General features: G+C 73.0%; 54 protein-coding genes and 1 riboswitch (1 of these 55 running past the window's edge). Of the genes, 28 read left to right on the top strand and 26 right to left on the bottom strand.

The window, feature by feature from the left end; translation table 11 throughout:
* Positions 1-1,353: the 3' portion of a TIGR02302 family protein gene (locus H596_RS19555; protein WP_051212227.1), read on the top strand. Its footprint begins 1,233 nt before the window's first position; 1,353 of the gene's 2,586 nt are visible here — the last part of the coding sequence; its start codon lies beyond the left edge, outside the window; its stop codon occupies positions 1,351-1,353.
* A gap of 10 nt (positions 1,354-1,363) precedes the next feature.
* Here the strand turns inward: H596_RS19555 and H596_RS19550 are convergent, their stop codons facing one another.
* From H596_RS19550 to hemE, 5 genes are all read right to left on the bottom strand, one after another.
* Positions 1,364-1,723, bottom strand: a complete 360-nt coding sequence (locus H596_RS19550) for a hypothetical protein (RefSeq protein ID WP_037299496.1) — start codon at positions 1,721-1,723, stop codon at positions 1,364-1,366.
* A 65-nt stretch (positions 1,724-1,788) separates the two neighbouring features.
* Positions 1,789-2,046 (bottom strand): hypothetical protein, encoded by a 258-nt coding sequence (locus H596_RS19545; protein WP_156909989.1) that lies wholly within the window; start codon positions 2,044-2,046, stop codon positions 1,789-1,791.
* 62 nt (positions 2,047-2,108) lie between these two features.
* A complete protein-coding gene (locus tag H596_RS19540; protein ID WP_037299494.1) occupies positions 2,109-2,720 on the bottom strand; it encodes an HAD family hydrolase in 612 nt (203 codons plus the stop codon).
* A complete protein-coding gene (hemH, locus tag H596_RS0101320; protein ID WP_245583925.1) occupies positions 2,717-3,799 on the bottom strand; it encodes a ferrochelatase in 1,083 nt (360 codons plus the stop codon). The genes H596_RS19540 and hemH overlap by 4 nt, the downstream gene beginning before the upstream one ends.
* 52 nt (positions 3,800-3,851) lie before the next feature.
* Entirely contained in the window at positions 3,852-4,886 is a 1,035-nt protein-coding gene (gene hemE / locus H596_RS0101315; RefSeq protein WP_027283356.1) for a uroporphyrinogen decarboxylase, read from the bottom strand.
* A gap of 305 nt (positions 4,887-5,191) precedes the next feature.
* Between hemE and H596_RS19535 the strand changes: the two genes are divergently transcribed.
* Together H596_RS19535 and H596_RS0101305 are read left to right on the top strand one after the other, a co-directional pair.
* The gene (locus tag H596_RS19535) at positions 5,192-6,085 is read left to right on the top strand and encodes a pyruvate, water dikinase regulatory protein (protein ID WP_037299492.1); all 894 of its coding nucleotides are present in this window, start codon (positions 5,192-5,194) and stop codon (positions 6,083-6,085) included.
* Complete coding sequence (locus tag H596_RS0101305; RefSeq protein WP_027283355.1) at positions 6,082-6,675, top strand: Maf family protein; 594 nt, start codon at positions 6,082-6,084, stop codon at positions 6,673-6,675. Before H596_RS19535 ends, H596_RS0101305 begins: the two co-directional genes overlap by 4 nt.
* A 150-nt stretch (positions 6,676-6,825) precedes the next feature.
* On the opposite strand, the gene H596_RS0101300 is transcribed toward H596_RS0101305, so the two are convergent.
* The gene (locus H596_RS0101300) at positions 6,826-8,397 is read right to left on the bottom strand and encodes an ABC transporter substrate-binding protein (protein WP_027283354.1); all 1,572 of its coding nucleotides are present in this window, start codon (positions 8,395-8,397) and stop codon (positions 6,826-6,828) included.
* A gap of 51 nt (positions 8,398-8,448) precedes the next feature.
* Positions 8,449-8,560: riboswitch (TPP riboswitch) on the bottom strand.
* A gap of 77 nt (positions 8,561-8,637) precedes the next feature.
* Here H596_RS0101300 and H596_RS0101295 point away from each other — a divergent pair.
* Genes H596_RS0101295 through H596_RS0101285 form a run of 3 tightly spaced genes read left to right on the top strand, consistent with a single transcriptional unit; the run spans position 8,638 to position 11,398 of the window.
* Positions 8,638-10,173 carry a UxaA family hydrolase gene (locus tag H596_RS0101295; RefSeq protein ID WP_037299491.1) on the top strand — a complete coding sequence of 512 codons (1,536 nt, stop codon included), beginning with the start codon at positions 8,638-8,640 and terminating at the stop codon, positions 10,171-10,173.
* A gap of 11 nt (positions 10,174-10,184) precedes the next feature.
* Positions 10,185-11,189, top strand: coding sequence for a C-terminal binding protein (locus H596_RS0101290; protein WP_027283352.1), 1,005 nt, complete (start codon positions 10,185-10,187; stop codon positions 11,187-11,189).
* Positions 11,186-11,398 carry a hypothetical protein gene (locus tag H596_RS0101285; protein ID WP_027283351.1) on the top strand — a complete coding sequence of 71 codons (213 nt, stop codon included), beginning with the start codon at positions 11,186-11,188 and terminating at the stop codon, positions 11,396-11,398. The genes H596_RS0101290 and H596_RS0101285 overlap by 4 nt, the downstream gene beginning before the upstream one ends.
* Here the strand turns inward: H596_RS0101285 and H596_RS0101280 are convergent.
* Positions 11,388-12,107 (bottom strand): aspartate/glutamate racemase family protein, encoded by a 720-nt coding sequence (locus tag H596_RS0101280; protein WP_027283350.1) that lies wholly within the window; start codon positions 12,105-12,107, stop codon positions 11,388-11,390. The two genes, H596_RS0101285 and H596_RS0101280, sit on opposite strands and share 11 nt — an antisense overlap.
* Positions 12,108-12,240: 133 nt before the next feature.
* Between H596_RS0101280 and H596_RS0101275 the strand changes: the two genes are divergently transcribed.
* The 3 genes from H596_RS0101275 to H596_RS0101265 all read left to right on the top strand — a co-directional run bounded on the left by H596_RS0101275 (position 12,241) and on the right by H596_RS0101265 (position 15,806).
* Complete coding sequence (locus H596_RS0101275) at positions 12,241-13,857, top strand: ABC transporter substrate-binding protein (protein WP_051212226.1); 1,617 nt, start codon at positions 12,241-12,243, stop codon at positions 13,855-13,857.
* A 76-nt stretch (positions 13,858-13,933) separates the two neighbouring features.
* Positions 13,934-14,887 (top strand): ABC transporter permease, encoded by a 954-nt coding sequence (locus H596_RS0101270; protein WP_027283348.1) that lies wholly within the window; start codon positions 13,934-13,936, stop codon positions 14,885-14,887.
* 16 nt (positions 14,888-14,903) lie between these two features.
* Positions 14,904-15,806 carry an ABC transporter permease gene (locus H596_RS0101265; protein WP_027283347.1) on the top strand — a complete coding sequence of 301 codons (903 nt, stop codon included), beginning with the start codon at positions 14,904-14,906 and terminating at the stop codon, positions 15,804-15,806.
* A gap of 4 nt (positions 15,807-15,810) precedes the next feature.
* Here the strand turns inward: H596_RS0101265 and H596_RS0101260 are convergent, their stop codons facing one another.
* The gene (locus tag H596_RS0101260; RefSeq protein WP_027283346.1) at positions 15,811-17,217 is read right to left on the bottom strand and encodes a helix-turn-helix domain-containing protein; all 1,407 of its coding nucleotides are present in this window, start codon (positions 17,215-17,217) and stop codon (positions 15,811-15,813) included.
* Positions 17,218-17,387: 170 nt separating this feature from the next.
* Between H596_RS0101260 and aceA the strand changes: the two genes are divergently transcribed.
* Positions 17,388-18,710: an isocitrate lyase gene (gene aceA, locus H596_RS0101255; RefSeq protein ID WP_027283345.1), complete on the top strand. Its 1,323-nt coding sequence runs from the start codon at positions 17,388-17,390 to the stop codon at positions 18,708-18,710.
* 38 nt (positions 18,711-18,748) lie between these two features.
* Complete coding sequence (locus tag H596_RS0101250) at positions 18,749-18,928, top strand: hypothetical protein (RefSeq protein WP_027283344.1); 180 nt, start codon at positions 18,749-18,751, stop codon at positions 18,926-18,928.
* A gap of 4 nt (positions 18,929-18,932) precedes the next feature.
* On the opposite strand, the gene H596_RS0101245 is transcribed toward H596_RS0101250, so the two are convergent.
* Complete coding sequence (locus tag H596_RS0101245; RefSeq protein WP_027283343.1) at positions 18,933-19,895, bottom strand: threonine ammonia-lyase; 963 nt, start codon at positions 19,893-19,895, stop codon at positions 18,933-18,935.
* Positions 19,892-21,004 (bottom strand): NAD(P)/FAD-dependent oxidoreductase, encoded by a 1,113-nt coding sequence (locus H596_RS0101240; protein ID WP_027283342.1) that lies wholly within the window; start codon positions 21,002-21,004, stop codon positions 19,892-19,894. The genes H596_RS0101245 and H596_RS0101240 overlap by 4 nt, the downstream gene beginning before the upstream one ends.
* 122 nt (positions 21,005-21,126) lie before the next feature.
* Here H596_RS0101240 and H596_RS0101235 point away from each other — a divergent pair, with 122 nt between their 5' ends.
* The 5 genes from H596_RS0101235 to H596_RS19530 all read left to right on the top strand — a co-directional run bounded on the left by H596_RS0101235 (position 21,127) and on the right by H596_RS19530 (position 26,199).
* The gene (locus tag H596_RS0101235; RefSeq protein ID WP_027283341.1) at positions 21,127-22,485 is read left to right on the top strand and encodes an ABC transporter substrate-binding protein; all 1,359 of its coding nucleotides are present in this window, start codon (positions 21,127-21,129) and stop codon (positions 22,483-22,485) included.
* A 63-nt stretch (positions 22,486-22,548) separates the two neighbouring features.
* Positions 22,549-23,481: a carbohydrate ABC transporter permease gene (locus H596_RS0101230; RefSeq protein ID WP_027283340.1), complete on the top strand. Its 933-nt coding sequence runs from the start codon at positions 22,549-22,551 to the stop codon at positions 23,479-23,481.
* Positions 23,481-24,380: a carbohydrate ABC transporter permease gene (locus H596_RS0101225; protein ID WP_051212225.1), complete on the top strand. Its 900-nt coding sequence runs from the start codon at positions 23,481-23,483 to the stop codon at positions 24,378-24,380. Before H596_RS0101230 ends, H596_RS0101225 begins: the two co-directional genes overlap by 1 nt.
* A 7-nt stretch (positions 24,381-24,387) precedes the next feature.
* Positions 24,388-25,488 (top strand): ABC transporter ATP-binding protein, encoded by a 1,101-nt coding sequence (locus H596_RS0101220; RefSeq protein ID WP_027283338.1) that lies wholly within the window; start codon positions 24,388-24,390, stop codon positions 25,486-25,488.
* 3 nt (positions 25,489-25,491) lie between these two features.
* Positions 25,492-26,199, top strand: coding sequence for a 3'-5' exonuclease (locus H596_RS19530; protein ID WP_027283337.1), 708 nt, complete (start codon positions 25,492-25,494; stop codon positions 26,197-26,199).
* A 1-nt stretch (position 26,200) separates the two neighbouring features.
* Here the strand turns inward: H596_RS19530 and H596_RS22660 are convergent, their stop codons facing one another.
* The 5 genes from H596_RS22660 to dndC form a co-directional block, all read right to left on the bottom strand.
* Positions 26,201-27,643, bottom strand: coding sequence for a DUF294 nucleotidyltransferase-like domain-containing protein (locus H596_RS22660; RefSeq protein WP_051212224.1), 1,443 nt, complete (start codon positions 27,641-27,643; stop codon positions 26,201-26,203).
* Between the two features lie 138 nt (positions 27,644-27,781).
* Complete coding sequence (locus H596_RS0101205; RefSeq protein WP_037299490.1) at positions 27,782-29,314, bottom strand: DndE family protein; 1,533 nt, start codon at positions 29,312-29,314, stop codon at positions 27,782-27,784.
* Between the two features lie 2 nt (positions 29,315-29,316).
* Positions 29,317-31,386 (bottom strand): DNA sulfur modification protein DndD, encoded by a 2,070-nt coding sequence (gene dndD, locus H596_RS0101200; RefSeq protein WP_027283335.1) that lies wholly within the window; start codon positions 31,384-31,386, stop codon positions 29,317-29,319.
* Positions 31,386-31,589 carry a DNA modification system-associated small protein gene (locus H596_RS0101195; RefSeq protein ID WP_027283334.1) on the bottom strand — a complete coding sequence of 68 codons (204 nt, stop codon included), beginning with the start codon at positions 31,587-31,589 and terminating at the stop codon, positions 31,386-31,388. Before H596_RS0101195 ends, dndD begins: the two co-directional genes overlap by 1 nt.
* 24 nt (positions 31,590-31,613) lie before the next feature.
* Positions 31,614-32,750: a DNA phosphorothioation system sulfurtransferase DndC gene (gene dndC / locus H596_RS0101190; protein WP_037299489.1), complete on the bottom strand. Its 1,137-nt coding sequence runs from the start codon at positions 32,748-32,750 to the stop codon at positions 31,614-31,616.
* Positions 32,751-32,874: 124 nt separating this feature from the next.
* Here dndC and H596_RS0101185 point away from each other — a divergent pair, with 124 nt between their 5' ends.
* The 3 genes from H596_RS0101185 to H596_RS0101175 all read left to right on the top strand — a co-directional run bounded on the left by H596_RS0101185 (position 32,875) and on the right by H596_RS0101175 (position 35,973).
* A complete protein-coding gene (locus H596_RS0101185; protein ID WP_051212223.1) occupies positions 32,875-33,960 on the top strand; it encodes a malate/lactate/ureidoglycolate dehydrogenase in 1,086 nt (361 codons plus the stop codon).
* 17 nt (positions 33,961-33,977) lie between these two features.
* Positions 33,978-34,655, top strand: a complete 678-nt coding sequence (locus tag H596_RS0101180) for a hypothetical protein (RefSeq protein WP_027283331.1) — start codon at positions 33,978-33,980, stop codon at positions 34,653-34,655.
* A 133-nt stretch (positions 34,656-34,788) separates the two neighbouring features.
* On the top strand, positions 34,789-35,973 hold the full coding sequence (locus H596_RS0101175) for a pyridoxal-phosphate-dependent aminotransferase family protein (RefSeq protein ID WP_027283330.1): 1,185 nt from the start codon (positions 34,789-34,791) through the stop codon (positions 35,971-35,973).
* Here H596_RS0101175 and H596_RS0101170 read toward each other — a convergent pair whose 3' ends face one another.
* Complete coding sequence (locus tag H596_RS0101170) at positions 35,974-37,521, bottom strand: serine hydrolase domain-containing protein (RefSeq protein WP_027283329.1); 1,548 nt, start codon at positions 37,519-37,521, stop codon at positions 35,974-35,976.
* A 54-nt stretch (positions 37,522-37,575) separates the two neighbouring features.
* On the opposite strand from H596_RS0101170, the gene H596_RS0101165 reads away from it, so the two are divergent.
* The 4 genes from H596_RS0101165 to H596_RS0101150 all read left to right on the top strand — a co-directional run bounded on the left by H596_RS0101165 (position 37,576) and on the right by H596_RS0101150 (position 41,307).
* Entirely contained in the window at positions 37,576-38,166 is a 591-nt protein-coding gene (locus tag H596_RS0101165; protein ID WP_027283328.1) for a NeuD/PglB/VioB family sugar acetyltransferase, read from the top strand.
* Positions 38,167-38,329: 163 nt separating this feature from the next.
* A complete protein-coding gene (locus tag H596_RS0101160) occupies positions 38,330-39,715 on the top strand; it encodes a S41 family peptidase (protein WP_037299488.1) in 1,386 nt (461 codons plus the stop codon).
* A gap of 21 nt (positions 39,716-39,736) precedes the next feature.
* On the top strand, positions 39,737-40,828 hold the full coding sequence (locus H596_RS19520) for a divergent polysaccharide deacetylase family protein (protein WP_051212221.1): 1,092 nt from the start codon (positions 39,737-39,739) through the stop codon (positions 40,826-40,828).
* Positions 40,825-41,307, top strand: a complete 483-nt coding sequence (locus H596_RS0101150) for an RNA pyrophosphohydrolase (RefSeq protein WP_027283326.1) — start codon at positions 40,825-40,827, stop codon at positions 41,305-41,307. Before H596_RS19520 ends, H596_RS0101150 begins: the two co-directional genes overlap by 4 nt.
* Positions 41,308-41,310: 3 nt before the next feature.
* Here the strand turns inward: H596_RS0101150 and H596_RS0101145 are convergent, their stop codons facing one another.
* A complete protein-coding gene (locus H596_RS0101145; protein WP_027283325.1) occupies positions 41,311-41,643 on the bottom strand; it encodes a hypothetical protein in 333 nt (110 codons plus the stop codon).
* A gap of 65 nt (positions 41,644-41,708) precedes the next feature.
* Between H596_RS0101145 and H596_RS0101140 the strand changes: the two genes are divergently transcribed.
* Positions 41,709-42,557 (top strand): AAA family ATPase, encoded by an 849-nt coding sequence (locus H596_RS0101140; RefSeq protein ID WP_027283324.1) that lies wholly within the window; start codon positions 41,709-41,711, stop codon positions 42,555-42,557.
* A gap of 5 nt (positions 42,558-42,562) precedes the next feature.
* Positions 42,563-43,750 (top strand): vWA domain-containing protein, encoded by a 1,188-nt coding sequence (locus H596_RS0101135; RefSeq protein ID WP_027283323.1) that lies wholly within the window; start codon positions 42,563-42,565, stop codon positions 43,748-43,750.
* Positions 43,751-43,874: 124 nt separating this feature from the next.
* Here the strand turns inward: H596_RS0101135 and H596_RS0101130 are convergent, their stop codons facing one another.
* Complete coding sequence (locus tag H596_RS0101130) at positions 43,875-44,348, bottom strand: cell division protein ZapB (RefSeq protein WP_156909988.1); 474 nt, start codon at positions 44,346-44,348, stop codon at positions 43,875-43,877.
* A 63-nt stretch (positions 44,349-44,411) separates the two neighbouring features.
* Positions 44,412-44,993: an NAD(P)H-dependent oxidoreductase gene (locus H596_RS0101125; RefSeq protein ID WP_027283321.1), complete on the bottom strand. Its 582-nt coding sequence runs from the start codon at positions 44,991-44,993 to the stop codon at positions 44,412-44,414.
* A gap of 17 nt (positions 44,994-45,010) precedes the next feature.
* On the opposite strand from H596_RS0101125, the gene H596_RS0101120 reads away from it, so the two are divergent.
* Complete coding sequence (locus H596_RS0101120) at positions 45,011-45,592, top strand: NAD(P)H-dependent oxidoreductase (RefSeq protein ID WP_027283320.1); 582 nt, start codon at positions 45,011-45,013, stop codon at positions 45,590-45,592.
* 165 nt (positions 45,593-45,757) lie between these two features.
* Here the strand turns inward: H596_RS0101120 and H596_RS0101115 are convergent, their stop codons facing one another.
* The 5 genes from H596_RS0101115 to H596_RS0101095 all read right to left on the bottom strand — a co-directional run bounded on the left by H596_RS0101115 (position 45,758) and on the right by H596_RS0101095 (position 50,448).
* Positions 45,758-47,098 carry a cytosine deaminase gene (locus H596_RS0101115; protein ID WP_245583924.1) on the bottom strand — a complete coding sequence of 447 codons (1,341 nt, stop codon included), beginning with the start codon at positions 47,096-47,098 and terminating at the stop codon, positions 45,758-45,760.
* On the bottom strand, positions 47,095-47,886 hold the full coding sequence (locus H596_RS19515; protein ID WP_037299485.1) for an ABC transporter permease: 792 nt from the start codon (positions 47,884-47,886) through the stop codon (positions 47,095-47,097). Before H596_RS19515 ends, H596_RS0101115 begins: the two co-directional genes overlap by 4 nt.
* Positions 47,886-48,614, bottom strand: coding sequence for an ABC transporter ATP-binding protein (locus tag H596_RS19510; protein WP_245583923.1), 729 nt, complete (start codon positions 48,612-48,614; stop codon positions 47,886-47,888). The genes H596_RS19515 and H596_RS19510 overlap by 1 nt, the downstream gene beginning before the upstream one ends.
* A gap of 23 nt (positions 48,615-48,637) precedes the next feature.
* The gene (locus tag H596_RS0101100; protein WP_027283318.1) at positions 48,638-49,657 is read right to left on the bottom strand and encodes an ABC transporter substrate-binding protein; all 1,020 of its coding nucleotides are present in this window, start codon (positions 49,655-49,657) and stop codon (positions 48,638-48,640) included.
* 143 nt (positions 49,658-49,800) lie between these two features.
* Positions 49,801-50,448 carry an HAD family hydrolase gene (locus H596_RS0101095; protein ID WP_051212220.1) on the bottom strand — a complete coding sequence of 216 codons (648 nt, stop codon included), beginning with the start codon at positions 50,446-50,448 and terminating at the stop codon, positions 49,801-49,803.
* Positions 50,449-50,512: 64 nt separating this feature from the next.
* Here H596_RS0101095 and hrcA point away from each other — a divergent pair, with 64 nt between their 5' ends.
* The gene (gene hrcA / locus H596_RS0101090; protein WP_027283316.1) at positions 50,513-51,583 is read left to right on the top strand and encodes a heat-inducible transcriptional repressor HrcA; all 1,071 of its coding nucleotides are present in this window, start codon (positions 50,513-50,515) and stop codon (positions 51,581-51,583) included.
* Positions 51,584-51,615: 32 nt separating this feature from the next.
* Entirely contained in the window at positions 51,616-52,191 is a 576-nt protein-coding gene (locus tag H596_RS19505) for a nucleotide exchange factor GrpE (protein ID WP_037299480.1), read from the top strand.
* A gap of 39 nt (positions 52,192-52,230) precedes the next feature.
* On the opposite strand, the gene H596_RS0101080 is transcribed toward H596_RS19505, so the two are convergent.
* Positions 52,231-52,839 (bottom strand): cation transporter, encoded by a 609-nt coding sequence (locus tag H596_RS0101080; protein ID WP_027283315.1) that lies wholly within the window; start codon positions 52,837-52,839, stop codon positions 52,231-52,233.
* Positions 52,836-53,756 (bottom strand): SMP-30/gluconolactonase/LRE family protein, encoded by a 921-nt coding sequence (locus H596_RS0101075; protein WP_027283314.1) that lies wholly within the window; start codon positions 53,754-53,756, stop codon positions 52,836-52,838. The genes H596_RS0101080 and H596_RS0101075 overlap by 4 nt, the downstream gene beginning before the upstream one ends.
* Positions 53,757-53,793: the final 37 nt, after the last annotated feature.

The raw sequence follows: 53,793 nt of genomic DNA, 5'->3' as shown, positions 1-53,793 counted from the left end.
CCCAACGCCCGCCCCCCCGCCCTGCGCGCGCTGGACGCCATCGCCGCCGAGCCCGACGCCTTCGAGCATGACGTTGCCACGCTGCTCGCCCTGCGCGTGGCCCGCGGCATGCTGCTGCGCGACCGCCGCGCCGAGGCGGTGCCCGAGGTGCAGGAGCTTCTCTGGGAAGCCGCCCTGGCGCTGGAGGAGGGGCGCGACGGCCGCACCGCCCGCGCGCTGGCCGAGGCGCAGCGCCAGCTCCGCGAGGCGATGAACGAGGCCGAGCGCAACCCCGGCGACGAACGCCAGCGCGAGGAGCTGCAACGCCGCATCGAGCAGCTCCGCGAGGCCATCCGCCGCCATCTGGAGGCCCTGGCCGAACGGCTGCAGCGCGAGAACGCCGAGGCGCTGCCCTATGACCCGCAGCAGCGCATGATGGACCAGCGCGACATGGACCGCCGCACCCGCCGCATGGAGGAGGCGGCGCGCCAGAACCGCATGGAGGACGCCCGGCGCGAGCTGGCCGAGCTCGAGGAGATGCTGCGCGCCCTGCAGGAGGGCCGCATCGCCCGCGGCGAGACGCCCGAGCGCCAGCAGCAGCGCCAGCGGGGCCAGCAGCAGATGGGCGCGGTGCAGGACATGGTGCGCCGCCAGGCCGAGCTGCTGGACCAGGCCCAGCGCCGCGCCGAGGCCGAGGAACAGCGCCGCGCACAGGAGCGCCGCAGCCAGCAGCAGCCCTGGAGCCAGCGCCCGCCCAACGCCCCCTTCGGCGCGCCCCAGGCCGCGCCCCAGCCCTCCCCCGAGGCGCGCGAGCAGGCGGAGCAGCAGGCCGCCCGCGACCGCCAGGCCGAGGCCCGCCGCCAGCGCGCCCTGCGCCGCGCGCTGGGCGAGCTGATGCAGCAGCACGGCGACCTCACGGGCGAGGTGCCCGAGGCGCTCGGCCGTGCCGACCAGGCGATGCGCGAGGCCCAGGAGGCGCTCGCCGAGGGCCGCGACGCCCGCCCCGCCCAGCAGGAAGCCATGCGCCGCCTGCAGGAGGGCGGCCGCCAGATGGCCCAGCAGATGCAGCGCCAGTTCGGCCAGGGCGCCGGCGAGGGCGAGGGCGAGGCCGATGAGCCGAGCGACGGCGAGTTCGAAATGGGCGGCGAGGGCATGGATGGCGAGCAGCAGCTCGGCGAGGGCCGCGACCCGCTCGGCCGCCGCCCCCGCGAGAACACCGGCAACGCCGACCAGGGCAGCGACACCCGCGTACCGGAGGAGGCGGAGCTGCTCCGCACCCGCCGCCTGCAGGAGGAACTCCGCCGCCGCGGCGCGGAACGCGAACGCCCGGCCGAGGAGCTGGATTACATAGACCGGCTGCTCCGGCGGTTCTGAACCCTGGCCTTCAGTCGAACATCCCCGCACCGCGCCAGCGGCCGTGCCGCCGGTCATCCTCCGCGTGCCAGGCCTGGCGCGGCTCGCCATACCAGGCGCGGGCGTCCTGCTGGGAGAGCCGCTCGCGCCGCGTCACCACGGCCGGCGGCGCGGTGTGATGGCCCGGCCAGCCCCAGCCGGGCGCGGCCCAGGGCGTGTGGCGCGGCTCCCAGGATGGCGCGCCCCATCCCGGCGCATCCCACGGACCCCAGGCCGAGGCGGCCGGAGGCGGGAAGTCGCAGGCGGGGTCGGGACGATCCCAGTAGCCCTGCGCGGCGGCGGGCAGGGACAGGGCGGCGCCGAGAAGCGCCAGGGCGACGAGACGGGGCATGGCGGGCCTCCAGGTCAGGCGCGCAGCCTGGCCCGCCCCTGTGGCGATGGCGGGGCGGAATCCCGTCAGCCACGTGCCCGCCGCTCCTTCGCCTCGCGCAGCCGGCGCAGCCGGGCGAAGCCCACGCGGAAGCGCTCGCCGCCATAGGCGATCACGCCCGCCAGCGCAAAGATTCCGCTGAACAGGAACAGCGCCGGCGCCCCCATGGCGAAGGCCCCGTAGCCCGAGACCCCTGCGCAGACCAGCATCGCCGCCAGCACCACGCCGGCGCGGCGCAGGGCCCGGCGCTCGGCCGCCTCGGCCTCGCTGGGATCGCCCTCCATCGCCGCCTCCATCCGCTGCCTCCACCCGGGCATGTGGCCGCGCGCGGCGCGCGCGCCAGGGGTCAGCCCAGATCGGCGAAGGCGATCACCGGCACGCCCAGCCCCGCCACGGGCGAGACCACCGCGCAGCCCGCCGCGAGCCCGGCCACCACGCCCGGCGCGCTGTCCTCCACCACCAGGCACTCGGCGGGCGGCACGCCGCAGGCCGCCGCGGCCGCGAGGTAGAGATCGGGCGCGGGCTTGGGGCGCGCCACATCCTCGAAGCTGAACACCCGCCCCGCGAACTGGCCGGCGAGCCCCAGCACGCGCAGCTTCATGTGCAGCTCCGCCCGGCCCGAGTTGGAGCAGACGGCGAGCGGCACGCCCCGCGCCGAGAGCCGCGCCACCGCCTCGGGCGCGCCGGGAATGGGATCGAGCCGCGCCTCCAGCTCGCGCGAAATCCGCGCCGAGAGCGCCGCCCCCCAGCCGGGCGGCAGCGGCCCCGTGCGGCGGGCGATGCGCGGCAGCATGTCGGGCAGGGCGAGGCCCAGGAACTCCTCCCGGGCGCGTTCCGCGTCCATCCGCCAGCCGCGCGCCGTCAGCTCCTCCGCCACGATGGCGTTGACCAGCCCCTCGCTGTCGGCGAGCACCCCGTCGCAGTCGAAGAGCACGGCGCGGAAGGGCGGCAGGCTCACGCCGCCTGGCGCGCCTCCGCGCGGGCCCGGGCGTGCGGGCAGTCACCATGCGCCTTGGGGCATTGCCGCGCGCCCGCGAAGCTGCACAGCGCCCGGCCGGAGCGGCGCGCGCGCAGCACCAGATCGGCGAGGCTCGCGATGAAGCCCGGATCGCTGTTCTGCGCCGGCACGCGGAAATAGCCGGGCACGCCGAGCTTCTCCGCCTCCTCGCGGTACTCCACGTCGAGCTCCACCAGGGTCTCGGAATGTTCCGAGACGAAGGCGATGGGGCAGACGAGGATCGCCACCTTGTCGTGCGCCGCGCGCTCGATCTCCTCCTCGGTGGAGGGCCCGATCCATTTCTGCGGCGTGACGCGGGACTGATAGCACACCACGCTGTCGAGGCCGGGTTCGCCCAGCTTCTCCAGCACCGCGGCCACGGTCTGCTCCACCTGCCACTGGTAGGGGTCGCCCGCCTTCACGATGCTCTCGGGCAGGCCATGCGCCGAGAACAGCACGCGCAGCCCCACCCCCGCCGGCAGCTCGGCCCGCGCCTTGGCCAGAGCCTCGCGCAGCAGCCGCGCCGTGGCCTCGGCGAAGCCGGGGTCGGAGTGGAAGCAGCACAGCGTGGTGGTGGGGACCGCGAGCCCCACGCGCCGCGCCGCCTCCTCCCAGGCGGCGATGGAGCTGCCCGTGGTGGTGGTGGAGTATTGCGGATAAAGCGGGACCAGCAGAACCTCCTCCGCGCCCCATTCCTTCACGGCGCGGGCGGCCGCCTCGCTCATCGGGTGCCAGTAGCGCATGCAGACGAAGCTGCGATACTCGGCCGAAGGGTCGCGTTCGGCCAGCGCGGCGTCGAGCGCGCGCGCCTGCTCCTCCGTGAGCTCCAGCAGCGGGGATTTCCCGCCCAGCACGGCGTAGTTCTCCATGGCCGGGGCGGTGCGCCGCCAGGCGATGAGCCGGCCGAGCCAGGGCCGGATGAAGCCCGGCACGCGCAGGATCGCCGGGTCCGTGAACAGGTTCACCAGGAAGGGGCGCACGCTCTCGGGCGCGTCGGGCCCGCCCAGGTTGAACAACACCACCGCCACGCGCCGCGCCATCAGCCCCACATCTCCGGAAGGAGTGCTGCACATACCCCTGAACGCGGCGGAATCAACCCGCGCGCAGCACCTCCATCAGCCGCGCCACATGCTCGGGCGGGGTGGGGGGAACGATCCCGTGGCCCAGGTTGAAGACGAAGGGCCGGCCCTTCATGGCGGCGAGGATGGCGCGCACCTCCTGCTCCATGGCGGGGCCGCCCGCCACCAGCGCCTGCGGATCGAGGTTGCCCTGCAGCGCCATGCGCGGCGGTACATGCGCGGCGGCCCAGGCGGGGTCCATGCCGGTGTCCATGGCCACCGCCTGCACCGGCACCCGCGCCGCATACTCCGCGAGCAGCGGCCCGGCGAGGCGCGGGAAGCCGATCAGTGGCACATCCGGGCGCAGATCGCGCAGCGCGGCCGCGAGCCGCGCCGTGGGCTCGATCACCCAGCGCCGGAAGCCGGAGGGCGAAAGCAGCCCCGCCCAGGAATCGAACAGCATCAGCGCCTCGGCCCCCGCCTCGGCCTGCGCCAGCAGGTAGGCGAGGGTGGCGGCCTCGAGCTTCTCCATCACCTCCGCGAAGAACACCGGGTCGCGGAAGGCGGCGCGGCGCGCCTCGGCGAACTCGCCGCCGCCGCGGCCCTCGACCATGTAGCAGGCCACCGTCCAGGGGCTGCCGGCGAAGCCGATCAGCGCCGTGCCGGGGTGCATGGCCAGCCCCGCGCGCACGCGGCGCACCGTCTCCAGGATGGGGGCGGCGCGGTCCACCACCCCGGGCAGGTCCAGCGCCTCCAGCGCGGCGCGGTCGCGCACCGGCTCGAGCAGCGGGCCCTCGCCCTCGGCGAAGCGCAGCCCCTGGCCCATGGCCCAGGGCACCATCAGGATGTCGGAGAACAGGATCGCCGCGTCGAAGCCGTAGCGCCGGATGGGCTGCAGCGTCACCTCCGCCGCCAGCTCGGGCGTGGTGCAGAGCGCGATGAAATCGCCCGCGATGGCGCGGGTGCGCCGGTATTCGGGCAGGTAGCGCCCCGCCTGGCGCATCAGCCACACCGGGGGCGGCCAGACCGCCTCGCCGGCGAGGGCCTGGAGGAAGGGCTTCGTGTCCATGGCGCGAACCATCCCTTGAAAAAGGAAAAAGAAGAAGGGCGGTGAGTGGTGGTTGGCCCTGTGGATCATGGGGATGCAGCCGCTCCACCGCCTGTCCACAGCCTTGTTCCGGGGCTGGACCGGGACGGGACTCTGCGTGCAGCCTGGGTTTTCGGCTGCCATCCCCAGCCGCCGCCAGCGCGCTGACCGGCTTTCCCCGGAGGTGGGGCGCGAGCCATTTGTCCCCGCCTGGCGAGGCCCCCGCGCTGGCGCGGGCGAGTCTTCCCCGCTATCCCCATCCGTGCACACGCACGGTCCACAGCGCCATGCCCACCCCGCGGCAGACCAACCTGCACCTCGTCTCCGACAGCACGGGCGAGACGCTGAACAGCATCGCCCGCGCCGCCATCGCGCGCTTCGACAACCCGAACGTGATCCAGCACCGCTGGTTCCTCGTGCGCTCGCGCCTCAACCTCGACCGCGTGATCGAGGGGATCGAGCACGAGCCCGGCCCGGTCATGTTCACCCTGGTGGACCGGAGCCTGCGCCACGCGCTGGAGGAGACCTGCGCGCGGCTCGGCCTCGCCTGCCTTTCGGTGCTCGACCCGGTGATGGAGCTGCTGCAGGGCGAGATCGGCGAGCGCGCGAAGGAGAAGCGCGCGGCGCAATACGTGATGGACGCCGACTACTTCCGCCGCATCGACGCGATGCACTACGTGCTGAGCCACGATGACGGCCAGGGCACGGCGGGCATCGCCAATGCCGATGTGGTGCTGGTGGGCGTCTCCCGCTCCTCCAAGACGCCGACCTGCTTCTACCTTGCCAACCGCGGCATCAAGGCGGCCAATGTGCCGCTGGTGCCCGGCGCGCCCCTGCCGCCGGAGCTCGAGAACCCGCCCTGCCCGGTGGTGGGGCTGACGATAGACCCCGTGGCGCTGCTCGAAATCCGCCGCCACCGGTTGAAGATGATCGGCGCCGAAGGGGTGCGGGTGGGCGAGAACGAGTATGTGGATGCCGAGGCGGTGAAGGCCGAAATCCTCGCCGCCAAGCGGCTCTGCGCCGCGCGCGGCTGGCCGGTGGTGGACGTGACGCGCCGCTCCATCGAGGAGACGGCGGCCACCGTGATCCAGCAGATGGAGCTCTGGCACCAGCGCCAGGGCGCGCAGCGCAGCGCGCGGCCGGAAGACCCGGCGGCGGCGGTGATCGGGGCGCGGGGATGAGGCTGATCCTCGCCTCGCAAAGCGCCTCCCGCCGCGCGCTGCTGGAGGCGGCCGGGCTGTCCTTCGAGGCCATGCCCGCCGCGGTGGACGAGGCCGCCATCAAGGAGAGCGCGAAGGCGGAGGGGATGACGCCCGCGGACGCGGCGCTGCTGCTCGCCGACGCCAAGGCCGCGCGCATCGCCCGCCGCCATCCCGAGGCGGTGGTGATCGGCGCCGACCAGCTTCTGGTCTGCGAGGGGGAATGGTTCGACAAGCCGGCCGATGTGCAGGCCGCGCGCCGGCAGCTCGAGCGGCTGCGCGGCCGGGCGCATGAGCTGGTCACGGCCGTGGTGGGCTGGCGCGCGGGGCAGCGCGCCTGGCAGCACATCGCCACGCCGCAGCTTGCGATGCGCGACTTCTCGGACGCTTTCCTCGACGCGTACCTGGCGCGCGAGGGGGCCCTGGTGACGCAGAGCGTGGGGGCCTATCGGCTGGAGGGGCCGGGCATCCAGCTCATGCGCGACATCCGCGGCGAGCACACGGCCATTCTTGGCCTGGCCATGCTGCCGCTTCTCGCCTGGCTGCGGGAGCAGGGGCTCGCGCCGCGCTGATCGCCCTCATGCCAGCGGCCGCTGGCATGGCTTTGTTTTGGGGCGCAGCCGCCACGCCGCATCCCATCGAAGCAAAGCTTCGATGGGCGCCCGCCCACCCTGCGCGCGAGACGGCCGGCATGTCACGCCGACCGCATCATGCCGACCGCATCACCCGGCGCGGCGCAGGTTCCACAGCATGGGCGAGGGCGCCTGCAGCACCCCTTCCAGATCGCGCCGGAACCCCGTGCGCAGGCGGAACAGCCCGGTGGGGGCGAAGGGCACCGCCTCCCAGGCCAGCTCCTGCACGCGGCGGTGGGCGGCGGCCTGGGCCGCTTCGTCGGGCGCCTCGATCCAGGCCTGGATGGCTGCCTCCACCGCCTCGTCGCGCGGCCAGCCGAACCAGGCGCCCTCGCCATGCATGCGGATGATGGGCGAGAGGGCGGGGTTGGCGATGCCCGGCGAGGGGAAGTTGGTGTTGTGCAGGTGCCAGCCGCCCTGCGCCGGCGCGCCGCGGTTGGAGCGGCGGGCGACGATGCTCGCCCAGTCGCTCTCGATCGGCTGGATGTTGAGGCCGAGGCGGCGCATCAGGTCCACCGTCACGCGGCCCTGCTGCGTCACGGCCGGGAAGTCGCTCGGGTTGATGTGGATGATGGGCTCGCCGTTGTAGCCGGCCTCGCGCAGCGCGGCGCGGGCGCGCTCCATCGCGGCGGGGCCGCGCGGGGCGGGCGGGAACTCGAGCGTGCCGGGCAGCGAGCAGGGGAACATGGCGTGGCATTCCTGCCAGTCGCCCGGCAGGGCCACGGCGCTCATGTAGTCGGGCTGCACGAGCAGGTCGCGGATGGCGCGGCGCACGCGCACGTCGTCGAAGGGCGGGTGCAGGTGGTTGAAGCGCAGGAAGCCGAGGAAGCCCGTGGGGTCGTAGATCTGGGTGCGCGTGCCGCGGTCGCGATCTAGCGTGGGGATGAGGTCGGGCAGCGGGTATTCGATCCAGTCGATCTCGCCGGTGCGCAGCGCGGCGACGGCGGTGCCGCCATCCGGGATCCAGATGATCTCGAGCCGGTCGAAATGCACGCGCTTGCCGCCGGAGGTGACCTCGGCCGGCTCCTCGCGCGGCAGGTAGCGCTCGTTGCGCGCATAGGCGGCGAAGGCGCCGGCGCGGAACTCGCCGGGCAGGAAGCGCCAGGGGCCGGAGCCGATCGCCTCGGGGATCGCGCGGTCGGGCGGGGTTTCGGCGAGGCGCTCGGGCATCACGAAGCAGGGGCTGGCGGCCACCTTGCCGAGCGCGTCGGGCAGGGCGGGGAAGGGGCGGCGCAGGCGGAAGACGAGGGTGCGGTCGCCGGTGGCGGCGAGCTCGGCCACCGCGCGCATCAGCACCTGGCCGAAGGCGTCGCGCACCGCCCAGCGGCGGATGGAGGCCACCGCGTCGCGCGCGCGCACCGGCTCGCCATCGTGGAAGAACAGGCCCTCGCGCAGCGTGATGGTCCAGGTCAGCCCATCGGCGCTGACCTCGTGGCCGGCGGCCATCTGCGGGCGCGGGCGCAGCGCGCGATCCACGCCGTAGAGCGTGTCGAAGACGCAGAAGCCGTGGGTGGAGACGATGGTGGTGGGGTTGAACACCGGATCGAGCGCGGCGAGCCCCGCCTGGGGCATGAAGCGCAGCACGCGGGCGCGGGCGGGCTGGGCGGCGGCGGGTGCGGCGAGCGCGGCGGCCGAGGCGATGAACAGGTTGCGGCGATGCATCCCTTCCCTCCATGCGGCGCGGCGGGGAAGGAAGGGCCGGCGCGCGCCCATCGCGCGCCCATTCACCGCTCCCTTCGCCGGTCCGAACCGGATCAGGTTCCAAGGTTCGCGGGCTGCGGCCCGCCTCTCAGCCCCCGCGACAGGGGCTCACCCAGGTGATGCGTGCCGTCATGCGCCGCGCCGGCCGGATTGGCAAGCCGCCGCGCGCCGCGCCAGGATGCGGGGGAGGGAGGAGACGAGATGGACGCGCTGACCGAGCCCCCGGTGATCCGCCTGCATGCGGAGGATGGCGTGGCGATCGCCCGCCGCGCCTTGCCCGAGGGCACGCCGGTGGTGCCGGGGATCCGCGCCCGCGCGCGCATCCCCGCCGGGCACAAGGTGGCGCTGCGCGGCCATGCGCCTGGCGAGGCGGTGCGGCGCTACGGCCAGATCATCGGCTTCGCCACCCAGCCCATCGCGCCGGGGGAGTGGGTGCACACCCACAACCTCGCGATGGGCGATTTCGCGCGCGACTACGCCTGGGGCGTGGACGCGCGGCTCACCGAGCCCCTGCCGGTGCCGGCGCATTTCCTCGGCATCCGCCGCCCGGACGGGCGGGTGGCGACGCGCAACCACATCGGCATCATCACCAGCGTGAACTGCTCGGCCCATGTGGCGGAGCTCATCGCGCGCGCCTTCGCGCGCAACCCCTTCGCCGAGGGGCCCGACCCGCTCGCCGATTTCCCGCAGGTGGATGGCGTGGTGGCGCTGACGCACAAGACCGGCTGCGGCATGACGGAGGGCGAGCCGCTGCGGCTGCTGCGCCGCGTTCTGGCGGGCTTCGCGCGGCACCCGAACTTCTCGCACGTCATCGCCATCGGGCTGGGCTGCGAGGTGAACCAGCTCGGCGGGCTGCTGGAGGAGCAGCGCCTCGCCGGCCGGCTGCGCACGCTGACGATCCAGGAGACGGGCGGCACGCGCAAGACGGTGGAGGCCGGCATCGCCTTCGTGAAGGAGGTGCTGGCGGAGGCGAACGCCGCCCGGCGCACGCCCGCGCCGGCGAGCGAGCTCTGCGTCGCCCTGCAGTGCGGCGGCAGCGACGGCTATTCCGGCATCACCGCCAACCCCGCGCTGGGCGCGGCGAGCGACCTGGTGGTGCGCCACGGCGGCACGGTGATCCTGAGCGAGTCGCCCGAGACCTATGGCGCGGAACATCTGCTGACGCGCCGCGCCGTCTCGCGCGAGGTGGGCGAGAAGCTGGTCGCGGTGATGCGCTGGTGGGAGGAGTACACGGCGCGCGAGGGGGCGGAGATGAACGCCAACCCCTCGCCCGGCAACAAGGCGGGGGGGCTGACCACCATCCTGGAGAAATCCCTGGGCGCCATGGCGAAGGCGGGGACGACCAACCTCGTCGAGGTCTATCGCTACGCCGAGCCGGTGACGGCGAAAGGCTTCGTCTTCATGGACACGCCGGGCTACGACCCGGTGGGCGCGACGGGCCAGGTGGCGGGCGGCGCCAACCTGATGTGCTTCACCACCGGGCGCGGCAGCGTCTTCGGCTGCAAGCCCGCGCCCTCGCTCAAGCTCGCCACCAACACGCCCATGTTCGCGCGGATGGAGGAGGACATGGACATCAACTGCGGCACCATCCTCGACGGGACGGAGAGCGTGGCCGAGTGCGGCGCGCGCATCTTCCAGCACATGCTGCGCACGGCGAGCGGCGAGCGGACGAAGAGCGAGGCGCTGGGCTTCGGGGATGCGGAGTTCGCGCCGTGGGTGCTCGGGGCGACGATGTGAGTGCAGGCGCGATGACCACCATCCTCGAACCCGAATCCCTCTACCCCGACACGCTGCTCGAGCAGCGCATCTTCGGCCCCGGCGTCCGCATCCTCCAGGGGAACGCCAAGGCCTCCCTGACCGAACTCCCCGAGGCGCTCTGCGCCGAGGTGGAGGGGCTGATGACGCTGCGCCTGCCCGTGCCGGAGGAGGCGCTGGCGCGCTTCCCCCGGCTGCGCGTCGTGGTGCGCATGGGGGTGGGCTATGACAAGGTGGACCGCGCGGCCTGCGCGCGCCGCGGCATCACCGTCTGCAACGTGCCCGACTACGGCACCCAGGAGGTGGCGGACACCGCCGTCACCCTCGCCGCCGCACTGCGCCGCGGCCTCCCGCTCTATCACGACGCCATGCGCGGCCCATCGCCCTCCGCCTGGGGCGTGATCCCGAACCGCATCGTCCGCCGCTTCGAGGTGCAGTGCTTCGGCATCCTCGGCCTCGGCCGCATCGGCACGGCGGCGGCGCTGCGCGCCAAGGCGCTCGGCTTCCGCGTCGCCTTCTTCGATCCGCATCTTCCCAATGGCGTGGACCGCGCCCTCGGCATCGAGCGGAAGGAGAGCCTGGAGGCGCTGCTCGAGGCCTCCGACGTGCTCTCCCTCCACACGCCGCTGACGCGCCGCACGCGCGGGCTGATCGGCGCGGCGGAGCTCGCGCGGCTGCCGGAGGGCGCGGTGGTGGTCAACACCGCGCGCGGCCCCATCCTCGACCTCGACGCGCTGGAGGCCGGGCTGCGCTCGGGCCGCATCGCGGGGGCAGGGCTCGATGTGCTGCCCCTGGAGCCGCCCGTGCCCGAGCCGCCTTTGCTGCGCGCCTATCGCGCGGGCGAGGCCTGGCTGCGCGGGCGCTTGGTCATCCTCCCGCACATCGCCTTCCACAGCCCCGAGGCCTGGGAGGACATCCGCCGCAAGAGCGCCGAGACGATGCGCGACGTGCTGCTGCGCGGCCTCTCCACCAACGTTATCCCGCCCGAGGCGGAGTGACGGGCTTCGTCCTGCTCGTCGCCGCCATGGCGGGGCTCGCGGCGGCGCTGGCCGCGCTGGCCGAGGCGGTGGCGTCGGGGCTGCGCGATCCGCGTGCGCTCTGGAACGATGCGGGTGCGCCCGCCGCCACCCGGCGCGCGCTGCGGCGCGCCCGCTGGGGGCTGGCAGCGGCGGTGCTGTTCGGGGGTGCGGCCGCGCTCACCCCGTGAGCGCAGCGGCCAGCGCGGGCGAGAGGCCGATGCTCGGCGCCACCGGCCCCGGCGTGCGCGCGCCATGCGCCGCCTCGGCCGCCGCCACCGCGCAGCGCAGCCCGCAGAGCACCGGCACGGGCAGCAGCGGCGCGAGCCGCGCATCCAGCCCCACCAGCCCCGCCCCGCCGAGCAGCACCGCCCCCGCGCCCCGCGCGATCTCGGCCTGCGCCGCCTCGGCCAGCAGCAGGGCGGCGCGGGCGGGATCGCGGGCGATGAGATCCCCCGTGGGCGGGATGGCGGCGACGCGCACCCGCTCCGGCCCCAGGCCGCGCAGCAGGAAGAACTCCTCCAGCATCGGCACCCAGGCGGCGCCGCCCGTCAGCACCGCCACGCGCGGCGCGGCGCGCAGCGCGGCGGCGATGCCGGCCTCCGCCATGCCGATCACGGGCACGGGCAGCATCTCGCGCGCCGCCTCCAGCCCCGGATCGCCGAAACAGCCGATCAGGGCGGCGTGGAACCCCTCCGGGTTCGCCCGCCCGATGCGCCGCGCCAGCGCCTCCAGCACCGCATGGGCGGCCACCGCCGCCGTGGCGCGCGAGGCGATGTAGCGCGCGCCGAAAGGGGCCGTCTCGGCCTCGATCGCGGCGCGCGTCATGGCCCGCGCGGCCTCGGCCATGCGCGCGGTCATCGCCGCGTCGGTGTTGCCGTTGAGGAGAAGCAGCTTCATCGGCGGGCAGTTCTGCCCGGCCGCTGGGCAAAGGCAAGAGCGCGGGCCCATTGCGCCGCGCGGGGCTTCTGGACGAGGCTGCCTCCGGCGGGCTTCATCGCCCCCGGGGAACGGCCAGAAGAAGGAAGGTTCCATGCTGCGACTGCGTCATCTCCTGCTGGCGGCGGCCCTGCCCGTCGCCCTCGCCACCGCCCAGCCCGCCCAGGCCCAGGGCACGCTGCGCATCGGCATGACGGCGGCCGACATCCCGCTGACCCACGGCCAGCCCGACCAGGGCTTCGAGGGCAACCGCTTCACCGGCATCCCGCTCTACGATGCGCTGACGGCCTGGGATCTGAGCCGGGCCGACCGCCCCTCCACCGTCATTCCCGGCCTCGCCACCGAATGGAGCGTGGACCCGAACGACCGCACGCGCTGGGTCTTCCGCCTGCGCCCCAGTGTGCGCTTCCACGACGGCTCGCCCTTCAACGCCGACGCGGTGGTGTGGAACGTGCGCAAGGTTCTGGACCGCGAGGCGCCGCATTTCGACCCGCGCCAGGTGGGCGTGACGGCGACGCGCATGCCCACGCTGCGCCGTGCGGAGAAGATCGACGAGCTGACGGTGGCGCTCTTCACCAGCGAGCCGGACAGCCTGCTGCCCATCAACCTGACCAACCTGTTCATGGCCTCGCCCGCGCATTGGGAGGTGCTGCGCCGCCAGCACCCGACGGCCGAGGCCACCTGGAACGCCTTCGCCGCCAACCCCTCGGGCACCGGCCCCTTCCGGCTGACGCGCCTCGTCCCGCGCGAGCGGGCGGAGATGGTGCGCAACGACGCCTACTGGGGCGAGCGCGCGCGGCTCGAGCGCATCGTGCTGCTGCCCATCCCGGAGGCCAATGCGCGCACCGCGGCGCTGCTCTCCAACCAGGTGGACTGGATCGAGGCGCCCGCGCCCGACGCGGTGCCGCAGCTCCGCGCCCGGGGCATGCAGATCGCGAGCAACCCGCAGCCGCATGTCTGGCCCTGGCAGCCCTGCTTCCTCGAGCACTCGCCGCTGCGCGACGTGCGGGTGCGCCGCGCCATCAACCTCGCCATCGACCGCGAGGGGCTGCGCACCCTGCTCGGCGGCATGATGCAGCCCGCGGTGGGCACGGTGCCGCCGGGCCATCCCTGGTGGGGCAACCCCTCCTTCAACATCCGCACCGACAAGGCCGAGGCGCGCCGCCTGCTGGCCGAGGCGGGCTACGGCCCCCAGCGCCCGCTGAACCTGCGCGTGCAGATCAGCGCCTCGGGCTCGGGCCAGATGCAGCCGCTGCCGATGAACGAGTTCCTGCAGCAGGATTTGCGCCAGGTGGGCGTGAACGTCGAGTTCGACGTGATCGAGTGGAACGCGCTGTTCACCAACTGGCGCCAGGGCTGCGGCCACCCCTCGGCGCGCGGCGCGCACGCCATCAACGTCAGCTTCGCGGCCATGGACCCGTTCTTCGCCATGGTGCGCTTCTGGGACAGCAAGATGGCCGCGCCCGTCTCCAACAACTGGGGGATGTTCAGCGATCCGCGCTTCGACGAGCTGGTGGCGGCGGCGCGCAACGCCTTCGAGCCGGCCGAGCGCGACGCGGCGCTGGCGCGGCTGCACGCGGCGGGCGTGGACGAGGCGCTGTTCATCTGGATCGCGCATGACGTGGGCCCGCGCGCGATGAGCCCGCGCGTGCGCGGCCATGTGCAGCCGCAGTCCTGGTTCGTGGACCTGCGCCTGCCCTTCATCCAGTGACGGCCATGGCCTCGCCGCGCCCTGTTCCGCACCCCGCGCCGAGGGCGCCGGCGAGGCCTCCTGGAGGTGAGGGCTGATGTTCTTCTATCTGGTCCGGCGCGTGCTCTACGCCATCCCGATCGCGCTTGCGGTCGGCTTCGTCTGCTTCATGCTGGTGCAGATCGCCCCCGGCGATCCGATCAACGCCATCGTGCCGCCCGATGCGCCGCAGGAGGTGGTGGAGCAGGTGCGGCGCGACTACGGGCTCGATCAGCCCCTGCCCGTTCAGTTCGGCCTGTGGCTGCTGAAGGTGGTGCAGGGCGATCTCGGCCGCTCGCTCGCCACGGGCCGGCCGGTGTGGAGCGATCTCTCCTCCGCCATCGGCAACACCCTCACCCTGGCCGCGGCCGCCTCGCTCATCGGCTTCGTCTTCGGCTGCGTGCTGGGCGGGCTCGCGGGCACATTCCGCGGCAGCCTCATCGACCGGCTCGCGGTGACCAGCGCGGTGGCGGGCGTCTCGGTGCCGCACTACTGGCTCGGCATGGTGCTGGTGGTGATCTTCTCGGTGCAGATGAACGCCCTGCCGGCCATGGGCGCGGGGCCCGGCGGCAGCGCCGACTGGGCCTGGGACTGGGAGCATCTGCAGCACCTGATCCTGCCGGCCGTGACGCTCTCCGTCATTCCCATGGGCATCGTCACGCGCACGGTGCGCGGCATCGTCGCCGAGATCATGAACCAGGAATTCGTCACCGCGCTGCGCGGCAAGGGCCTCACCTCCTGGGGCGTGTTCCTGCACGTGGTGAAGAACGCCGCACCCAACGTGATCGCGGTGATGGGGCTGCAGCTCGGCTACCTGATGGGCGGCTCCATCCTGGTGGAGACGGTGTTCTCCTGGCCCGGCACGGGGCTGCTTTTGAACAGCGCCATCTTCCAGCGCGACCTGCCGGTGCTGCAGGGCACCATCCTCGTGCTGGCGATGTTCTTCGTGGCGCTCAACCTCGTGGTGGATCTGGTGCAGACGGCGCTGGATCCGCGCATCAAGCGCGCCTGAGCGGAGGAAAGACGCGATGAGCAGCACCGCCGCCGCCGCCGAGCTCGCCGTCCAGGCGAAGCAGGCCGCGCTCTACCGCTCCGAGGGCTACTGGGCGGGCGTGTGGAAGCGCCTGCGGCGCGACCCGGTGACGATCGCCTGTTCGCTGATCCTGCTCGCCATGCTGATCGTGATCGTGTTCGCGCCGCTCTTCGCGCCGCACGATCCCTATCAGGGCAGCATGATCCGCCGCCTCAGGCCCATCGGCACGGAGAACTACCCGCTCGGCACGGATGAGCTGGGGCGCGACATGCTCTCGCGCCTCATCTACGGCGGGCGGCTCTCCTGGTTCATGGGCATCCTGCCGGTGGCGCTGGCCTTCGTGATCGGCACCACGCTCGGCGTCACGGCGGGCTTCGTCGGCGGCAAGGTCAACATGCTGATCATGCGCGTGACCGACGTGTTCTACGCCTTCCCCTCGGTGCTGCTGGCGGTGGCGATCTCCGGCGCGCTGGGGGCGGGCATCCTGAACGCAATCCTCGCGCTGACGCTGGTGTTCATCCCCCCCATCATCCGCGTGGCGGAGAGCGTGACGACGGGCGTGCGCAACCTCGACTTCGTGGACGCGGCGCGGGCCTCGGGCGCATCGGCCTTCACCATCGTGCGCGTGCATGTGCTGGGCAATGTGCTGGGGCCCATCTTCATCTACGCCACCTCGCTGATCAGCGTGTGCATGATCCTCGCCTCGGGCCTCTCCTTCCTCGGCCTCGGCACGCGGCCGCCGGAGCCGGAATGGGGGCTGATGCTGAACACCCTGCGCACGGCGATCTATGTGCAGCCCTGGGTGGCGGTGCTGCCCGGGGCCTGCATCTTCGTCACCTCCATCTGCTTCAACCTGGTGAGCGACGGGCTGCGCCAGGCGATGGACGTGAAGGGCTGAACCCTCACGCGGGCCTGCCGGCCCGCGCCTCGAAGCGGAAGGGCGCCGCGCTGTCCTCGTTCGGGTCGAGCTGCAGGCGGTGCTCCAGCGGCGGGAAGGCGCGCGAGCGGCAGTCCGCCCGGTCGCAGAGCCGGCAGGAAAGCCCGATGCCCACGCGCGCGGCCGAGAGATCGAGCCCGTCGGCATAGACCACCTCCTCCGCCCGCGCGATGTCGCAGCCGATGGCCACGACATGGGTGGGCGGCGGCTCGCCCCAGCGCGGAGAGCGCCCGTTCATCGCGCGCGCGATGCAGAGGAAGGCCGCGCCGTCCGGCAGCTCGGCGGCCTGCACCTGCACCTGTTCGGGCGTGGCGAAGGCGTGGTGCACGATCCATTTCGGGCAGCTTCCGCCGAAGCGCGCGAAGGGAAAGCCGGCCGCCGAGAACCTTTTCGTGACGTTGCCCGCGGCGTCGGCGCGCAGGAAGAAGAAGGGCAGGCCCCGCGCGCCCTCGCGCTGCAGGGTGGAGAGGCGCTGCGCCGCCTGCTCGTAGCTCACGCCGAAGCGCGCGGCGAGGCGCTCCACGTCGTGCCGCAGCTCCCGCGCCGCCTTGAGGAAGGGCAGATAGGGCATCAGCAGCGCGGCGGCGGCGTAGTTCAGCAGCCCGATGCGGATGAGCTGCTCCGCCTCGGTGCTGGAGGGCTTCTCCTCGCCGATGGTCTGCTCCACCGCCTCGCGCGCCTCCATCAGCATGAGCTGGAAGGCCATGCGGAAGCCGCGCGATTCGCGCGGGATGTTCTCGGAGAGCCAGAGCTCGCGCGTGCGCGGGTCGTAGCGGCGGTCGCTCTCGGTCATGGCGGTGACGGTGACGCGCACCGCGTGTTTCTGGCGCAGGCGCTCGGCGATGGCGTGGTTCATCTCCGCCGGCGCGGCGCCCATCTCAGCCCCCAGCGCCTCGGCGCGGCTTTCCAGCAGCGGGAAGTGGTTGCCGCGCTCGTGGAAGAAATCGCGCGCCTCCTCGTTGGGCAGCAGCATGCGGCGGCCCGAGGGCAGCGCGATGCCGGAGGAATCCTCGCGCGCCACGCGCCAGGCGCGATAGAGCGCCAGCACGCCGCGCGCCGCATTGGGCGCGGAGGCGGCGATGGCCTGCACCTCGCCCTCCGGCACGGCGTCGAGGCCGAGCACGGGGTCCGAGAGCACCTCGCGCAGCCCCGCCTCGAGCTGCCGTTCTGCATGGCCGGAAAGCGCCGCCAGATCCACGCCCAGCGCCTCGGTCAGCTTGATCAGCACGGCGGCCGTCACCGCGCGCTGGTCGTGCTCGATGAGGTTGAGATAGCTCGCGGAGATGCCGAGCCGCGCGGCGAGGCCCTGCTGCGTCATGCCGCGCTCCAGCCGCAGGCGCCGGACGGTGCGGCCGATCAGGGGGCGGGCCATGACGCCCCCGCTTTTACAGGATTCACGAAACCGCCCTCAAAAAGGTCCGAAACTGCACAGGCTTGCGCCCGGAAGCCCATTCTCGCCCGTGACTTGGCGCGCCGCAATGTGAATCATTCACAGCGTTCCGGGCGAGACGACCCGGACGGAGTTTCGGAGAAGCCAGGATCATGCCCTCCCTTTCCACCCCGACCCACGCGCCCGATGGCAGCGGCTCCGGCGGCCCCGGCCGCGATCCGGGCCGTTTCGACGGCATCCGGCGCGACTACACGCCGGCCGATGTCGCGCGGCTCGCGGGGTCTTTCCGCGTGCAGCACACGCTGGCCGAGATGGGCGCGCGCCGCCTGTGGCATCTGCTCCGCACCGAGCCCTATGTGGCCACGCTGGGCGCGCTGACGGGCATGCAGGCGCTGCAGCAGGTGAAGGCGGGGCTGAAGGCGATCTATCTCTCGGGCTGGCAGGTGGCGGCCGACGCCAACTCCGCCGGGCAGATGTATCCGGACCAGTCGCTCTACCCGGTGGACAGCGTGCCGAAGGTGGTGAGCCGCATCAACGCCGCGCTGCGCCGTGCCGACCAGATCGCGACCATGGAGCGGCTGGACGGCAAGGCCGACGACCCGACGCACTACATGGCGCCCATCATCGCCGATGCGGAAGCGGGCTTCGGCGGCGCGCTGAACGCCTATGAGCTGATGCGCGCGATGATCGAGGCGGGCGCGGCCGGCGTGCATTTCGAGGACCAGCTCGCCAGCGAGAAGAAGTGCGGCCATCTCGGCGGCAAGGTGCTGGTGCCCATCAGCCAGCACATCCGCACGCTCAACGCCGCGCGGCTGGCGGCGGATGTGGAGGGCGTCTCCACCGTGCTGCTCTGCCGCACCGATGCGGAGAGCGCGCAGCTCCTCACCTCCGACATCGACGAGCGCGACCGCCCCTTCCTCACCGGCGAGCGGACGCCGGAGGGCTTCTTCCGCATCAAGCCCGGCATGGGCAAGCAGTACGCCATCGCGCGCAGCCTGGCCTACGCGCCCTATGCCGATCTGCTCTGGTGGGAGACCTCCGACCCCGACCTCGACGACGCGCGGGAGTTCGCGGAGGCGATCCATCGCCAGTTCCCGGGCAAGATGCTGGCCTACAACTGCTCGCCCAGCTTCAACTGGCAGCGCAAGATGGGCGTCGAGGCGGCCGAGCGCTTCCAGCGCGAGATCGCGGCGATGGGCTACAAGTTCCAGTTCGTCACCCTCGCCGGCTTCCACTCGCTGAACCTGAGCATGTTCAAGCTCGCGCGCGGCTACGCCGAGCGCGGCATGGGCGCCTATTCCGAGCTGCAGCAGGCCGAGTTCGCGGAGGAGCGCAACGGCTTCACCGCCGTGCGCCACCAGCGCGAGGTGGGCGTGGGCTATTTCGACGCGGTGGCGACGGCGGCGAGCGGCGGCCAGAGCAGCACCACCGCGATGAAGGACAGCACCGAGACGGCGCAGTTCCACCACGCCTGACCATCCCTCACCCCCAGCCACGCACCGGAGGAACCCCGATGAGCCACCCGCACGATCACGACGACGGCCTGGTCCACCCGCACAACTTCGCCTGCCGCGAGCGCGGCCGCATGGCGGAGCGGCCGCTGGTGCAGCGCCCCGCCGAGGACCACGACGACGGCCTGGTGCACGCCCACAACTACGCCTGCGGCGAGCGCGGGCGCCCCATCCACGCCTGACGCTTCAGGCGGCCATGGCGCGGGCGAAGACGCCCGCGTCCACATTGCCGCCGGAGAGGATGATGGCGGTGGCGCCCTCGCGCGGCGGCAGCTTGCCGGCCAGCAGCGCGGCGAGCGCCACCGCGCCGCCGGGCTCCACCACCAGCTTGAGATGGGTGAAGGCGAAGCGCATGGCGGCGAACACCTCCGCCTCCGTCACGCTCACGCCGCCCGCCACGCGCGGCGCGTTCACCGCGAAGGTGAGCGCGCCGGGCTGCTTCGAGAGAAGCGCATCGCACAGCCCGCTGCCGGTCCCGTCATTGGCCAGGCGTTCGCCCGCGCGCAGCGAGCGGCCGTAATCCTCCCAGCCCTCAGGCTCCACCGCCCAGATCTCCGCCTCGGGCAGCAGCGCCTTGATGGCGAGCGCCGAGCCGGCGAGCAGCCCGCCCCCGCCGGTGCAGATGGCGAAACGCGCGGGCGCCAGCCCCTCGGCGCGCGCATCCTCGATCAGCTCCAGCATGGCGGTGCCCTGGCCGGCGATCACGTCCGGATGGTCGAAGGGCGGGATCACCACCGCGCCGCGCCGCGCGGCGAGCTCGGCGGCCAGCGCGTCGCGGTCCACGCCGTGCCGGTCGAAGAAGTGGATTTCCGCGCCCCAGCCGCGCGTCGCCTCCACCTTCACGCGCGGCGCGTCAGCGGGCATGGCGATGAGGGCGGAGAGGCCGAGGCGATGCGCCGCCGCCGCCACCGCCTGGCCGTGGTTGCCGGAGGAATGCGTCACCACCGGCGTGCCGGGCGGCAGGCGCAGCGCGGCGTTGGTCGCGCCGCGCAGCTTGAAGCTGCCGGTGATCTGCAGCGGCTCGGGCTTCACCAGCACGGGGCCGCCCACCGCATCGTCCAGCGCGCGGTGGCGCAGCAGGGGCGTGCGGCGGATGCGCCCGCGCAGCCGCTCGGCGGCGGCGCGCACGTCGTCGAAACCCGGAGTCATGTCGAGAACCTTCGCGGATCGGTGAGCGGAACGGCGGCGCGGAGCTCGGCCTCCGGCTCCGTGCCGCGGATGAGATGCGCGAGCAAGCGGCCGGCCGCGGGCGCGGTCTGGATGCCGTAGCCGCCCTGGCCCACGCACCAGAAGAAGCCCGGCGCGGCGCAGGGGCCGAGCGCGAGCCCGCGATCGGGCGTGAAGGTCCGCAAGCCAGCCCAGCGATGCTCCACGCGGTGCACGGGGATGTCGAGCGCCTGCTGCATGCGGTCGATGGCGATGGCGATGTCGAGCTCGTCGGGCTGCGCGTCGCAGGGTTCGCTGTCCGTCTCGTCGGCGGGGCTGACCATCAGCTTGCGCCGCGCCTCGGGCCGCACATACCAGGAATGCGCGACATCGCCGACCAGCGGCCAATCCGCGCTGTCCCATCGCCCGGGATCGAGGATCAGCGCGGTGCGCCGCTTCGGCTGCAGGCCGAGCGGCGCGACCTCGGCGAGCCGCGCCACCTCATCGCCCCAGGCGCCGGCGGCGTTGACCAGAACGGGCGCGGCGAAGACCGCGCCGCCGCTCGTCTCCGCGTGCCAGAGCCCGCCCGCGCGCCAGATGCGCCCCGCGCGGTGGCGCAGCGCCAGGACGCCGCCCGCCGCCTTCGCCTGGCGCAGGAAGCCCTGGTGCAGCGCCGCCACGTCGATGTCGAAGGCGTCGCGCTCGATGCTGGCCGCGGCCAGGTAGTCGGCGCGCAGCGCGGGCACCAGCGCGCGGGCCTCCTCGGGCGAGAGGGGCTCGAGGCCCTCGCCCTCGGCCAGCGTCGCCTCCAGCGCCGCGCGCTGCGCCGCATCGGCCACCGTCAGCACGGCGCGGCGGTGCGCGAGCGGCGTTTCGGCGAAGCCCCGCGGCGGATCCTCGAAGAAGCCGCGCGAGGCGGCGGTGAGCAGCCGCGCATCCGCCGTGCCGTAGTTCAGGATCCAGATGGCGGCGGAGCGGCCGGTGGTGTGGTGGCCCGCGACCTCCTCCGCCTCCAGCAGCGCCAGGCGATGCGTGGGCGCGAGATGCGCCGCGGCGGTGGCGCCCGCGATGCCCGCGCCGATCACCAGCGCGTCGAAACGATGCGTGTCCATGCTGTCATCCTGATTCGGGCGGAAGGGGCCAGCAAGCGGTTGCGCCCGCGGCGCAGCCATGACTAACCTTCCCGCCCAGCGGCGCAGACCGCGGAAAAAATACACGAGGAGGAGAGTGCAAGATGGCAGGCAAGGATCTGTCGCGTCGCGCCGTGCTTGGCGCCGGCGCGGGTGTGGTGGCCGCGGGGACGCTCTCCGCGCCCGCGGTGTTCGGCCAGCCCACCACCACCATCCGCTGCGGCTTCTGGGACCATTGGGTGCCCGCGGGCAACGAGGCGATGCGCCGGCTCTGCGCGCAATGGGGCGAGCGCAACCGCGCGAACGTGGTGGTGGACTTCATCACCAGCGTCGGCAACCAGAACCTGCTGACGATCAACGCCCAGGCGCAGTCGCGCAGCGGGCACGACATCCTCTCCTTCCCCACCTGGGAGCCGGCGGCGCACCAGCGCCTGCTCGTTCCTGTGGATGACGTGATGCAGCGGCTCACGGCCAAATACGGGCCGGTGACGCCGGCGGCGGAATACCTGGGCAAGCAGGGCGGGCGCTGGGTGGCGATCCCCGCGGTCTCCGGCACCCAGCTCAAGCCCGCCTGCGTCCGCCTCGACCTGATGCAGCAGCACGCGGGCCTCGACATGCGCGCCATGTGGCCCGCCGAGGACCGCGCCGGGCCGGGCGCGGACCAGTGGAACTGGGAGACCTTCGCCCGCGCGGCCGAGGCCTGCAACCGCGCGGGCTTCCCCTTCGGCCTGCCCATGGGCAGCTTCACCGACGCGGTGGACTGGCTGGGCGCGCTGTTCACCAGCTACGGCGCCAACGTGATGGACGAGCGCGGCAACCCCACCGTCCGCGGCAACGCGAAGCTGCGCGCGGCGGTGGAGATGGCGGTGCGCATCAGCCGCCAGCTTCCCAACGACGTCTGGGCCTGGGACGACGCGGCGAACAACCGCGCGCTGATCTCGGGCCGCTCGGCGCTGATCTTCAACCCGCCCTCCGCCTGGGTGTCGGCGCGGCGCGACAACCCCGCGGTCGGCGCGCAATGCTGGACGCTGCCGGTGCCGAGCGGGCCGGAGGGCCGCTTCGTCGGCTACCTGCCCTATTTCTGGGGCATCTGGAACTTCTCGCGCGTGCAGGGGCCGGCGAAGGAGCTGCTGGAGTTCCTCTCCGACCGCGCCTCGGCCGAGGCGCAGACCTCGACCAGCGCGGGCTACGACATCCCGCCCTTCATCTCGATGAACGACTTCCAGGTGTGGGCCACGGAAGGCCCGCCGGTGGGCACCGTGTACAACTACCCCATCCGCGCGCACCACAACGCGCGCACCAGCGTGGCCTTCGCGCCCGCGCCGCCGCAGATGGCGGTGCAGGCCTACAACCAGGCGCTGAACACCAAGCTCATCGCCCGCATCGTGCAGGCGAACGAGACGGTGGACCAGGCGCTGGCCTGGCTCGAGCGCGAGTTGAACACCATCCGCCGCGGCGGCTGAGGGGTCATCCGCCGCGGCGGCTGACGGCGCCGCCGCGGCCCGTCCATCGCAGGGGAGGGGAAGATGCCGGCCGATGGCACGCTCGCGGCGCCGGTCAGCGCCGCGCCGCGCGCATCCTCGCTGCAGCGCCTGGCGCGGCGCCGCTCGACGATCGCCTTCGTGATGACGCTGCCGCTGATCGCGGTGATCGCGGGGCTCGTCGCCTATCCGGCGGGCTACGCGATCTATCTCTCCATGCTGAACCGCCGCATGGACGAGTTCGCCTGGTTCCTGAACTACGAAATCCTGGTGGAGAGCGAGACCTTCTGGCTCGTCGTCTGGCAATCCTGCCTCTTCGCGGTGACGGCGGTGGTGCTGAAGGCGCTGATCGGCTTCTGGCTGGCGCACATGCTGCACCACATCCCCACCAAGGGGCAGCGCAAGTGGCGCGGCATGCTGCTGGTGCCCTGGGTGATCCCGCCCGCGCTCTCCACCCTCGGCTGGTGGTGGATGTTCGACCCCACCTACTCCTCGATCAACTGGCTGCTCGCCATCATCGCCGTGCCGCCGGTGCCATGGCTGGGCGAGCCCTGGTGGGCGCGCGTCTCGGTCATCATCGTGAACGTGTGGTACGGCGCGCCCTTCTTCATGATCATGTATCTCGCGGCGCTGAAGAGCGTGCCCGAGCAGCTCTACGAGGCCGCGGCGATAGACGGCGCCACGGGCTGGCAGCGGCTGCGCTACGTCACCCTGCCGATGATGCGCAACATCATCTCCATCACGGTGCTGTTCAGCCTCATCGTCACCTTCGCGAACTACGACATCGTGCGGGTGCTGACGAACGGCGGCCCGCGCGACCTGACGCACCTCTTCGCCACCTACGCCTTCCAGGTGGGCATCCTCTCGGGGAACATCCCGCGCGGGGCGGCGGTGAGCCTGTTCATGCTGCCGCTGCTCGCGGTCTTCGCCTTCTTCATCCTGCGAGGGGTGACGCGGCGCAACAAGGAGATGGCGTGATGTCGGCCAGCGCGGCGGCGCACCGGGACCTGCCCCGGATCTATCACAAGGTGGGCTCGCTCCGGGCGGAGCGGCGCTGGGCGCTCTGGACCAGCTACGCCTCGCTCGTCGTGGCGGCGGTGATCTTCCTCGCCCCGCCCTTCTACATGCTCATCACCAGCCTCAAGACCAACGCGGAGATGGCCGATCTCTCGGGCAATCCCTGGCTGATCCGCGAAGTCACCTTCGAGCACTACGCCGCCATCCTGGGCAATGAGCTGTTCCTCGGCTTCTTCTGGAACAGCATCAAGGTGACGGTGCTGGTGGTGGCGATCACCATGGCGATCAGCGTGCTGGCGGCCTTCGCGCTCTCGCGGATGCGGTTCTGGGGCAGCCAGGCGCTCGCCACCGGCGTGTTCCTCACCTACCTGGTGCCGGACACGCTGCTGTTCATCCCGCTCTACCAGATCGTGGGCGGGCTCGGCCTGCTCAACTCCACCTGGGGGCTCTTGCTGGTCTATCCGACGCTGACGGTGCCCTTCTGCACCTGGATCATGATCGGCTATTTCGCCTCCATCCCGAAGGAGCTGGACGAGGCGGCGCTGATCGACGGCGCGACCTGGACGCAGATGCTGCTGAAGATCTTCGTCCCCGTCGCGCTGCCCGGCATCATCGCCGCCACCATCTTCGCCTTCACCGTGAGCTGGGCGGCCTTCGTCTATCCCACCGCCTTCATCACCACGCCGGACGAGATGCCGCTGACCATCGGCGTCGTCAGCCAGCTCGTGCGCGGCGACACCTTCGCCTGGGGGCAGATCATGGCCGGCGCGCTGCTGGCCGCGCTGCCGCCCGTGGTCGTCTACGCCTTCCTGATGGACTACTACATCGCCGGCCTGACCGCCGGCGCGACGAAAGGGTGAGCCGGAGATGGCGCAGGTTTCGCTTCGCAGCCTCGTCAAGGAATACGACGGCGGCGTGCAGGCCGTGAAGGGCATCGACCTCGAGATCGCGGACCACGAGTTCGTGGTGCTCGTGGGGCCCTCGGGCTGCGGCAAGACCACCACGCTGCGCATGATCGCGGGGCTGGAGGAGATCACGCGCGGCGAGATCGCCATCGGCGGGACGGTGGTGAACGACATCCCGCCGCGCGACCGGGACATCGCGATGGTGTTCCAGAACTACGCGCTCTATCCGCACATGACGGTGTTCGACAACATGGCCTTCGGCCTGCTGCTGCGGAAATTCCCGCGCGAGGAAATCCGCCGCCGGGTGGACGAGGCCGCGCGCATCCTCGACATCGCGTCGCTGCTCGACCGCAAGCCCAAGGCCCTCTCCGGCGGGCAGCGCCAGCGCGTGGCCATGGGCCGCGCCATCGTGCGCAACCCCAAGGTGTTCCTGTTCGACGAGCCGCTCTCCAACCTCGACGCCAAGCTGCGCGTGCAGATGCGCACCGAGATCAAGAAGGTGCACCAGACGGTGAAGACCACCACCGTCTACGTCACCCACGACCAGGTGGAGGCGATGACGCTGGCCGACCGCGTGGTGGTGATGAACCACGGCGTGATCGAGCAGGTGGGCCCGCCGCAGGAGCTGTATCACCGCCCCGCCACGCGCTTCGTGGCCGGCTTCATCGGCAGCCCGGCGATGAACTTCATCCCGGCGCGGCTCGAGGCGGCCTCGGGCGCGCTCAACCTCCACCTGCCGGGCGGCATCGTGCTGCCCGTGCCGGAGGAGCGCACGGGGCGCTACGAGGCGGCGAAGGGGCGCGAGGTGCTGTTCGGCATCCGCCCCGAGCACCTGACCGAGCGGCGCGAGGGCCGCGCCACCTACGCCGAGATCGAGATCACGCCCGAGGTGATCGAGCCGATGGGGATGGAAACCCTGGTGCATTTCCACCTGGACGGCGCGCGCGACCTCTGCGCGCGGCTCGACCCCACCGTGCCGGCCGCGCCCGGCGCGCCCATCCGGCTGACGGCCGATCTCGCGAACATGCACCTGCTCGACCCGCAGAGCGGCCGGGTGCTGTAGGGCATGAGCGGCCTGCTGCAGCGCGCCGCCCGGGCGCTGCGCAACGGGCTGAAACCCTCCGCGCAGGAGTTCCTTCGCGCCCGTGCGCATTTCCACGCGCCGCTGCCGCCAGGGCCCCTCGCCTCGCAGTCCTATGTGGTGTTCGACCTGGAGGCCACGGGCCTCAAGCCCTCGCGCGGCGATGCGCTGCTCGCCATCGGGGCGGTGAAGCTGCGCGGGCTCGAGCCCGTGGCGCGGTTCGAGACGCTGGTGGATCCTGGCCGGCCCATCCCGCCCGAGGGCGTGGCCTATCACGGCATCACCGAGGAGCGCGTGCGCGGCGCGCCGCCAGCGCGCGAGGCCATCGCCGCCTTCCTCGACTTCGCGGGCGAGGACGTGCTGGTGGCCCACAACGCCGCCTTCGACCGCACGCTGCTCTTCATGGAGGAGCATCGCGGCGCGCCCGCCGTGCCCAACCCCGTGCTGTGCAGCCTGCTCACCTCGCGCTGGCTCGACCCGCAGGAGGCGGACCACTCGCTGGACGGGCTGTGCGGGCGCGCGGGCATCGTCATCGCGCGCCGGCACGCCGCGCTCGGCGATGCGGAGGCGACGGCGGCGCTGTGGGTGCATCTTCTGGCCCGCGCCGCCGCACGCGGCGTGGAGGATCTGCACGAGCTGGTGCGCCGCAGCCGCATGACGGCGCAGATCGCCGAGACGGCGGAGCATTTCTGACCTACCAGAGCTGCCCCGTCAGCGCGGAGATGGCGCCGCGGCTGAAGCTGCGCACCGCCTTCAGCCCGTCGCGCAGCGCATTGCGCGCGGGCTTCTCCAGCGCCGCCGTGTCCACCAGGTTGCCGGGCGGCAGCCCGGCCTCGTGATCGGCGAGCTGCTGGCGCAGGACCACCTCCAGCAGCCGGTCGAAGGCGTCGTGCAGCGCCTCGGCCTCGCGCGCGGCCAGGGCGCGGCGCTCCACCAGCGCATCCAGCCGCGCGGGCGTGCCCGTGGCCTCCACGCCCTCGCGCAAGGCCAGCAGCCGCGCCGCGGCGACCAGCGGCATCAGCCCGTGCAGCTTGAGGTCGGTGCGCGTGCCGGGCCCCGGCTCGTCATCCGTGAAGCCGCCCCAGAGCGTGAGCCCGACGGTGAGCGAGGCGTTCTGCGCCGCCATGGCGCCGAGCAGCGCGGGCTGGGCGGCCAGCACGCGGCCCAGATGCGCGCGCAGCGCCGCGGCCGGCGCGGCCTCGCCCCAGGCGGGGCGGAAGTCGAAAGCGATGTCGGAGAAGAGCAGCGCCGCCCCCGCGCGGCGATGCGCCCAGATCTCGAACTGCCGCTTCCATTGCGCGAGGCTTTTCCGCCACAGCGGGTTGCGCGCCATGATGCCGCCGCTGCACAGCGGGAAGCCCGCTTGCGCGAGGCCTTGGACGAAGCTCTCGCTGAAGCCGCGGAACCAGCCGTCCACCCGCTCATGCTCGGCGTCGGGGTAGTCCTCGAGGATCAGGCCATTGTCCTGATCGGGGCGCAGCAGGCTCTCGCCGCGGCCGAGGCTGCCCATCACCAGCAGCGTGAAGGGCAGGGGCGGCGGGCCGTGCTCGGCCAGCGCGCGCTCCAGCACGCGGCGGTGCAGCTCGAGGTTGATGCCGTTGACCAGCGCCACCACCTCGCGCGCCGGCACGCCCTCGGCCAGCAGCGCGGCGGCGACGCCGGCCTGGGCGGATTTCACCGCCGCGTCCTCGCCCGCCAGCGCGTCGAGATGCGCGAGCAGCCGGCCCGAGACGGCGGCCAGGGTTTCCGCGCGGTGCAGCATCCCCACGCAGCGCCCGGCGGCGTCGAGCACGGGCAGGTGGCGCAGCCGGTGCGCGCGCAGCAGCGCCACCGCGCGCCACAGCCCCGCATCCTCGGCGCAGGCGATGGGCGGGGCGGTCATCGCCGCCGAGAGCGGTGCCTCCGGCGGCAGGCGGAAGGCGACGCGGCGCGTCACGTCCTGCTCGGTGAGGATGCCCACCGGCCGGCGCATCGCGTCCACCGCCAGCACGGCCGAGGCGCGCGCGGTGGCCATGGCGGCCAGCACCTCCAAGAGCGGCGCCTCGGGCGGGAACTCCGGCGGGGGCGCGGCCATGGCGGCGGTGACGGCGCCGGTCAGCGCCGCGGCGGGGGAGGAGGAGAGGTCGCGCCGGGCCATGCGTCGGAGCCTAGTCAGCCGGGCGGCGGATGGCGAGCGCGCCTTATGCCAGCGCCATCCGCTTTCGCCCCGCGAGAGGGCGAAGGGGCCGCGACACCCGCCCTGCCCGCGATACGCCCGGCCCGGGTGCCGGGCGCGTCACCAGGCGCGCAGCCGGCGCGTCGCCTCGCCGCCGATCTTCAACCACGCCTCGCCCCTGGCCAGCGCCGCGAGATCGCAGCGCGGGCCGAGGATGCGCCGCGCCGCCCCGGGCTCGGCATTGCAGCGGAAGGCGAGGACGAGGCCCATCTGGTCGAGGAACTCGTCGTCCTCGCCGGAGAAATCGTCCGGGCTTTGCGAGCTCAGGAACACCACCCCGCCCTTGGAGCGGCTGACGCGCAGCAGGCCCGAGAGGCCGGGCAGCCTTTCGCCCAGGATGCGGTGCGCCTCGTCGATCAGCACGGCGTAGCGCAGGGCGCGATTCCCCGCCGCATCCGTCGGCGCGTCGGGCAGGCTGTTGGCGTAACGGTCCAGCGCGTCGGTGATGAGCGTCACGACGCTGACCTTGACCAGATCGGGCAAATGCGCGGGCAGGCGAATGATCCAGGAGCGTGCGAAGAACTCCGCCGGCGCATGCTCGGGCGCGAAGAGGCGCAGGCGCGTCAGATCGCGCAGCGTCGCCACCGCGCCATCCTCCTTGCGGCCGCGCTCGGCGTAGAGGCGCACCAGCGCCTCGCGGATGTCCTCGAGGCGGCAGGGCTGGTGCTGGCGCAGCGCGCGCTCCGCCGCCTCGGCCAGGAGTTCCTTCTGGTTCGCGCCGAAACCGGCCCCCTTCAGCGTGCTGAGGCTGTCGCGCAGGCGCTGCGCCGCGAGGGCGAGGGTGGTGGGCGAGCGGTCCGCCAGCGCCAGCACGTCGAGCGGGATGGGCTGCTCCACCGGATTCAGGACGGTAGCGCCGAAAGCCCGGTCCAGCGCATTGTCCTTGTCGGTCAGGTCGCCCTTGAAATCGAAGGCGAGCAGGGGCAGCGGCGTGGCGGCGCGCAGCTCGCGCAGGATGGCGGTGACGGTGCGCGTCTTCCCCGTGCCGGAGGCCCCCATGAAGGCCGCGTTGGCGGCGCCGCCGGGGGCGTTCAACGGCCAGCGGATCGGCTCGCCGCTGCCCGCATCCTGGCTCACCGATCCAAGCCGCAGCGCGATGAGGCCGGGCGGCGGGGCCGCGCCGCCCGGGGCGGCGGGCTGCTCCGCCGTGGAATCGGGGCCGTGCGGCAGCGTGGCCTCCGCGATCAGCCGCCAGAACCGCGTGGAATCCCGCCCCGCCTCCTCCAGCATCGGCCCCAGCAGGGCCATGCCGCGCGCCCAATGCGCGCGCACCCAGGCCTGGAGCTCCTGCCGGTCCTGCGGGGCGCGGCCGGCATGTTCGACGAGAAGCGAGACCCAGGCGGCCAGATCGGCGCCGGGGCCGAACAGCGTGCGGCCGTTGATGGCGCGCCGCCCATCGGAGGGCGCCGCGGGCGGCGCGGCCGCCACCGCGAGGGAGCGCGCGATGGCGAGCCGCGGCGCCTGGTAATGCGCGCCGAAGCCCAGCGCGTCCTTGAGCTGCTGCCCGATCTGCTCCGCCTCGGCGGAGGCGCGGAAATCGAGGGTCGCGATCTCGTCGAGCCCGAGCGGCGCGGCCGCGTGCGGCGTGTCCATGCTCACAGCCCCTGTCCCGGAAAATAGCCCTCCTCGGGCCAGGAGACGCCGCCCTCGCCCACCACCCGGTTCTCCAGCCGGTAGGCCTTGGCGACGCGGGGGCGGATGGCCTCGAGATAGGGGCCAACCACCTCCGTATTGGTCGAGATCAGGAACACCTGGCCTTGGCGCGCGGCGAGGTGGCGCAGCACGTTCAGCCGGTGCTCCTCGTCCAGCCGGCCAAGCGGCGTGTCCACCACCAGGGGGAAGACGCGGCCGGAGACCTCCGCCACCGCCGCGAATAGCGCCTGGGTGAACACCTGCTTCTCGCCCGCCGAAAGGTCGAGCTCGCGCAAATCCCGCCCATCGGGGCCGATGAGGCGGACCTCGCCCTGCGCGTCGATCTCCACGCCGCGGAACAGGTCCTTCTTGTGCGCCATGGCGGAGATGCCGGCGCTCATCGCCGCCGCGATCTCCCGGCTTTGCAGCGGCAGCGCCTCCGCGGTCAGCGCGTCGAGCATCTGCGCCACCTCCTCGGCGCGCCGGGCGCGCCGGGCGGGAAGCTCCGACTGGTCGAGCAGGGCGGTGAGCCGGCCGAGCTCCGCGCGCTTCTGATGGAGCTCGCCTTCCAGGGAGGCGATCCGGTTGCGCAGCTCGCTCTTCTCGACTTCGCGCCGCGTCACCTCCGTCTGAAGGGCTTCGATGCGCGCGATCTTCTCCCTCAGCGCCGGGCCGCCCAGCCGCGCCTTCTCGATGCGCTCGTTGCTCTCCTGCACGGCGGCGGCAGCCTCGACCAGCGCGCCCTGAAGGCGTTGCACCCGCTCGGCGGTCACCCGCGCGGCCTCCTCGAGCCGGCGGCGCACCTCCTCGCGCAGCCGGCGGTCGAGATGCGCATGGCGGAAGCTCTCGGCGGCATCCTGCGGGGCGGGATGCCACAGCCGCTCCAGCGCGTGGCGGATCGCCTCCGCAATGGCGGCCTGCTGCGCGGGCGAGAGGGGCGGGGCGAGCGCCCCGAGATCGGCGGAGATGGTCTCGAGCACCCCCTCCGCCCTCTCGCGCACCGAGGCGGCGCCGGCGAGCCATTCCTCGCGCCGCCGCTCGGCCTCGAGCCGCGCCAGCACCGCCTCTCGCAGCGGCGCGCCGGCCAGCGCGAGCGGAAGCTGCTGCTCGGAGAGGCTGGCCAGCGCCTCCTCCGCCTCGCGATAGCGTTCCTTGGCCGCCTCCCGGCGCGCGATCCACTCCTCGTTGTCGGCGGCCGTGCCGGCGCCATGGCTGGCGAGCTCGCGCATCAGGGCGTCGCGCTCGGATTCCAGGGCGGGCAGCCCGGCCTCCACCTCGGCGAGCCGGGCACGGGCCCCTTCCATATCCGCGTCCATGCGCGCGATCTCGGCGTCGAGCGCGGCGAGCTGGTCGCTCGTCGCGCCCCGCGCGATCTGGGTGCGGCGATTGGCGGCATAACCGCGCAGGCTGTCCGCCAGACGGCGCAGCCAGCTCAGGCCCAGCAGCCCCTCGATGCCCTGGCGCACCTGCACCGACATCTCGCGCTCGGCGAAGATGGCGGCGGCCTCGCCGTCGAAGAGGAAGAACCCGGCGAGGTCGGGGTGCAGGAACTCCCGCGCCAGCCAGTCGCGATACCAGACATCGGGCTCGGGATCGCTGGGGTCGGGGGCGAGCGGGGTGCGGGCGATGCCCTTGTGGATGGTCACCTCCTCGTCGCGGAAATCCCCGGCGCTGGAGAAATGCCAGACGCGGCGGATTTCGACCGGCTCCCCGGCCTCGTTCAGAAAGCCGAGGGTGACGCGGCACTCCGTGCGGCCCTGCGCCAGGCCGCGCGCGTTGAGGGCGCGGCGCAGAAACTCCTTGTAGGACTGGGCGCGGCGCTCCTCGTCGGCCGCCGCCCCGGCGCGCAGCACGAGGCGCAGCCCGTCCTTGCCGAACAGGCCGAGCACGATGGCCTCGAACAGGCTGGTCTTGCCGAAGCCGTTCTGCCCGCCGATCAGGATCACGTTGCGGTCGGCCGTGGCGGCGGGGAAATCGAAGCGCGCCGTCTCGAAGGCCTTCCAGTCCCGAAGCTGAAGGAAGCGGAGCTGCATCAGCGTCGCGGCTCCTCCGGCCGGTCGAGGATCTCGTCGAAGGCCTGCCAGAGCCCGCGGCGGCGGGCCATGCTGTCCTTGTCGATCACCTCCTCGATCAAGTCCTTCAGATCCTCCTCGGGCAGGCCGATGGCGGCGCAGTGGCGCCGCAGCAGGGCGAGCCCCTTCTCCTGGCGGAAGAGCGTGACCATCTCGCGCGGCATCTCGCTGTTCCTCCTCCCTTCTTCTCAGGCCACCGCGGCGAGGGCGGCCTCGCGCGCCGCATCCTCGGCCCAGATGGCCTTGATGCGCGCGATCTCCTCCTCGCCGATCAACGGGAAGCCGACCTCCGCCTGCAGGGCGAGCAGCCGGTCCAGGAGTTCGGCGCGGGTCTCCAGCGTGAAGGGGCCGGGCACGAAGACGCCGCCCTCCGTGACGGTGATGCGCCCGTTGCGCCGGCGCGCCATGCGTCGCCGCGGGTCGTTGCGCATGGCCGCGAGCTCGTCGCGGAAACGGATCAGCGGGCCGAACTCGGCGAAGCCGGAATCCACGAACCCCTCGAGGCTGCGGTCCTTCTCCACCACCGTGCAGGTCCAGCAGCCGAAGCGCGAGGAGCGCGTGCCGCAGGAAGGCGCGTCGGATTTCTGCGTCACCACCGGGCATTCCCCGCCCCCGGCATCCCGGTAGAGCTGGATCAGGGGGCGATGGCTGCCCCCCCAGGGCGGACGGCGCGCGCCCAGGAACTCCCACACATCCTCGGTGGAAAGCTCCACGATGGGGCGGAAGACGAGGCAGCCCTGCAGATCGTTGTGCCGGTTCAGCCTCTCGCCATTGTCGTAGCGCGCCACGCTGCCCGCCCGCGTCGCGCTCTCCGAACGCCGCACGCCGAGCAGCAGGATCACCTGGCCGGAGGCAGAGACCTGCTCGCGGATGTAGCGGCTGGTGGGCTGGATCTTCATGCGATCCGTGCACCAGCGGAAGCTGCGGTTGGGCGAGGGATAGCCGCGCCCGATCAGATTCACCCAGAAGGTGGAATCGGGATCGGGGCGGGTGGTGACCGCGGTGAGCGGAAGCCGGAAGGCGCGTGCGGCGGCGGCGATCTCCTCTTGCACGGCCAGCATGTGCCGCAACACCAGCGGGCTTTCCACCAGCGTGTCGTTGGAGACCAGGTGCACGGGCCGCCGACGGTCCATCGGCGCGAGGGAGAGCAGCATCTCGAAGACGAGATGCGCCACCAGCGTGCTGTCCTTCCCGCCCGAGAAGCCGAGAATCCAGGGATAGCCGTGCGGCTGGAGATATTCGTCCCTCAGCTCCGCCAGAACGGCGCCGATGGCGGCCTCGGGGGCCTCATCGGGGGGGGGGGGGGGGGCGAAGGGGTCGGTCATGACAGCCAGGAAAGCATGGGCGAGTCGTGGCGCACAATCCGGAGGTTGACCCGGCCCCCCCCCGCGCTCTGGACGCCCGCCCGCCGCGCGCGCAGTCTCGCCCGCGCAAGGAAGGGGAACGCCGATGGCCGAGCCGAGCTACATCCACATCCCGGTCGGGGAGCTGCAGTCCTTCGTCACGCGCATCTTCCTCGCCACCGGCTGCGCGCAGAAGGAGGCGGCGCGCATCGCCGAGCATCTGGTGGGCGCGAACCTCGCGGGCCATGACAGCCACGGCGTGGTGCGCGTGCCGCGCTATGTGGAGTGGCAGCAGGCGGGCTACGTCGTGGCGGGGCGGACGGTCGAGGTGGTGAACGACGGCGGCGGCTTCGCGCTGCTCGACGGCGGCTTCGGCTTCGGCCAGACCGTGGCCGAGCAGGCGACGGAGTTCGGCATCGCCCGCGCCATCGAGCAGGGGGCCGCCATCGTCGGGCTGCGCAACGCGGGGCATATCGGCCGCGTGGGCGACTATGCCGAGATGGCGGCGCGCGCGGGCCTCATCTCCATCCACTTCGTCAACGTGGCGGGCAGCGTGCTGGTCGCGCCCTTCGGCGGCGCGGAGCGGCGCTTCTCCACCGCGCCCTTCTGCGTGGGGGTGCCGCTGCCCGGCGGCCCCGTGATCCTCGACTTCGCCACGAGCCTCGTCGCCGAGGGCAAGGTGCTGGTGGCGAGCAATGGCGGCAAGCCGCTGCCGGAGGACGCGCTGATCACCGCCGAGGGCGCGCTCTCCTCCGATCCGCGCACGCTCTATGGCGACTACCCGCCGGTGGGGCCGCGCAACCCCGCGGCCGGAACCGGCGCGATCCGCGCGTTCGGCGGGCACAAGGGTTCGGGCCTCGCGCTGATGTGCGAGCTGCTGGCCGGGGCGCTGACGGGCGGCGGCACCTCGGGCCCCGTGGCCGCGCGCGGGCGCATCGCCAACGGCATGCTCTCGGTCTTCCTCTCGCCGCGGCATTTCGGCGACGAGGCCGCCTTCCAGCAGGCCGCGCGGGAGTATCTCGACTGGGTGAAGTCCTGCCGCCCCGCAAACCCGGAGGAGCCGGTGCTGCTGCCCGGCGAGCCGGAGAAGCGCCGGCGGCAGGAAAGGCTGGTCAGCGGCGTGCCGCTCACGCCGGAGACCTGGCAATCCATCCTCGACACCGCCGCGAGGCTTGGCGTCGAGGCGCCGTGAGGGCATGAGGGGGCGCGATGAGCACCACCCTGCACGATGCCTACGCCGCGGCGCGCGAGCGCTTCCTCACCTCCGCCATGCGCCGCATCCCCGAGGCGAGCATGGCGAGCCAGGCGCGCGCCCTGGGCCTGTGGCGGCACAATCGCCTGCACGCGCGCTTCGAGCCGCAGGCGCTGCTGGCGGTGGACCTCGCGGTGTTCCGCCCGGTGGGCGGGCACAGCCGCGCCATAGACCGCGAGGCGCGCGCCATGCGCCCGGCCGAGGGAAGCGAGGCGGCGCGGGTGCTGGCCGGGCTGCTGCGCGCGGAGTTCACCCTGTTCCGCATCCTCGCCTGCGCGCCCGAAGGCGGCCGCGCCGAGGCGGAGGACATGCTGCGCGGCCAGCGCTTCACCCTGCGCGACAAGCGCCTCGGCCAGGACGGCACGCAGGGCGTGGGCCTCGCCGGCCACCTCATGCCGATAGACGGGGAGATGATGACCTGCGGCGTGGTCGCGCCGCTGACCGATGCGGTGATCGACACGCTGCTCGGCCGCTTCGCGCCGGTGGAGGAGACGCCGCGCATCCTGCCGCCGCTCACGCCGCTCTCGCCCGAGGACGCGGCGGCGCTGCGCGCGGCCTCCGCCGCGCCCGACTTCCCCGCGCGCGTCTATGCGGCGGTGCTGGACCACCAGGTGATGGGCCCGCGGCCCGATTGATCGCGCGGCGGGCGCGGCGCCCGCCCCGCGGGAGCGTTGATGCCCGCCCCGTTCCGCGCTTCATTGCGCGGAACGGCAGATCGAGGATGTTCCCCGCATGAATGCGCCCGCCAGCCCGGCCCCGGCGCGCCCCATGGCGCGCGGCCGTATGTTCTTCGCCAACCCCGGCCCGACGAACATCCCCGATTCCGTGCTGCTCGCCACCGCGCGCGCCAGCATCGACTTCAACGACCCCGCCTTCCTCGCCGTCTATGATTCCTGCGTCGCAGGGCTGAAGAAGGTGCTGAAGACCACGCAGCACCTGTTCATGTACACCGCCTCCGGCCACGGCGCCTGGGAGGCCTCGCTGGTCAACACCCTCTCGCCCGGCGACCTCGTGCTGATTCCCGAGACGGGCTACTTCTCCGACTCCTGGGCGAAGATGTGCGGCGCGCTCGGCTTCGAGGTGCGGATGGTGCCCGCCGACTGGCGGCGCGGCTGCGAGATCGCCGCCATCGAGGCCGCCCTGGCCGAGGACATGGCCGCGCCGGCCGGCCCGCGCATCAAGGCCGTCTGCTGCGTGCACAACGAGACGGCCGCCGCCACCCGCCTGCCCATCGAGCAGGTGCGCGCGGCCATGGACCGCAGAGCCCACCCCGCGCTGCTGATGGCGGACACCATCTCCTCCCTCGGCTGCTACGATTTCCGCATGGACGAGTGGCGCGTGGATGTCTGCGTCGGCGGCAGCCAGAAGGGGCTGATGCTGCCCACCGGCTTCAGCTTCACCGGCGCCTCCGAGAAGGCGCTGGCCGCGCACCGCGCCAGCACCCATCCGCGCCACTACTTCGACTGGACGGAGATGCTCGCGCGCCGGCACAAGAGCTTCGTGGGCACCGTGCCGGTCACGCTGTTCTACGGGCTGGCCGAGGCGCTGCGCCTGATGCTGGAGGAGGAGGGGCTGGACAACGTCTTCGCCCGCCACGCCCGGCTCGCCCGCGCGGTGCGCGCCTGCGTGCAGCACTGGTCGGGCAACAATGGCCCGCAGCTCTTCTGCCAGAACCCCGAACGCTACTCCGACAGCGTGACGGCCGTGTGGATGCCCGAGGGCCATGACGCCGAGGCGGTGCGCCGGATCGCGCTGGAGCGCTTCAACGTCTCCACCGGCGGCGGGCTCGGCAAGCTCGCCGGCAAGGTGTTCCGCATCGGCCATCTGGGCGACCTGAACGAGCCCATGGTGCTGGGCACGCTGGGGGCCATCGAGATGGCGCTGGGGCTGGCCGGCGTGCCGCACGCCAAGGGCGGCGTGCAGGCGGCGATGGAGAGCCTCTCGGCGGGGTGATCACCCCCGCCGGAAGATCAGGCCCCGCGCGCGGCCGGCGTTGACCGTCAGGCTGCGCGCGTCCTCCGCCAGCACCGCGTCCGCCCAGGCATCGAACAGCACCGAGGGCATGTGCACGCGCAGATGCCGGGGGCCGAGCGCGGAGACGCGCCCGCGCGTGCCGCGGCGGATGGGCCCCTCGATCGTCAGGCTCTCGCCCTCGATGGTCCAGGTCGCGCCGATCTCGGCGCAATGCCAGGCGCCGTCCAGCGGCGGCACGGGGCAGGGCTCGGCGCGGCGGAAGGTCAGGCGGCGGCCGGCGTCCAGCTCCACCTCCATCGCCCCCTCGCGCGGCGGGGCGAGGCGGAAGGGGAAGCCCCCGCGCAGGGCGGCGAGGCGGCCATCCTCCGTCGGCGTCAGGCCGAAAGGCACGCCATGCATGCGCGCGGTGCGGTGCGGGCCGATGTCGAGCGAGAGCCCGGCCTCGGCGCAGAGCCAGCTTCCCTCCGCCCCGTCCAGCGCCACCGGCGGCGGCGGCGGGGCGAGCGCGGCATCGCCCTCCAGCGCGGCCTCCAGCACGCTCAGCGCCATCTGCTGCGGGTCGAGCGTGGCGTTGTTCGCCAGGACGATGACGGTGAGGCGGCGGGAGGGCACGCGCAGGAAGGCGCTCTTGTAGCCCGGCCAGAGCCCGCCATGGCTCACCGTGGCCACGCCGCGCCAGCTCCCGTTCTCCAGGCCCCGCGCATAGGGGTTCATCGCGCCGCCGGTGAAGGGCGCGGGCTCCTCCAGCGCCGCCTCGGTGCCCGCGCCCAGGCTGCCGAGCGAGAGCGAGCGCGCCCAGAGCGCTAGGTCCTCCACGCCGGAGACGAGCCCGCCCTCGCCGCCCAGCGGGAAGCCGTGCGCCGCGCGCCGCCAGCCGCCCGCGCCATCGGGCAGGTAGCCGGTGGCGAGGCCGGGCACGGGGGTCGAGAGATCGGGCGTGTGGCGCGTGCGCGTCATGCCGAGCGGGGCGAAGACGCGCCGCTCCAGCCAGGCGGCCAGCGGCTCGCCCGAGACGGCCTCCACCACCTGGCCGAGCAGGCGGAAGCCCGTGTTGGAGTAGAGGAAGCGGCTGCCCAGGGCGAAGTTCAGCCCATCCTGGCGGCGGATCAGCGCATCGAGCTCCGCCTCCGTGACGGGGGTGGAGAGGTCCGCCCCGCCGAGCCGGGCGATTTCCAGCATGTCCCGCAGCCCGCCGGTGTTGCGCATCGCCTGGTCGAGCGTGACGGCGGCGAGCGGCGGGGGCAGGCCGGGCAGGTGCCGGCCGAGCGCATCCTCCAGGCCGAGCTTGCCCTCCCTTGCCAGCATCAGGATGGCGGCGCAGGTGACGTGCTTGGAGACGGAGGCGATGCGGAAGGTGGTGCCGAGCCCGATGGGCACGCCCAGTTCGATGGAGGCGAGGCCGGCTGCGCGGCGCAGCAGCAGCACGCCGTCGCGCGAGACGCCGATGGCCGCGCCCGGCGTCTCCGCCAGCGGCACGAGCATCTGGCCGACGCGGCGTTCCAGCCGCAGCAGGTCGAGGTCCCTCATCTTCGGAAAACTCCCAGGCGGCGGGAGCTTAGCCGGTTTCGATACGGGGGCGCCATGCGCGTTCTGATCCTGGGGGCCGGCGGGCACGGCATGGCGGTGTGCGAGGCGGCGCGGGATGCGGGCTTCGCCGTGGCGGGCTTCCTCGATGCGCGCGCCCCCCTGCCCGATGTGCTGGGCCTGCCCGTGCTGGGCACGGAGGCGGCGCATGACGGCGGGCCGCTGCTCATCGCCATCGGGGCCAATGCGGCGCGGCTCGCGGCGGCGGAGAGGCTGGGCGCGCCGCTGCCCGTCCTGCGCCACCCCTCGGCGGTGCTGGCCCGCAGCGCCCGGCTGGCCGAGGGCGCGGTGGTGATGCCGCGCGCCGTGCTGGGCGCGGCGGCGGAGGTGGGGCGGCTCGCGCTCGTCAACACCGGCGCGATCCTCGAGCATGAGGTGGTGCTGGAGGAGGGCGCGCATGTCGCCCCCGGCGCGGTGGTCTGCGGCGCGGCGCGGGTGGGCCGGGCGGCGGTGATCGGCGCGGCGGCGGTGCTCGCCCCCGGCGTGCGCGTCGGCGCGGGCGCGGTGGTGGGGGCGGGGGCGGCGGTGCTGGCCGATGTACCCCCGGGCGGGCGGGTGGGCGGCGTGCCGGCCCGGCCGCTCGGATGACGCGCCGCCCGCCGCCTTGCCGTCCCGCCGGCCCGTCACATTTCGTAAAGGCGGCGGGGCCGATACCGCAGGTTGCGGCGAGATTCCGGCGTTCCCGCGCGGCGCGGCAGCGGCTACTCTGCCGGGATGGATCACGCCTTCCAGAACGGGTGAGGTGCTTCGGATGAAGTGGAAGATCGGCACCGCCACGGCCCTCGCGGGCGCCTTCGCCGCCGGCATCCTGGTGGGCCCGCTGGTCGGCGCCATCGCCCAGCAGGACAGCGGGCGGGCCGAGACCTACCGGCTGCTGCAGCTCTTCGGCGATGTCTTCGCCCGGGTGCGCGCCGAATATGTCGAGCCCGTGCAGGACCGCGACCTGGTGGAGAACGCCATCAACGGCATGCTCACCGGCCTCGATCCGCACAGCGCCTACCTCAATCCGCGCAACTTCCGCGACATGCAGGTGCAGACGCGCGGCGAGTTCGGCGGCCTCGGCATCGAGGTGACGCAGGAGGGCGGCTTCATCCGCGTCATCTCCCCGATCGACGACACGCCGGCCGCGCGCGCGGGCATCCGGCCCGGGGATTTCATCACCCACCTCAACGGCGCCACCACCCAGGGGCTGACGCTGCAGGAGGCGGTGGACCAGATGCGCGGCGAGCGCGGCACGCAAATCCGCCTCACCATCCGCCGCGAGGGCGAGCAGCGGCCCATCGAGCTCACCATCACCCGCGACGTGATCCGCCCGCAGGTGGTGCGCTTCCGGCTGGAGGGGAACGATGTGGGCTACATCCGCGTCACCTCCTTCAACGAGCAGACGGAGGTGAACCTGCGCCGCGCCGTGACCACGCTGCGCAACCAGGCGGGGGGCAACCTGCGCGCGCTGGTGCTCGACCTGCGCAACAACCCGGGCGGGCTGCTGGACCAGGCCGTGCAGGTGGCCGACGACCTGCTGGACCAGGGCGAGATCGTCTCCACCCGCGCCCGCCGCAGCGAGGACGCGCAGCGCTGGAACGCCCGCAGCGGGGACATCACCCAGGGCCTGCCCATCGTGGTGCTGATCAACGGCGGCTCGGCCAGCGCCTCGGAGATCGTGGCCGGCGCGCTGCAGGATCATCGCCGCGCGGTGGTGATCGGCACGCGCAGCTTCGGCAAGGGCTCGGTGCAGACGGTGATGCCGCTCGGCGGCAACAACGGGGCCATCCGCCTCACCACGGCGCGCTACTACACGCCCTCCGGCCGCTCGATCCAGAACACCGGCATCGAGCCGGACATCGAGGTGCGCGCGACGCGGCAGGATCCGCAGCAGGCCAACGCCACCCCGCCGCGCGAGCGCGAGCAGGATTTGCGCCGGTCGCTGCGCGCCGATGGCGGCACGCCGCCCGCGCCCAGCGTGCAGCCCGCGCCGCTGAACCTGCCCCCGGGCCTCGCCGAGCGCATCCAGCGCCAGCCGCCCGAGGGCTTCCCCGCCTTCGACGCGACGCGGCCCGAGACGGATTTCCAGTTGCAGCAGGCGCTGGTGCTCGCGCGCGGGCTGGCGGCCAACCCGCAGCGCCGCGCCCAGCGCTGAGGCCAAGCCCCCGGCCCGCCGATGACCGAGGAGGCGGAGGAGGCCCCGCCGCGCCGCCGGGGCTGGCGCTGGCTCGGCCTGTTCTGGGCCGTCTGGCTCCTGCTGTTCGGCGCGGGCTTCGCCACCCTCGCCTGGCTGGGGCCGCCGCCCGCGCCGGTGGTGGCGGAACAGCCGGCGCCGCCCGAGGCCGCGCCGGCGCCCGCGGCGGCCGAGTCCGCCTCCGCCGCGCCCTCGCCCCTGCCGGCGCTGGCGGCGGGCCAGGCCTCGCCGCACATCGACGGGCGGCTGGTGGAGCCCTCGCCCCAGGGGCTGCTGCCGCGCATCGGGGCGGATGGGCGCATGCCCATGCGCGTCTATGCCCGCCCCTTCGACCGCAACGACCCCAGGCCGCGCGCCGCGCTGGTGGTGGGCGGGCTCGGCATGAACGCGGCGTTGACGGAGCAGGCCATCCAATCCCTGCCGCCGGCCGTGGGCCTCGCGTTCAGCCCCTATGCGCCGCGCCCCTATCCTCTGCTCGAACGCGCGCGCGAGCGCGGCTTCGAGACGCTGGTGGCCATCCCCATGGAGCCCACCGGGTTCCCGCTGAACGACCCGGGCCAGCAGGCGCTGCTGACCGGGCTCGGCTGGGCGGAGAATGCGCGGCGGCTCGACTGGGTGCTCTCCCGCTACGCCGGCCATGTGGGGGCGATCGGCGCGCTGGGCCCGCTGCGCGGCGAGCGTTTCGCCGCCCTGGCCGAGCCGCACGGGCAGATGCAGGCGGTGCTGGCGCAGCGCGGCCTGCTCTACATAGACGCCCGGCCCGGCGCGCCCTCGCCCAGCCGTGCCTGGGGCCGCAGCCTGGATGTGGTGCTGGACGAGCCGCCCACCCGCGCCGAGATCGAGCTGCGCCTCGCGGAGCTGGAGCGCCTGGCGCGCGAGCGCGGCGCGGCGCTGGGCTATGCCGGCGAGGCGAGCCCGGTGGCCATCGCGCGCATCGCCGCCTGGGCCGCCGGGCTGGAAAGCCGCGGCGTGGTGCTGGCCCCGCCCTCCGCCCTCGCCCGCGCGCCCGCGCCGGACATCCCGCCGCCCCGGGCCGAATCCGCCCCCCGCCCCGCCGTGCAGAGCCGCCCATGACCCTGCTGCCCTATCGCCCCAATGTGGGCGCCGTGCTGTTCAACCGAGACGGCCTCGTCTTCGTCGCCCGCCGCGCCGATCTGCCCAACGCGGAGGGCGCGCCGGGCGGCTGGCAGTTGCCGCAGGGCGGCATGGACGAGGGCGAGGACCCCGCCCTGGCCGTGTTGCGCGAGCTGGAGGAGGAGATCGGCACCGCCCGCGCCGAAATCCTGGCCGAGCACCCGGAGTGGATGACCTATGACCTGCCGCCCGAACTGGTCGGCAAGGCGCTGGGCGGGAAGTATCGCGGCCAGCGGCAGAAATGGTTCGCGCTGCGCTTCACGGGCGAGGATTCCGACATCCGCCTCGACCTCGACCCGCACCCGGAATTCGACGCCTGGCGCTGGGCGCGGCTGTCCGAGCTGCCGGGCATGGCGGTGGCCTTCAAGCGCGAGATCTACGAGCGGCTGGCGCGGGATTTCGCGCGGTTTGCGGGTTAGGGATCAAAACGCCTCGAACAGCACCTTGCTCGCCAACCCCAGCCCCAGCAGCGCGAGCCCCATGGACATCCCCGGCCAATAGGGCCGCGCGCCGAACTGCAGCACCAGCGCATTGGCGGCCAGCGAGCCGAGCAGCCCCGCCAGCGGCTGCCACCAGGGGAACTTCCAGAAGCCGAACACCAGCAGCGCCAGCCACATCGCGAAGGCGGAGCGCCCGAGGAAGCGGAAGGCGCGGTCCGCCGGCTCGTATTCCGGCCGCAGCCCGGGGGTGGAGCAGCGCGCCTCGATCATCCCCGCGATGCCGAGGCAGACCAGCGAGAGGAAATAGGGGTCCATCGCCCCGCTTTGCCGGAAGCGCGCGCCCGGGTGAAGATGGGACGAGATCAGGAAGGACGCCCCCCTTGCGCAAGTTCCGGAGCACCGAGCGCTACGTCGCCACGCGGGAGCTGGAGGTCGCGGTCAACGCCGCGGTCGCGCTGCAGCGGCCGCTGCTGGTGAAGGGCGAGCCCGGCACGGGCAAGACCGTGCTGGCGCAGGAGATCGCGCACAGCCTCGGCCTGCCGCTGATCGAGTGGCACATCAAGTCCACCACCAAGGCGCAGCAGGGCCTCTACGAATACGACGCGGTGAGCCGCCTGCGCGACGGCCAGCTCGGCGACGAGCGGGTGCGCGACATCTCGAACTACATCGTGAAGGGCAAGCTCTGGGAGGCCTTCGAGAGCGACACGCCCGTGGTGCTGCTCATCGACGAGATCGACAAGGCGGACATCGAGTTCCCCAACGACCTGCTGCTCGAGCTCGACCGCATGCAGTTCCACGTCTACGAGACGAGGCAGACGGTGGTGGCGAAGCACCGCCCCATCGTCGTCATCACCTCCAACAACGAGAAGGAGCTGCCGGACGCCTTCCTGCGCCGCTGCTTCTTCCACTTCATCCGCTTCCCCGACCGCGAGACGATGGAGCGCATCCTGCAGGCGCATTACCCCGACCTGCGCGCGGAGCTGGCGCGCGAGGCGCTGGAGGTGTTCTTCCGGATCCGCGAGGTGGGCGAGCTGAAGAAGAAGCCCGCGACCTCCGAGCTGCTGGACTGGCTGAAGCTGCTCATGATCGAGGACATGCCGCCCGAGGCCCTGCGCAGCAGCGACCTCAAGGTGGCGCTGCCGCCGCTCTACGGCGCGCTGCTCAAGAACGAGCAGGACGTGCACCTGTTCGAGCGGCTCGCCTTCCTCTCCCGCGCGCGGCGGCAGTAGCGGCCATGTTCGCCCCCTTCATCCACGAGCTGCGCAAGGCGGGGCTGCCGGCCTCGATCACCGAATGGCTCGCGCTGATGGGGGCGATGAAGGCCGGCGTGGCGGCCTACGACCTCGAGGATTTCTACTACCTGGCGCGCACCACGCTGGTGAAGGACGAACGCCACCTCGACCGCTTCGACCGCGTCTTCGGCGAGGTGTTCAAGGGGCTCGAGCAGCCCACCACCGTCACGGGCGAGATCATCCCGCGCGCGCTGCCGGAGGAGTGGCTGCGGAAGCTCGCCGAGCGCTTCTTCACCGCCGAGGAGATGGCGAAGATCGAGGCGCTGGGCGGCTTCGAGGCGCTGATGGAGACGCTGCGCCAGCGCCTCGCCGAGCAGCAGCGCCGCCACCAGGGCGGCAGCCGGATGATCGGCACCAACGGCACGAGCCCCTTTGGCGCGGAGGGCTACAACCCCGAGGGCGTGCGCATCGGGCAGGAAGGCTCGCGCCACCGCCGCGCCGTGAAGGTGTGGGACAGGCGCGAGTTCCGCGATCTCGACGACGATGCCGCACTCGGCGCGCGCGCGATGAAGCTCGCGCTGCGCCGGCTGCGCCGCTTCGCCCGCCAGGGCGAGGCGAGCGAGCTCGACATGGAGGGCACCATCGGCGCCACGGCGCGCAACGCCGGCACGCTCGACCTGCGGCTGCGGCCGGAGCGGCGCAACGCGGTGAAGGTGCTGCTGCTGCTCGACATCGGCGGGTCCATGGACGACCACATCCGCGCCTCGGAGGAGCTGTTCGGCGCGGCGAGGAGCGAGTTCAAGCACCTCGTCCACCTCTACTTCCACAACTGCCCCTATGAACGGTTCTGGAAATCGAACCGCCGCCGCCACGAGCAGATGATCTCCACCTGGGAGGTTCTGCGCACCTACGGCCCCGACTGGCGCGTGGTCTTCGTGGGCGACGCCTCCATGGCGCCCTACGAGATCCTCGAGCCCGGCGGCAGCGTGGAACACTGGAACGAGGAGGCGGGAAAACTCTGGCTGCGGCGGATCACCGCGCATTTCCGCCGCGTGGCCTGGCTCAACCCGGTGCCGCAGAAGCACTGGGGCTACACCACCTCCATCGGCCTCATCCAGGACGCGATGGAGGGGCGCATGTTCCCCCTCACGCTGGAGGGGCTGGACGGGATGGCGAAGGCGCTGCGGTAGCGGGGGCGTTCAGTTCTTGACGCCGGGGGCGATCGGCCGGCGCGGGTCCGCCCAAGGTCCATCTGTCCGGCGAGGCGTCGGAGGCATCCTGCGTGCAAGCTGGCGGCCGCCGGTACGGGGCGGGCTATCGGCCTCGCTCGATCTTTTCCAGCTCCGCCCAGAATTCCTTGAAGACCTGTTCGCGGATCAGGCGATCCATCGTGCCGCCCGTGGCGCGGTCCGGGTGGAACCGTTCCGCGAAAGCCCGCTTGGCTCTCTGGAACTTGCCTCGGTCCTCCGCCATGTCGGGCGGGGCTCCGCCCGCTCCGCTCGAGCGCAGGGAGTCGAGCTCTCTCTGCTGGGCGGCAATGACGGCTCTGGCCTGCTCCAGCTCCTCGCGAAGCTGCTCTCGCTGCCGGATCACCTCCCGGCCAGCGGCCTTGAGCCTGTCGATCTGGGCCTGAAGCGCCGCGATGGTGTCGCTTTCTTCCGAGGGAGGGAACGACTCGCCGGATTCGCTGTGCGTGCCGGGGTGACGAGCGAAGAGTCTCTCAATGCCCCAAGCCAGAAGCGCGAGCGGTCCCAGTACCAGCATCCAGATGAGAAGCAGATCGGCCATGATCGTCCTCGCGGTCCGGTCCATCGCGGCGCTGCGGGTGCCGGAGACCTTTGCCCGTGAAAGTCACCACCGCGCGAAACTGCGCTCCACCCGCGCCAGGAAGGCCTCGCGCTGCGCCAGCGTGGCGCGGTTCATGTCGTAGAGCGCGTGATACTCCACCTTCGCGCGGCCCGCGTTCAGCAGCCGCAGGTAGCGCGTCACCGCCTTGCGCGGCGGGTCGCCCACCATCCAGGCCGCCCAGCGCGGGCGCCCGTAGGTGACCACGCCCGCGATGCGCGTCAGATGCGTCAGCGCCGGGCGCGCCACCCCGTCCACCAGCTCGAAGGAGACGCCGGGCAGCAGCACCCGGTCCATCCAGCCCTTCAGCATGGCCGGCAGCGAGAAGCACCAGGTGGGATAGACCAGCACCAGCGCCTCGGCGCGCTGCAGCCGCTCGACATGGCCCGCGACAGGCGCGCGGTTCAGCGCGGGGTCGTGGTAGTTGCGGCGCTCCTCGGCGCTCAGCACGGGGTTGAAGCCCTCGGCGTAGAGGTCGCAATCGTCCACCTCATGCCCGGCGGCGCCGAGGCCCCGCAGCACCGCGGCATGCGTGGCGGCGTTGAAGCTCTCGGGCAGGGGATGCGAGAAGAGGACGAGAACACGCATCAGAAGGGGCTCCGCGCATGCGCGTGCTGATGGTCTATTGCCACCCGCGCGAGGACAGTTTCTGCGCCGCGCTGCGCGATGCGGCACTCGAGGCGCTGCGCGCGAAGGGGCACGAGGTGGAGTTGCGCGACCTCTACGCCGAGGGTTTCAACCCCGTGCTGAGCGCCGAGGAGCGCGGCGTCTATCACGACCTCGCGCGCAACCGGGAGGGCATCGAGGCGGAGGTGGCGCAGCTCCAGCGCGCCGAGGCGCTGCTGCTGGTCTATCCCACCTGGTGGTACGGAATGCCGGCCATGCTGAAGGGCTGGTTCGACCGCATCTGGGTGCCGGGCGTGACCTTCACGCTCGGCGCGGGCGCCATCGAGCCGAAGCTGACGAACATCCGCCGCCTGGGCGTGGTCACGACCTATGGCTCGCCCTGGTGGCTGCTGCTCTATCTCGGCTGGCCCGACCGGCGCGTGATCGCGGGCGGCGTGCGCCGGCTGATGGCGAAGGAGTGCCGGGTGGACTGGCTCTCGCTGAACCGCATGGACCATCGCGGCCAGGCCGAGCGCGAACGCTTCCTCGCGCGGGTGAAGCGGCGCCTTTCGGCCTGGTGATACGGTCGGCATGTTATGCCGACCGTATCGCGCGCAGGGTTGACGGGCACCCATCGAAGCTTTGCTTCGATGGGACCCGGTGTGGCGGCTGCGCGCCAAAACAAGGGCATACCAGCGGCCGCATCGCCTGCTCAGGAGTCGAAATCAGCGGCCGCTGGTATGAGATCATCCCACCGCGCCCGCGAAGAGCGGATCGAGCTCGCGGTGATCGGGCGGCGTCGCGTCCAGCACGCGGCCGGCGCGCAGCACGATGCGGTCCGCCTGCGGGCGGGCGAGCCACTCCGTCATGCCGCGCGCCCGGAACAGCACGAGATCGGCCGCCGCCCCGGGGCGGATGACTCCGGCCCCGATCCCCATGGCGCGCGCCGGGTTGCGCCCCGCCGCGGCCGCCCAGCCCGCGGGCGGATGGTCGAGATGCAGGATGCGCGTCGCCTCGCGGAACACCTCCACCATGTCGAGGTCGCCATAGGCGTAGAACGGGTCGCGCGTGTTGTCGGAGGCGACGGAGACGTTGATGCCCGCCGCGCGCATCTCGTGCAGCAGCGTCACGCCGCGCCAGCGCGGGGTGCGGCCGGGCGCGCGGTCCTGCAGATACATGTTGCACATGGGCAGGCTCACCACGTCGAGCCCCGCCTCGGCCACGCGCGCGATGGTCTCGCGCGCGAAGGCCTCGGGCTGCACGGCGAGGGAGCAGCAATGGCCCACCTGGATGCGCCCCCTGAAGCGGCGGCGCAGCGCCACCAGCGCGATCTCGCGCAGGCCGCGCGCGCCCTGCTCGCCGCTCTCGTCCACGTGAAGGTCGAGATCGAGCCCGCGCGCCTCGGCCAGCGCGAAGAAGCGCTCGAGCATCGGCACATAGTCGGGCGGCAACGTGTCGTGCACGCCGCCCGAAAGCCGCGTGACCATGCCGAGCACGCCGCCCGATTCCGCCACCAGGTCGGCCAGCTCCTCGCCCTGCGGGCCGGCGAAGCGGTCGAGCGGCGCGATGGAGACCATCTGGATGGCGATGCGCCCCGCCCAGGCCGCCCGCAGCTCGCGGAACACGCGCCAGGTGGTGTGCGCGTGCGGCAGGTAGCTGTCGAGATGGGTCCGGACGGCCACCGTGCCGTGCGCCAGCGCGCAGCGCAGGGCGAAGTCGGCGCGGGCGGCGATGTCCTCGGCCGTCCAGGCCGCGCCGCGGTCGCGCGTCACGGCCTCCAGCGCGCCGGCGAAATCGCCGGTGGCGTTGGCCATGCGCGGCCAGATATGGCCCTTGTCGAGATGGGTGTGCGCGTCCACGAAGCCGGGCCAGAGCTGGCCGCCCTCGAGGGAGACGCCCTCCTCCGCGCTGCCGGCGGGGGCGAGGGCGGCGATGCGCCCCTCCTCGATCCGCACGTCGAGGCGCAGCAGATCCTGCGCGTCGGGGCGGGCGGGCGCGCCTTCGGCGAGGCTCGCCGGCACGCGCGCATCCCGCAGCCAGAAGCGCGCGCCCGCCTCGCGCAGCGCGGCGCGCAGGGCCTGCATCATCGCGGCTCTCCCGCCTGGGCGCTCTCGTGCCAGCGCCGCAGCAGCAGGTGCGACAGGAGCGAGAGCGCGAGGAAGATCGCGATGCCCGTGCCGGAGACGAGCACCAGCGCGGCGAACATGCGCGGGATCTGGAGCTGGTAGCCCGCCTCGAGGATGCGGTAGGCGAGGCCCGAGGCACGCCCGCCCGTGCCCGCCACGAACTCCGCGACGATCGCCCCGATCAGCGCGAGCCCGCCCGAGATGCGCAGCCCCGCCAGGAAATAGGGCATGGCCGATGGCAGCTTCAGCCGCCACAGCACCTGCCAGCGCGAGGCGCCGTAGAGGCGGAACAGGTCCTCGAGGTTGCGGTCGGTGCTGTTCAGCCCGACCGTGGTGTTGGAGAGGATGGGGAAGAAGGCCACGATCCAGGCGCAGATCAGCAGCGCCGCGCGCACGTCGTCCACCCAGATGATGATGAGCGGCGCGATGGCGACGATGGGCGTCACCTGCAGCACCACCGCGTAGGGAAAGAGGCTCATCTCCACCACGCGCGACTGCGCGAAGAGCACCGCGAGCAGCAGCCCGAGCGAGGCCGCCACCGCCAGCGCCGCGAAGGTGATCTGCAGCGTCACCAGCAGCGAGACGGAGAGCGAGGACCAGTCCCGCGCGAGCGTCTGCGCGATCAGCACGGGCCCGGGCAGGATGAAGGGCGGCACCTCGTTCGCGCGCACCGCCCATTCCCAGCCCGCGAGGAACAGGAAGCCGAGCAGGGTGGGCGCGAGCCAGCGCAGCAGCCGGGCGGCCCCCATCACGCGCCCTCCATCGCCTCGGCCAGCGCGTGGCTCACCTCGCGGCAATGCGCGGCGTAGGTGGCGGAGGTGCGGAACTCCGGCGCCGCGCGGTCCTCCGCGGGGACGGAGAGCTCGCGCACGATGCGCCCCGGTCGCGGGGCCATGACGACGATGCGCTCGGCCAGGAAGACGCTCTCGAAGACGGAATGGGTCACGAAGATCACCGTGAAGCGCTCGGCGCGCCAGAGATCGAGCAGATCCGCGTTGAGGCGGAAGCGCGTGATCTCGTCCAGCGCCGCGAAGGGTTCGTCCATCAGCAGCAGGCGCGGCTTCGTCACCAGGGCGCGCGCGATGGAGACGCGCATCTTCATCCCGCCCGAAAGCGCGCGCGGATAGGCGTGCTCGAAGCCCGCGAGCTCCACGCGCGCCAGCATCTCGGCCGCGCGCGCCTCCGCCTCGCGCCGCGGCGTGCCGGCGAGCTCGAGCGGAAGTGCCACGTTGCGCAGCGCGCTGGCCCAGGGCATCAGCGTCGGCTCCTGGAAGACGAAGCCGATCGACCGCCGCGCGGCCGCATCCGCGGGGAAGTCGAGCGCGCCCTCGCTGACGGGGATGAGTCCCGCGATCATGCGCAGCAGCGTGGACTTGCCGCAGCCCGAGGGGCCGAGCAGCGCGAGGAAATCCCCCCGCGCGATGTCGAGGTCCACGCCCTGCACGGCCAGGGTGCCGGTGGCGTAGCGCTTGGCCACGCCGCGCAGCGAGACGAGCGCGCTCAGCTCAGCCCCACCCGCTTGTTGACGAAGCGCAGGTCGTAGGCGCGGCGGAAATCCATGCCCGGCGGGTTCACGCCCGCATCGCGCGTCGCGTTGTAGAAGCTCTCCCAGCGCGCGTCGGTCATCGCGCCGATGCCCAGGCGCTCCGCGTCGCCGCTCATCACGATGCCCATCTCGTTCATCACGCGGATGGCGTAGTCGATGCGCTCCTGCGTCATCTCCGGGTTGTCGCGCATGATGAGGCGGTTCGCGCCCTCGATGTCCTGGCGGCGCATGTACTGCGTCCAGCCCTCGATGGTGGCGTTGACGAAGCGCTGCAGCAGGTCGCCGCGCTCCTCCACCATGCGGCGGCTGACGTTGATGGTGCAGTTGTAGTTCTCGTAGCCCGCATCGGCGATGAGGAAGACGCGCGGCCGCGCCCCGGCCTGGATGGCGCTGAAGGGCTCGGAGCTGAGGAAGCCCTGCTGGATGGCCATGCGGTCGGCCAGCCAGGGCTGGATGTTGAAGGTGTAGGGGCGGATCTGCTCATCGGTGAAGCCGAAGCGCGCGCGCAGGAAGGGCCAGTAGGTGGTGCGGCCCGCCGCGCCCACCAGGATGGGCCGGCCGCGCATGTCCTCGAAGCGGGTGATGCCGTTGCCCTCATGCGTCATCAGGATCTGCGGATCCTTCTGGAAGATCGCGCCGATGCACAGGAAGGGGATGTTCTCGCGCGCGAAGTTCAGCGCCTGGAAGCCGTTGCCCATGATGGCGTCCACCCGGCCGGCGATAAGGAGCTGGGCGGGGTTCTGCTGCGGCCCGCCCATGCGGATCTCGCACTCGATGCCGTGGCGGCGGTAGATGCCGGCCGCCACCGCCTGGTAGTAGCCCCCGTGCTCGGCCTGGGCGCGCCAGTCCGTCTGGAAGGTGATGCGGTCGAGCGGCTGCGCATGGGGCACGCGCGCCCCGGGCACCGCGGCCAGCGAGAGGGCGACGCCGCCGCCGAGCAGCGCGCGCCGTTCGATCCGGTAGCGAGTGCGCATCCTGTCCTCCATCGCGCCTGTGGCGCAGCATGTTGGGGCCGGCGGGCCGGAGGGAAGCAGCTAGCCTTGCGGCGGGTGGGGCCGCAAGCGCCTTCCCTGCCCGCGCGCGCGGCGGCTCTGCCCACGCGGCGGGCAGGGGGCGCTCAGGCGAGGCGCTCCGCGAGTTCCGTGAGCGAGGCCACGCGCTCCGCCCCGTGCTCCTCCGCGTCATGCAGCTCCCCCCACAGGCCGCGCGGCAGGAAGATGGCGCGCAGCCCGGCCGCCCGGGCGGGGGCCACGTCATTGTCCAGCCGGTCGCCCACATAGGCGATGCGCGGGGGCGGCGCGCCGGCCGCCTCCACCACCCGGGCGAAGAAGCCCCGATCGGGCTTGGCCACGCCCCAGGTGGCGGAGGTGGCGATGAAGGCCGCCCCGAGCCCCAGCGCGCCCAGCGCCTCGGCCACGCCGGGTGGCTGGTTGCCGGCGATGCCGATGCGCAGCCCGGCGCGGCGCAGCCTGGCGAAGGCGGGGCGCACATCGGGGTAGAGGTCGCCCTCCTGCGGGATTTCCAGCGGGGCAAGGCGGGCGCGCTCGGCGCGGATGTCGAGGCCGGGCGCGAGTTCCCGCACCGTGCCGCCGATGCCCTTGCCGGCGGCCAGGCCGGCGCGCAGCGCGGCGAGGAAATCGGCCTCCCCCATGCCCAGAAGCCCGGCCCAGCCGCGCCAGAGCCGCGCCTCGTCCACGAGCACGCCGCCCACGTCGAACACCACCCAGCGCACGCCGCCGCCCTGCATGGCGGGCAGCTTCGCCATGCGGCCCCGCGCGCACAAGCGGGTTGACCCGGGGGCCCTGGCTTCCCAAGCTTTGTTCCGAAGCATGAACACGCCCCTCACGCCGGGCATTCCGCCCATCGCCGCCGCCTCGGGGCTCGACCAGCGGGCCACGGCGGTGCTGCGCGAACTCATCGAGGTCTATGTCCAGACCGGCGAGCCGGTGGGCAGCCGCACCCTGTCGCGCCGGCTGCCCCTCAACCTCTCGCCCGCCTCCATCCGCAACGTGATGGCGGATCTGGAGGAGGCCGGGCTGCTCTACGCCCCGCACACCTCCGCCGGGCGCCTGCCCACCGAGCGGGGCCTGCGCCTCTTCGTGGACGGGCTGCTGGAGTTCGGCGACCTCTCGGAGGAGGAGCGCGAGGCCATCGCCGCGCGCTGCGCCGCGCATGGCCGCAGCCTGCAGGAGACGCTGGCCGAGGCGGGGCAGATGCTCTCCGGCCTGGCCGGGGCGGCGGGCCTCGTCGTCGCGCCCAAGGGCGAGGCGCCGCTGCGCCACATCGAGTTCGTCCCTCTCGGCCCCGGCCGCGCCCTGGTGGTGCTGGTGCAGGGCGACGGGCGGGTGGAGAACCGCGTGATCGAGGTGCCCCCGGGGCTGCCGGCCTCGGCGCTGGTGGAGGCGGGCAACTACCTCAACGCCCGCCTTGCCGGCCGCACGCTGGAAGAGGCGCGCGGCCTGGTGGCGGAGGAGATCGCCGCCAACCGCACCGCGCTCGATGCGCTGACCACCCAGGTGATCGAGGCCGGGCTCGCCACCTGGGCCGGCGGCGGGGCGGGGGCGCTGATCCTGCGCGGCCAGGCGCGGCTTCTCGAGAACATCGAGAACCTGGCGCGGGTGCAGGAGATCCAGGCGCTGTTCGAGCGGCTGGAGGCGCAGGAGACGACGCTGCGCCTGCTCGAGCTCGCCCAGCGCGGCGAGGGGGTGCAGATCTTCATCGGCGCGGAGAGCGGGCTGTTCTCCAGCGCCGGCCTCTCGGTCGTCGTCGCCCCCTTCCGCAACGGGCAGGAGCGCATCGTGGGCGCCATCGGCGTGATCGGCCCCTCGCGGCTGAACTACGGCAAGGTGATCCCGGTGGTGGACTACACCGCGCGGGTGATCGGCCGGCTGCTGGGTTGATCGCGCCCCCGCGCCCGACTACCTGAAACGCCATGACGACGGACCCGAACACGCCGCCCCCGGAGGCCGCCCCCGCCGAGGCCGCGCCCGCCCCGGAGCCGACGCCCGAGAGCCGCATCGCGGCCCTCGAGGCCGAGCTGGCCGAGATGCGCGACCGCTGGCTGCGCGCCGAGGCGGAGGTGCAGAACACCCGCCACCGCGCGCGCGACGAGGTGGAGAAGGCGCGCAACTTCGCCATCCAGAAATTCGCCGCCGATCTGGTGGAGGCCGCCGAGAACCTCCGCCGCGGCCTCGACCTGCTGCCCCCGCCCAGCGAGGGCGAGCCCGAGATCATCGCCAAGATGCGCGGCGGCTTCGAGGGGGTGGAGCGCTTCTTCCTCCAGCGCCTCGAGGCCAATGGCGTGGTGCGCAAGCCCGCCCAGGGCCTGCCCTTCGACCCCGAATGGCACCAGGCGATGAGCGAGGCCCCCGCCCCCGAGGGCGTGGCCGCCGGCACGGTGCTGCAGGCCTGGTCCAGCGCCTGGGCGCTGAACGGGCGGCTGCTCAAGCCCGCCATGGTGGTGGTGGCCGGCCAGCCGGCCGAGCCCGCGCCCGCCCCCACGGAATAGGGCGTCATCCCAGCGGCCGCCGGGATGATGCCGCCCCTGTCAGGCCTGGGGCTCCTCCGCCCGCGCCGCGCGCCCCTCGGCGCGGGCGCGCGCCCACACCTCGCGCGCCGCATCCAGGTTCAGCCAGGCGACACCGAGCCCCACCACCACATCCGGCCAGATGGAGGGGTGCAGCGCGGTGGCGAGCCCCGCGCCGATGATCGCCATATTGGCCAGCGCGTCGTTGCGCGCGGAGAGGAAGGCGGCGCGCGCCAGGCTCGCGCCATGATGGCGATGCCGGGCCAGCAGCAGCGCGCAGCCGAGGTTCACCGCCAGCGCGCCGAGGGCGGTCAGGCTCAGCGCGAGGGGCCCGGGCGGCGCGCCGGAGAGCAGCTTCTGCGCCAGCGCCCAGAGGAAGGCCGCGGCCGGCACCAGCATCAGCCCCGCCAGCACCGCCCCCAGCCGCGCCCGCGCCGCTAGGCTCCATCCCAGCCCCACGAGGATGAGCAGGTTGACCGCCGCATCCTCCAGGAAGTCCACGCTGTCGGCCAGCAGCGAGACGGAGCCGATGGCGAGCGCCACCCCGAACTCCACGCCGAAATAGCCGAGGTTGAGCAGGGCGACGACCGCCACCGTGCGGCGCAGCGCCGCATCCGCCGCCGCGTTCATGCCGAGAAGGGCAGGGCGAGGCCGGGCTCCGGCCAGGGCGTCGAGACGAGCTTCCCGGTGGTGGAGAGCGTGACATAGGCCGTGCGCCGATCCGGCCCGCCGAAGCAGATGTTGGTCGGCATCGGCTCGGGCATCTTCGCCACGTGGAGGATTTCCCCCCGCGGCGAGACGGTGGTGATCTCGCCGCTCACCAGCGTCGCCACCACGATGTTGCCGGCCTCGGTGACGGCCAGGCTGTCCAGCCGCCGGAAGCCCGGGAACTGGCAGAGCAGATAGCCGCCATGCGGGCTGGGCCAGGGCGCGTGGCGCAGCCGGCCCGGCCCCATGATGTCGAAAGCCCAGAGGCGGCCCGTCTCCGTCTCCGCGACGTAGAGCGTCTCGCCCTCGGGGCTGAGGCCGATGCCGTTCGCGCCCCCCGGCACGGGAAAGGCGGCCTCGACGATGCGCGAGCCGTCGAGCGCCGCCCAATAGACGCCGCCATGGTCGCGGTCCCGCGCGCGCACCTTGCCGAGATCGGTGAACCAGAAGCCGCCCTTGCCGTCGAGCACCAGGTCGTTCGGCCCCTTGAGGCGATGCTCGCCGCAGCGGTCGTAGAGGGTGCGGATGCGGCCGGTGGCGATGTCCACCACCTCGATCCGCCCGCCCGAATAGTCCGGCGCCTGGCCGATGGGGCGCAGCATCCCCGGCGAGTCGTGCCAGGCGAAGCCGCCATTGTTGCACAGGATCAGCGTGCCCTCGGGCCCGGGCGCGAGCCCGTTGGGCCCGCCCCCCGGCGTCGCGATCACCCGCGCCGTCCCGTCCGGCGCGATGCGGGTGATGGTCCCGCGCGCGATCTCGACCAGGATCACCGAGCCGTCGGCCATCGCCACCGGGCCTTCGGGGAAGCGCAAACCTTCCGCCAGCACCGTCCACTCCATGCCGCCCTCCCCTTTTGGCGCGCGTCAGGATGCGCCA

Source organism: Rubritepida flocculans DSM 14296, assembly GCF_000425365.1.
Taxonomy (GTDB): domain Bacteria; phylum Pseudomonadota; class Alphaproteobacteria; order Acetobacterales; family Acetobacteraceae; genus Roseococcus; species Roseococcus flocculans.
This window is presented reverse-complemented; position numbering and strand designations above follow the sequence as displayed.

Bases quoted from the DNA above. Each gene is read 5' to 3' on its own strand.
- H596_RS0101170 (WP_027283329.1), bottom strand. From the start codon at position 37,521: ATGAGGGACCTCGACCTGCTGCGGCTGGAACGCCGCGTCGGCCAGATG.
- H596_RS0101160 (WP_037299488.1), top strand. From the start codon at position 38,330: ATGAAGTGGAAGATCGGCACCGCCACGGCCCTCGCGGGCGCCTTCGCC.
- H596_RS0101260 (WP_027283346.1), bottom strand. From the start codon at position 17,217: ATGGCCCGCCCCCTGATCGGCCGCACCGTCCGGCGCCTGCGGCTGGAG.
- H596_RS0101125 (WP_027283321.1), bottom strand. From the start codon at position 44,993: ATGCGTGTTCTCGTCCTCTTCTCGCATCCCCTGCCCGAGAGCTTCAAC.
- H596_RS0101150 (WP_027283326.1), top strand. From the start codon at position 40,825: ATGACCCTGCTGCCCTATCGCCCCAATGTGGGCGCCGTGCTGTTCAAC.
- H596_RS0101195 (WP_027283334.1), bottom strand. From the start codon at position 31,589: ATGCCGCGCGAGATGGTCACGCTCTTCCGCCAGGAGAAGGGGCTCGCC.
- H596_RS19505 (WP_037299480.1), top strand. From the start codon at position 51,616: ATGACGACGGACCCGAACACGCCGCCCCCGGAGGCCGCCCCCGCCGAG.
- H596_RS0101120 (WP_027283320.1), top strand. From the start codon at position 45,011: ATGCGCGTGCTGATGGTCTATTGCCACCCGCGCGAGGACAGTTTCTGC.
- H596_RS0101135 (WP_027283323.1), top strand. From the start codon at position 42,563: ATGTTCGCCCCCTTCATCCACGAGCTGCGCAAGGCGGGGCTGCCGGCC.
- H596_RS0101295 (WP_037299491.1), top strand. From the start codon at position 8,638: ATGGACGCGCTGACCGAGCCCCCGGTGATCCGCCTGCATGCGGAGGAT.
- H596_RS19515 (WP_037299485.1), bottom strand. From the start codon at position 47,886: ATGGGGGCCGCCCGGCTGCTGCGCTGGCTCGCGCCCACCCTGCTCGGC.
- H596_RS19545 (WP_156909989.1), bottom strand. From the start codon at position 2,046: ATGGAGGGCGATCCCAGCGAGGCCGAGGCGGCCGAGCGCCGGGCCCTG.
- H596_RS0101250 (WP_027283344.1), top strand. From the start codon at position 18,749: ATGAGCCACCCGCACGATCACGACGACGGCCTGGTCCACCCGCACAAC.
- aceA (WP_027283345.1), top strand. From the start codon at position 17,388: ATGCCCTCCCTTTCCACCCCGACCCACGCGCCCGATGGCAGCGGCTCC.
- H596_RS0101245 (WP_027283343.1), bottom strand. From the start codon at position 19,895: ATGACTCCGGGTTTCGACGACGTGCGCGCCGCCGCCGAGCGGCTGCGC.
- dndC (WP_037299489.1), bottom strand. From the start codon at position 32,750: ATGACCGACCCCTTCGCCCCCCCCCCCCCCCCCGATGAGGCCCCCGAG.
- H596_RS19520 (WP_051212221.1), top strand. From the start codon at position 39,737: ATGACCGAGGAGGCGGAGGAGGCCCCGCCGCGCCGCCGGGGCTGGCGC.
- H596_RS0101230 (WP_027283340.1), top strand. From the start codon at position 22,549: ATGCCGGCCGATGGCACGCTCGCGGCGCCGGTCAGCGCCGCGCCGCGC.
- H596_RS0101185 (WP_051212223.1), top strand. From the start codon at position 32,875: ATGGCCGAGCCGAGCTACATCCACATCCCGGTCGGGGAGCTGCAGTCC.
- H596_RS0101075 (WP_027283314.1), bottom strand. From the start codon at position 53,756: ATGGAGTGGACGGTGCTGGCGGAAGGTTTGCGCTTCCCCGAAGGCCCG.
- dndD (WP_027283335.1), bottom strand. From the start codon at position 31,386: ATGCAGCTCCGCTTCCTTCAGCTTCGGGACTGGAAGGCCTTCGAGACG.
- H596_RS0101290 (WP_027283352.1), top strand. From the start codon at position 10,185: ATGACCACCATCCTCGAACCCGAATCCCTCTACCCCGACACGCTGCTC.
- H596_RS0101265 (WP_027283347.1), top strand. From the start codon at position 14,904: ATGAGCAGCACCGCCGCCGCCGCCGAGCTCGCCGTCCAGGCGAAGCAG.
- H596_RS0101205 (WP_037299490.1), bottom strand. From the start codon at position 29,314: ATGGACACGCCGCACGCGGCCGCGCCGCTCGGGCTCGACGAGATCGCG.
- H596_RS0101280 (WP_027283350.1), bottom strand. From the start codon at position 12,107: ATGAAGCTGCTTCTCCTCAACGGCAACACCGACGCGGCGATGACCGCG.
- H596_RS0101225 (WP_051212225.1), top strand. From the start codon at position 23,481: ATGTCGGCCAGCGCGGCGGCGCACCGGGACCTGCCCCGGATCTATCAC.
- H596_RS0101305 (WP_027283355.1), top strand. From the start codon at position 6,082: ATGAGGCTGATCCTCGCCTCGCAAAGCGCCTCCCGCCGCGCGCTGCTG.
- hrcA (WP_027283316.1), top strand. From the start codon at position 50,513: ATGAACACGCCCCTCACGCCGGGCATTCCGCCCATCGCCGCCGCCTCG.
- H596_RS0101145 (WP_027283325.1), bottom strand. From the start codon at position 41,643: ATGGACCCCTATTTCCTCTCGCTGGTCTGCCTCGGCATCGCGGGGATG.
- H596_RS0101100 (WP_027283318.1), bottom strand. From the start codon at position 49,657: ATGCGCACTCGCTACCGGATCGAACGGCGCGCGCTGCTCGGCGGCGGC.
- H596_RS0101080 (WP_027283315.1), bottom strand. From the start codon at position 52,839: ATGAACGCGGCGGCGGATGCGGCGCTGCGCCGCACGGTGGCGGTCGTC.
- H596_RS0101095 (WP_051212220.1), bottom strand. From the start codon at position 50,448: ATGGCGAAGCTGCCCGCCATGCAGGGCGGCGGCGTGCGCTGGGTGGTG.
- H596_RS22660 (WP_051212224.1), bottom strand. From the start codon at position 27,643: ATGGCCCGGCGCGACCTCTCCTCCTCCCCCGCCGCGGCGCTGACCGGC.
- H596_RS0101300 (WP_027283354.1), bottom strand. From the start codon at position 8,397: ATGCATCGCCGCAACCTGTTCATCGCCTCGGCCGCCGCGCTCGCCGCA.
- hemH (WP_245583925.1), bottom strand. From the start codon at position 3,799: ATGGCGCGGCGCGTGGCGGTGGTGTTGTTCAACCTGGGCGGGCCCGAC.
- H596_RS0101270 (WP_027283348.1), top strand. From the start codon at position 13,934: ATGTTCTTCTATCTGGTCCGGCGCGTGCTCTACGCCATCCCGATCGCG.
- H596_RS19550 (WP_037299496.1), bottom strand. From the start codon at position 1,723: ATGCCCCGTCTCGTCGCCCTGGCGCTTCTCGGCGCCGCCCTGTCCCTG.
- H596_RS0101115 (WP_245583924.1), bottom strand. From the start codon at position 47,098: ATGATGCAGGCCCTGCGCGCCGCGCTGCGCGAGGCGGGCGCGCGCTTC.
- H596_RS0101180 (WP_027283331.1), top strand. From the start codon at position 33,978: ATGAGCACCACCCTGCACGATGCCTACGCCGCGGCGCGCGAGCGCTTC.
- H596_RS0101175 (WP_027283330.1), top strand. From the start codon at position 34,789: ATGGCGCGCGGCCGTATGTTCTTCGCCAACCCCGGCCCGACGAACATC.
- H596_RS0101130 (WP_156909988.1), bottom strand. From the start codon at position 44,348: ATGGCCGATCTGCTTCTCATCTGGATGCTGGTACTGGGACCGCTCGCG.
- H596_RS19530 (WP_027283337.1), top strand. From the start codon at position 25,492: ATGAGCGGCCTGCTGCAGCGCGCCGCCCGGGCGCTGCGCAACGGGCTG.
- H596_RS0101240 (WP_027283342.1), bottom strand. From the start codon at position 21,004: ATGGACACGCATCGTTTCGACGCGCTGGTGATCGGCGCGGGCATCGCG.
- H596_RS0101165 (WP_027283328.1), top strand. From the start codon at position 37,576: ATGCGCGTTCTGATCCTGGGGGCCGGCGGGCACGGCATGGCGGTGTGC.
- H596_RS19535 (WP_037299492.1), top strand. From the start codon at position 5,192: ATGCCCACCCCGCGGCAGACCAACCTGCACCTCGTCTCCGACAGCACG.
- H596_RS0101275 (WP_051212226.1), top strand. From the start codon at position 12,241: ATGCTGCGACTGCGTCATCTCCTGCTGGCGGCGGCCCTGCCCGTCGCC.
- hemE (WP_027283356.1), bottom strand. From the start codon at position 4,886: ATGGACACGAAGCCCTTCCTCCAGGCCCTCGCCGGCGAGGCGGTCTGG.
- H596_RS0101235 (WP_027283341.1), top strand. From the start codon at position 21,127: ATGGCAGGCAAGGATCTGTCGCGTCGCGCCGTGCTTGGCGCCGGCGCG.
- H596_RS0101220 (WP_027283338.1), top strand. From the start codon at position 24,388: ATGGCGCAGGTTTCGCTTCGCAGCCTCGTCAAGGAATACGACGGCGGC.